Here is a 56989-nt window from a genome sequence, read left to right on the forward strand (position 1 = left end):
GCTGCTGAACAACAAGAGCCGTGGTCAGGGCGTGAGCCGGCGTATCGCCGAGCAGGTCGCCGCTGCCGCCGCACTGATCGCCTTGGGCGTGGAGAATGGCAATGACTGAGAACAATCCGACCCGCTGCGGTTACGTGGCCATCGTCGGCCGCCCCAACGTGGGCAAGTCCACGCTGCTCAACCACATCCTCGGGCAGAAGCTGGCGATCACTTCGCGCAAGCCGCAGACCACCCGTCACAACATGCTCGGCATCAAGACCGAAGGCGATGTGCAGGCGATCTACGTCGACACCCCCGGTATGCACAAGGCCAACGACAAGGCCTTGAACCGCTACATGAACCGCAACGCCTCGGCAGCGCTCAAGGATGTCGACGTGGTGATCTTCGTGGTCGACCGCACTCGCTGGACCGACGAGGACCAGTTGGTGCTCGAGCGTGTGCAGTACGTCACCGGCCCGCTCATCATCGCGGTCAACAAGACCGACCGCATGGAAGAGAAGGCCGAGTTGATCCCGCACCTGCAGTGGTTGCAGGAGCAACTGCCGAACGCCGAAGTGATGCCGATCTCGGCTCAGCAGGGGCACAATCTGGACGCCCTGGAAGCCCAGATCGCCAAGCACCTGCCGGAAAACGATCACTTCTTCCCGGAAGACCAGATCACCGACCGCAGCAGCCGCTTCCTGGCAGCCGAACTGGTACGCGAGAAAATCATGCGCCAGCTCGGCGCCGAGCTGCCGTACCAGATCACCGTCGAGATCGAAGAATTCAAACAGCAGGGGCATGTGTTGCACATCCACGCCCTGATCCTGGTCGAGCGTGACGGCCAGAAAAAGATCATCATCGGCGACAAGGGCGAGCGTATCAAACGCATTGGTTCCGAGGCTCGCAAGGACATGGAGGTGTTGTTCGACTCCAAGGTCATGCTCAACCTCTGGGTCAAGGTCAAGGGCGGCTGGTCCGATGACGAACGCGCCCTGCGTTCGCTGGGTTACGGCGACCTCTAAGCCTCGCCGCGCGCCTTGTAGGAGCGGGCTTGCCCGCGAACACAGGCAACGCCTGTGCCATGCATCCACGGTGCCTGGGCTGGCCTCTTCGCGGGCAAGCCCGCTCCTACAGGTGTGCGCTTTGCCTGAGACCGAGTAACCGCTCATGGACCAACCCACCCCGCAACCCGCCTACGTCCTGCACAGCCGCGCCTACAAGGAAACCAGCGCGTTGGTGGACTTCTTCACCGCCCAAGGCCGTGTGCGGGCGGTGTTGCGGCGCGCGCGGGGCAAGGGCGGTAGCCCGGTGCGACCCTTCGTGCCGCTGGAAGTCGAGTTACGCGGGCGGGGCGAGTTGAAGAACGTCGGTCGGTTGGATACGGTCGGCCTTGCCGGGTGGCTGCACGGCGACGCGCTGTTCAGCGGTCTGTATCTCAACGAGTTGCTGATGCGCCTGCTGCCTGCCGAAGCGCCGTTTCCTGCCCTGTTCGAGCATTACACCCTGACCCTCGAGGCGCTGGCTGCCGGCCGCCCGCTGGAGCCGCTGCTGCGCGCCTTCGAATGGCGTCTGCTGGACGAGCTGGGCTATGCCTTCTCGCTGACCCACGACGTGAACGATGATGCGGTCGTCGCCGAGGGGCGCTATCGGCTCCAGGTGGACGCCGGGCTGGAGCGGGTCGAGCTGTTTCAGCCTGGGCTGTTCAGTGGTGCGGAGCTGTTGGCCCTGGCCGATGCCGACTGGGATGCCCCGGGCGCGCTGCTTGCGGCCAAGCGCCTGATGCGTCAGGCGCTGGCCGTTCACCTGGGGCCCAAGCCACTGGTCAGCCGGGAACTGTTTCGCAAGCGTTGAGCACGTCGTATGCTGTGGGGCTCAATCTTCAGGAGAGCCTTTCGTGACTCACAGCAACCGCATGCTTCTCGGCGTCAACATCGATCACGTGGCCACTCTGCGCCAGGCCCGGGGCACCCGCTATCCGGACCCGGTCAAGGCCGCGCTGGACGCCGAGGAAGCGGGTGCCGACGGTATTACCGTGCATTTGCGCGAAGACCGCCGGCACATCCAGGAGCGTGATGTGCTGCTGCTCAAGGACGTGCTGCAAACGCGCATGAACTTCGAGATGGGCGTCACCGAAGAGATGATGCTTTTCGCCGAGAAGATCCGCCCGGCACACATCTGCCTGGTGCCCGAGACCCGCCAGGAGCTGACCACCGAAGGTGGCCTGGACGTGGCAGGCCAGGAGGCGCGGATCAAGGCTGCAGTAGAGCGCCTGGCGCGCACCGGCGCCGAGGTGTCGCTGTTCATCGATGCCGACGAGCGGCAGATCGAGGCGTCGCGTCGCGTGGGCGCGCCGGCCATCGAGTTGCATACTGGTCGCTATGCCGATGCACAGACCCCGACCGAGGTAGCCGAGGAGCTCAAGCGTATCGTCGACGGCGTGGCCTTTGGCGTGGGGCAGGGGCTGATCGTCAATGCCGGGCATGGCCTGCACTACCATAACGTCGAAGCAGTGGCGGCGATCAAGGGGATCAATGAGCTGAACATCGGCCATGCCCTGGTGGCCCATGCACTGTTCGTCGGCTTCAAGGCGGCGGTGGCAGAAATGAAGGCCTTGATCGTGGCGGCTTCGCGTTGATATTGGGGCGGCCTCGCGGGCTTGCTCGCGAAGCCGCCGCCATCACTCGGCCTGAAACACCAGGCTGAACCGAGTCGGTCCTTGCGCTGCGCTGCTGACCTCGACCCGGCCTCCATGCAGTTGCATGATCGATTTCACGATCGCCAGCCCCAGCCCTGTGCCACCCTCCAGGCGCGAGCGACCACAGCCGGCCCGGTAGAAGCGCTCGAACAGATGCGCCAGGTGCGCCTCGTCAATCCCCGCGCCCTGGTTCTGCACCCACAACCAGACCTGGTCCTGGCGCCGCTCGATCCCCAGTTCGATCACCTGGCCCTGTGGGCTATGGCGGATGGCGTTGCTCAGCAGATTCGACAGCGCTCGCTGGAACATCAATCGGTCGGCCAAGGCCGTGCCCCAGCCGTGTGCCCGTAGCTCGACTCCTTTCAGTTCGGCGCTGAGGTCGAACAGCTCCATCACCCGTGCGGTTTCATCGGCCAGGGACAGTGGCTTGAGCATGGCCAGTGCCTGGGGTTGGCTGACCTGGGCCAGGAACAGCATGTCATTGATGATGCGGTTCAGGCGGGTGAGCTCCTCGACGCTGTCCTCCAGCGCCTCGCGGTAGCGGTTGCCGTCGCGCTCGCGGGACAAGGTGACCTGGGCCTTGCCCATCAGGTTGCCGATGGGGGTGCGCAATTCGTGGGCCAGGTCGTCGGAGAACTGCGACAGCTGGCGAACACCCTGGTCGAGGCGATCGAGCATGATGTTGATGCTGCCGGCCAGCTCCGCCAGTTCCTGGGGCAGGCCACTGGTCGGCAGGCGATGCGCCAGGTCGTGCGCGCAGATCTGCCCGGCGATGCGGCGGAATCGGCGTAGGGGGGCGAGCCCACGCTGTACCAGTTTCCAGGCACCGATGCCGATCAGCAGCAAGAGTATCGGCAGCGCCAGCAAGGTCGAGTTCAGGTAGGCCTGGAGCAGCGCATTGTCGTCGGCGCGGTCCAGCGACATCATTACTCGCACCGGCTGGTCGTCGCGCAGGCGCATCAACTGGGTGACGGTGAGGATCTGCCGCCCATCGCTGTCACGCCATTGCGTGAAGCTTGGCTGCTGGCCCGCGGGTAGCTGGCGCAACGCCTGCGCCTCCAGTGCCGGGCCCAGGCTCAGCAGCGACGGGTGCCGTCCATTGATCGCCAGCACATTGAGACTGAGGTTGTCGTGCCCCATCACCAGGTCGAGCAAGGGATGAGCGCGGGCGCCAAGGTCGTCGCTGCGCAGGTCCACCCGCAGGTTGTGCTCGACTTGCAGCATCTTGCGCGCCAGGTCGCGACGGGCGCGGCTGTCCAGCTCGTGGTCGAGGGCAAACACTGCCAGGCAGGCCAGCAGCAGTACCAGCGCGGCGCCCATCAGGGTGACCGAAAGCCCGAGGCGCAGCGACAGGGTACGGCCCTTCACGCGCGTGCCTCGAGTACGTACCCCACGCCGCGCAAGGTGTGTATGAGCTTGTGCTTGAAAGGGTCGTCGATCTTGGCCCGCAGACGGCGGATCGACACCTCGACCACATTGGTGTCGCAATCGAAGTTCATGTCCCACACCAGCGAGATGATTTGCGTGCGTGAGAGCACCTCGCCGCTCTGGCGCATCAGCAGATGCAGCAGGGTGAACTCCTTGGCGGTCAGGTCGATGCGCTGGCCGCCGCGCCAGGCGCGATGACGGCCGGGATCGAGTTCGAGGTCGGCGACCTTCAGGGTGTCTGGTTGCAGATGCTGGTCGTTGCGCCGCAGCAGGCTGCGGATTCGCGCCAGCAGCTCCGGAAACTCGAAAGGCTTGAGCAGATAGTCGTCGGCGCCCAGGTCCAGGCCCTTGACCCGGTCGGCAAGGCGGCCGTGGGCGGTGAGCATCATGATCCGAGTCGACGATTCGGCGCGCAGGCGCTGCAGCACGCCCCAGCCATCGAGCTCGGGCAGATTGACGTCGAGGATTACCAGGTCGTAGCTGTGATTGCGCGCGAGGTGCAGGCCGTCGGTGCCCGTGTATGCGCAATCGACCACGTAGCCGTTTTCGCGTAGGCCCTGCTGCAGGTAGTCGGCGGTACGGGGTTCGTCCTCGATGATCAATAGGCGCATGGCGGGCTCTGTGAGGTGGAAAGGGCGCGATTCTCAAGCCTGTAGGGGCTTTAGGGTCAAGCTGCAGGATGTTACGGCATGAGAATGCGTTGTCGGCGCAGATAACCGATTTGTAATGCGGGCGTCATCTGGCTGCCTGTTCGGGTCCCTTCGCTTGGGAACACAGCCCGCAGGACCACATTGCAAGACTGTAATGCCAGGCTCACCTTGGCGTTAGCTGCCGCTGGCTAGGATGGCGCTGTCTGAACGGTGATCATGAGGCAAGCACGATGAACCTGATCAAATATCTGCTGCTGGCGACCCTTGCCATGGGCAGCACCAGCGTTTTCGCCGAAGGTGGCGCGGAGCGTTCACAGCAGTTCGTGGATACCTTTCTCAAGGAGCAGGAGCGCCTGTTCGGCGACCGGCAGCAAGTGCTGGTCAAACGTGAGCGCCAGGCGCAGGAGACGGCCCGTGAGGTAGCCAAGGACTAGCGGTAGTGAGGCACCGGCTCTGCGACAGCTCCTCGCTGCTGGTGAACTTGGGCGCCCCTCGGGGCGCTTTTTTTATTTGCGTGCCAGCAGCGTGGCGCGGCGGGGGGCTGGGAGGCCTTCGATGGTCTTGCTGTGGTCGTTCGGGTCGAGGAAATCGGCCAGCGACTGATAACGCATCCAGTCGGTGCTGCGCTGCTCCTCGACGCTGGTGACGCTCACATCCACGCAGCGTACATCGCTGAAGCCGGCGCGGCGCAGCCAGCGCTCCAGCGCGGGTACCGACGGCAGGAACCAGACGTTGCGCATCTGTGCGTAGCGGTCCTCGGGCACCAGCACGTGCTGCTCATCGCCCTCGACCACCAAGGTTTCCAGCACCAGCTCCCCGCCTTTGACCAGGCAGTCCTTGAGCGCCAGCAAATGCTCGATGGGGGATCGACGGTGATAGAACACGCCCATCGAGAACACGGTGTCGAAGCCTTCGAGGTTGGCGGGCAATTCTTCCAGGGCGAAGGGCAGGTGCCAGGCGGGCAGGTCTGGCAGGTATTTTTGCACCGCCTGGAACTGGCAGAAGAACAGCCAGTTCGGGTCGACACCGACCACCATGTCGGCACCAGCGCCGAGCATGCGCCACTGGTAGTAGCCGTTGCCGCAGCCGACATCGAGCACGCGTTTGCCCTTGAGGTTCAGGTGCGGACCGACCCGCGACCACTTCCAGTCCGAGCGCCATTCGGTGTCCACGTGCACACCGAACAGGTCGAACGGCCCCTTGCGCCACGGCGAAAGCCCCATCAGCGCCTTGTGTACCTGAGCACGGGTGGCGTCATCGCAGTTGCTGTCCAGGCGCAACCCGTCGAGCAGGTCGATTCTCTCGGGTGTGAGGTCTGGCAGCGCATCCAGGGCGCCGCGCCAGCGCTCGAGGTCGCCATGGCCCTTCTCCAGCTTGGTGTCGAGTTGTGCTTGCAGCCCCAGGGACCAGGAAGCCAGTGGCGTGCCCGCAAGACGGCGGACGAGGGGAGACAGATCAATCATGGCAGGGCTATCAGCGAGGCGAAATTGAGGCATTGGAACCAGGGTATGACTTTCGAGAAGCCGGCGGAGTGGAGGCGCTCCTGGTGGGCTTGCAGGGTGTCGGGCTTCATCACGTGCTCGATGGCGCTGCGCTTCTGGGCGATTTCCAGATCGCTGTAGCCATTGGCACGCTTGAAGTCCAGGTGCAGGTCGTTGAGCAGGTCCTGTTCCTGTACGTCGTCGAAGCGCAGTTTCTCGGACAGGATCAGCGCGCCACCTGGCAGCAGCGCTTGGTGAATGCGCGCGAGCAGGGCCAGGCGCTGCTCAGGGGCAATGAACTGCAGGGTGAAGTTCATCGCCACCACGGAGGCGGGCTCGAAGGGCAGGGCAAGGATGTCGGCTTCGATCACCTGCACTGGCTGCAGTTCCTGGAACATCGAGTCCTGTGCGGTGAGGTACTGGCGGCAGCGTTCGACCATGGCTGCTGAGTTGTCTACCGCAATCACCCGGCAACCGTCGTGGCGCACATGGCGGCGCAGCGACTGGGTCACTGCGCCCAGCGAGGCGCCAAGATCGTACAGCGCGGTGTGTGGTTGAGCGAAGCGTGCGGCGAGCACGCCGAGGTTCTCGACGATGGTCGGGTAGCCGGGTACCGAGCGCTTGATCATGTCCGGGAACACACGCACCACGTCCTCGTTGAAGACGAAGTCGGGCACCTGCTCCAGGGGTTGGGCGAAAAGGCGGTCGGGGTCTTGGCTCACAGTGGGCTCGGGGAACAGACAAAGGCGACATTCTAGCCAAGCCATGCGGTGCTGCATACCGGCGGCCAGTGATCGGCGGGTCTGGGAAGAAAGTGGTGACTCGAAAGTGCTGTATTTCTGCCAAGTGGAAGCGAATTGGATGTCACCGGGCCAAGCCTAGAGCCACGGAAGACGAGGTGGGCGCGACGTATGGTGAGGCCTGCTCTGCGCTGTACTGGCGGAGCACCTCATCCGACCCTCAAAGGACGATCATTATGGAAGTGCTAGAGAATGAGTCGTTAGCAACTCTCGACCCGCAGCAGAAAGCAGAGCTGATACCTCTGCAATACATCGAGACGATCAGTGATCCGATAAAAACAGAGCAGCAACCTGGGTTGATCTTCAGCCGCGAAAACCTGCTGGTGATCAAACGCTACGTCAAGGCCGTGGATTCGTTTCCGGGCGCATCGGAGCCAATCAGCGAGTGGATCGACTTCGTGAAGCTGGGCGTGGATGGCGAGGGGGTTAGTAGTTTTATCTCCGACTTGAACCAGCATGCCGAAGGGTGGGAGCCATTAGAGCGCGAAACTCAAGCCCTTAGCGTGAAACTGGAAAATTTCGCGCAGACGTTCGCCACCGAAGGCGCGCTGCTCGTGAGTGAAATCCGCAGTATGCACGGCAATAGTCTCTCCGATATCGAGGATGCGGTGTTGGAGCAACTGGAGACAGTACCGCTTGATGAAAACGAACGTACGCTTAAGGCTGAATCCATCCACGGCGCGATCGAGGATATCAAAGAGCTGATCGACAGGATATCGAAGGATATTGATCAGGTTCAAACGCGCGCAGATCGCTTCTATAAGGATGTCGAAGATACTTTGCTGCCAAAGTTGGCAGGGCTGGATTCGGCGCTTGACATTGCCGGTGCCGGCGAGAGGGCAGCAGCGCTTGCAGACAGCTTGCGAGTATTGGACGAGGAAATCGAGTATCACTCTTCGGTCATTTCCGGCTTCACGGGCTTTACCCTGTTTGGGCTGACATTTTCCCCCCTGGGGGTTGGGCTAACTTACTCGCTGTTCGGTGATCTGGCAAAGCGTGCGAAACAAAATAAGCAGAACCTGCAGCAACGTCGCGAAGAGTTGGTGATGGAGATGCAATCGTTTACCCCGCAGTTGGCGAACCTGGCCACACTGTCGGGTCTGCTCAATGACATCAAGGGCCGACTCAAAGAGGTCAATACGGCCGCCTGGAACTTGCGCTACGTTATCCGCACCTTGAGTGACCATACAAAAGTCTCGAGTGAGGAACTTGACCTGCTCGATACCCATGTCAGCGTGGAACGATTTGCGCGTCGGATCGATCGTGTGGTTCGCCCGTGGCACAAGATTGGCAATATTTCGCACGAGTTGGCATTGATTTTTAACGACGTCATGAAAAGTTTTAATCAGGAGAATTGATATGGATATTAGCAGCCCGATACTTGTGAAGTATCCCGATGTGTCTGCAATGCGATTGATGCAAGGTGAAATTTCCAAGTTTGTAAATATGAAGGCAAAACATCTGAGCTCGTCCATCCGGGAGAACGTCTCGGATTTGCTGAGGCTGCTCAGGGAGTGCGACGCTCAAATGAAAGACCAGGTATTGAGTGCCACGCTCAATCTTGCGCACCAGAATTGGTCGGAGATAAATGCCGCAGCCGTGAGTTCGCAAAATGGCCAGAACCAAGGCATCAAGAAAGATATCGAAGACGAGCTGGTGCGTCTGCGGGGTCGCTTGAAGGCGTCGTTGCAGGTGTTGAACCAACGAGTCAGCGCAATACAGGTTTATCGCCTGTCGGAATTGGAGGAGCGCCGTTCACAGCTGGCAGGGACCAAGGAACGTATACAAGCCAGTGTCGACCACCTGCTGGAAGTGGTTGCAGGCATGGAGCGTCAAAAGAACGAGCTGGACCAGATCATCAAGACGTTCGAAGTGCCAACGCTGTTCAGTATTATCAAGGGCATGATTCCGACAGAGGAGGAAGTGGACCTGTTGTTGAGCAGCATCAAGAACCCCACGGTGAGCCCTGAACTGGTGAAGGCAGCCGTCAAGAAGTTCGAGGCCAACCTGGATGTCATAGGCGAAGGACGCAAGTTCTCGGATCTTGTGTCAGCCCGGGCGACGTGTGTCGGGCAGATTGCCGAACAGCGACAGGCATTGTCGTCGTTGCAGAGTTTGTTGCAACAGGCTGTTCAAGAACATGACGAACTGGTCACTGCTGGCAATGTCGACAGTTGGCGTGATCGCTGGGTACTGGAAGCCCAAAAGCTGACGACGACTTGGCAGAGTCATCAGGCTGTTGCAGAACAGGCGACTGAATTGGGCTCGCTCGGCAATGCCCTCATGGCGTTGTCCGTCTACCTGGCGGAGGTTCGCCGCAACTTCGAGACCGTCTGAGCGCATGCATCGCTCCAGGTTTCAACGTACGGTTATCTGGCACTCGAAGGTTTGTACGGGCGCGACTTCAGGGGCCCAGGGTTGTTGGTAGATCAGGGCCAGCGTGGCAGTACCCTCGGCCTTGGCCTGGAAGCGCCAGTTTGACAGGCCTGCACTGCCGACGATACCGGCCTCTTCCGGAGTGCTGTAGACCTCTGCCCCCAGGCTGCGTAGTACGCTTGAGGCTGGGTCCTTGAGCGTCCAGCGATAGCCGGTGGAAGGGTTGCTGGCCAACGACAGCGATAGAGTCTGACCGACTTGCAGGCGCTTCGGACATTCGCTGTCGGCATCCAGCTCGACGGTTTGCCGCGGTTGCTGCGCGCAGGCAGCGAGCAAGCTGAGACTCAAGGGGAGCAGCAGGCGGGAGAGGGTCATGGTGGCTCCTGAGGCGGACGATGGCCTGAGGATAACCGATGCGCTTGTGTATGTGGGCTCTGAGGGGCCATCGCGGGCTTGCCCTGCGATGGCCCCTCGGAGCCCTGTGTTTATCAGAACAACACTTTCGCCACGTCGGCAAAGCGCTTGGCGAAATGCACCGTCAGCCCTTCGCGCAGGTAGTCGGGCAGTTCCTCGAAGTCCCCACGGTTCGCCTCCGGCAGGATCAGCTCGAAGATCTTCTGCCGCTTGGCGGCGATCACCTTCTCGCGTACCCCGCCAATCGGTAGCACCTGCCCGGTCAGCGTCAGTTCACCCGTCATCGCCACGCCTTTTTTCGGTGCCTGGTCGCGCGCCAGTGACAGCAGGGCGCTGGCCATGGTCACGCCAGCGCTGGGGCCGTCCTTGGGCGTGGCGCCTTCGGGTACGTGCAGGTGGATGAACGCTTCGTTGAAGAAGCCTGGGTCGCCGCCGTACTGCTTGAGGTTTGCGCTGACGTAGCTGTAGGCGATCTCTGCGGACTCCTTCATCACGTCCCCCAGCTTGCCGGTGAGCTTGAAGCCGCGGTTGAGCGTATGAATGCGTGTTGCCTCGATCGGTAGGGTGGCGCCACCCATACTGGTCCAGGCGAGGCCTGTGATCACGCCCTTGCCCGCCAGTACTTGCTCGCTGCGGAACACCGGCATGCCCAGTGCTGCCTCGAGGTCCTTGGTGCCGATCTTGAGCTTGGCATCCGGGTTCTCCAGTAGCTTGACCACTGCCTTGCGCACCAGCTTGCCGAGCTGTTTCTCCAGTTGACGCACGCCAGCCTCGCGGGCGTAGCCTTCGATCACCAGGCGCAGGGCGCTGTCGCTGATGCTCAGGCTGGTCTTGGCAACGCCAGCCTTGTCCAGCTGCTTGGGCCACAGGTGGCGTTTGGCAATGGCCAGCTTCTCTTCGGTGATATAGCCCGACAGGCGAATCACTTCCATGCGGTCGAGCAGCGGGCCGGGGATCGAATCCAAGGTGTTGGCAGTGCAGACGAACAGCACCTTCGACAGGTCCAGACGCAGGTCCAGGTAGTGGTCGAGGAAGTCGACGTTCTGCTCCGGATCCAGGGTTTCGAGCAGTGCCGAGGCGGGGTCGCCCTGGTAGCTCTGGCCCATCTTGTCGATCTCGTCGAGCATGATCACCGGGTTTATCACCTCGACATCCTTCAGCGCCTGTACCAGTTTGCCGGGTTGGGCGCCGATGTAGGTACGGCGGTGACCCTTGATCTCGGCTTCGTCGCGCATGCCGCCGACACTGAAGCGGTAGAAGGGGCGCCCCAGGGATTCGGCGATGGATTTGCCGATGCTGGTCTTGCCAACACCCGGCGGGCCGACCAGCAGTACGATCGAGCCGCTGATCTCGCCTTTCCAGGCACCGACGGCGAGGAACTCGAGGATGCGCTCCTTGATATCGTCAAGCCCGGCGTGGTGCTGGTCGAGCACTTTGCGTGCGTGCTTGAGGTCGAGCTTGTCCTGGCCGTATACCCCCCAGGGCAGCGCGGTGGCCCATTCGAGGTAGTTGCGGGTCACAGCGTATTCCGGCGAGCCGGTTTCGAGGATCGCCAGCTTGCCCATTTCCTCGTCGATGCGCTTTTTAGCCTGCTCGGGCAGGGTCTTGCCTTGCAGGCGCTGTTCGAACTGTTCGAGGTCGGCGCTGCGGTCGTCCTTGGTCAGGCCCAGCTCCTGCTGGATGACCTTGAGCTGTTCCTTGAGGAAGAACTCGCGCTGATGCTCGCCGATCTGCCGGTTCACTTCGGCGGAAATCTCGTTCTGCAACCGCGCAACCTCCACTTCCTTGCGCAGCATCGGCAGGACCTTCTCCATGCGCTTGAGCATGGGGACGCAGTCGAGCACTTCCTGCAACTGGTTGCCGGTGGCAGAGGTCAGGGCAGCGGCGAAGTCGGTGAGGGGCGAGGGGTCGTTGGGGCTGAAGCGGTTGAGATAGTTCTTCAGCTCTTCGCTGTACAGCGGATTGAGCGGCAACAGTTCCTTGATCGCATTGATCAGGGCCATGCCGTAGGCCTTGACCTCGTCGGTGGGCTGCGCGGGCTGGTGCGGGTACTCGACTTCGACCAGGTAGGGTGGTCGATGGTGCTTGAGCCAGGTGCGGATGCGTACGCGGGTCAGGCCCTGGGCGACGAACTGCAGCTTGCCGTTCTCGCGGCTGGCATGGTGCACCTTGACCAGGGTGCCGTACTCCGGCAACGCCTTGGTGTCGAAGTGGCGGTGGTCTTCGGGCGGCGTGTCCATGAAGAACAGGGCCAGGGAATGATGATCGGTCTTGGCGACCAGGTCGAGGGTTTCGGCCCAGGGTTCCTCGTTGACAATCACCGGCAGCACTTGCGCGGGGAAGAACGGGCGGTTGTGGATCGGGATCACGTAGACCTTGTCCGGCAGTTGCTGGCCGGGCAGGGCAAGGGCGCGGCTGGTCTCGGCCTTGGCCTCGAGGTGTTCGATTTCGCTGTGTGCGTCGGGGTGTTCGGGGAAATCCTGCTGGTCGCTCATGGGGCACCTGCGTGAATGACTATGGTGCTTAGATGGGGCGGGGAGGGATGGGTTTCAATGGTAGACGAAGGCAGGAGGGGGAGGCTTTCATCTTTGCCGGCCGGTGCCGTGCCGCTCGCGGGCCTGCCCGCGAAGGCGGCGGTGTGGCCACCGCCGCAGTCGAGGCTTACTCAGCCAGTTTGTAAGCGATGATGTAGTCGCCCATCTTGGTGCCTAGCGAGCCATGTCCTCCGGCCACGATCAGCACATACTGCTTGCCGTCCTTGCCCGTGTAGGTCATTGGCGTGGCCTGGCCACCGGCTGGCAGGCGAGCGCTCCACAGTTCCTTGCCGTTGTGCACGTCATAGGCGCGCAGGTACTGGTCCAGGGTGCCGCTGAGGAAGCCCACGCCACCGGCGGTGACGATCGAGCCACCCATGCTTGGTACACCCACCGGCAAGCCGATCGGTACAGGGGTGCTGTCACGGGTGGTGCCGTTCTTGCGTTTCCACACCACCTTGTTGGTGAACAGGTCGATAGCGGCCACATAACCCCAGGCCGGTGCCTGGCACGGCACGCCCAATGGCGACATGAACGGGTGCATGGTCACGGCATACGGGGCGCCGGTGTTCGGCTGCACGCCGCTGGTCTCGCTTTCGCGCTTGCTGCCTTCGGCTACCTGCTCGCGCGGGATCATCTTCGACACGAACGCCATGTAGTTCGGCGAGGTGAACAGCAACTGACGCACCGGGTCGACCGACACGCTGCCCCAGTTGAACACGCCGACGTTGCCGGGATACACCAGCGAGCCCTGCTCGGACGGCGGGGTGTACTGGCCTTCGTAGCGCAGCTCGCGGAACTGGATGCGGCACAGCATCTGGTCGAATGGCGTGGCGCCCCACATGGCCTGTTCGGTCAGCTCGGGGCCGAGCAGGTTGAGGTCGGAGCGGGCTTGGGTCGGCGCCGTGTGATCGCCCTTGACCGCGCCTTGCGGTACCGGGATCTCGCGGATCGGCACGATCGGGGTGCCGTCACGACGGTCGAGCACGTACAGACTGCCCTGCTTGGTCGGCACGATGACCGCAGGTTTCACGCCATCGTCGGTCTTCAGGTGCACCAGGGTGGGCTGGCTGCCCACGTCCATGTCCCACAGATCGTGGTGGGTGAACTGGTAGTTCCAGCGTGCCTTGCCGGTGGCCAGGTCCAGGGCGACCACGCCAGCGCTGTACTTCTCGGCGCCTGGGGTGCGGTCGGCGCCCCATTGGTCAGGGGTCTGGTTGCCCAACGGCAGGTAGATCATGCCCAGGTCTTCATCGACGCTGGCCAGCGACCACATGTTCGCCGAGTTGCGGCTGTAGGTCTTGCCCGGCGCCAGCGGCTTGGTGTCGTCGGGGTTATTGCTGTCCCAGTTCCACACCAGGCGGCCGTCGTGCACGTCGTAGGCGCGGATCACGCCGGACGGTTCGTTGGTCGACTCGTTGTCGGTGACATGCCCTCCGATGATCACCAGGTCACGGGTGATCGCCGCTGGCGAGGTGGAGTAGTAGCCGCCGGCGGTGAATGGGCCGATGCCGGTGGTCAGGTCGATCGCACCCTGGTTGGCGAAGCCTTCGCAGACCTTGCCGTTGTCGGCGTTGATCGCGATCAGGCGGGCATCGGCAGTGGGCAGGTAGAGGCGTCGTGGGCAGGTCTGGGCAACGACCTGGCCGGCATCGGAGATCTTCGGCGCAGGGCTGCCGTCACGGCTGACGTAGCGGTTCTCGTCATAGTACGAAACGCCGCGGCAGGTCATGTGGGCGAAGCCCTTGAAGGTCTTGACCGGGCTCTTGACCTGCGGGTCGAAGCGCCAGATTTCGGCACCGGTGTCCGGGTCCAGGGCCAGCACCTTGCTGTGCGCGGTGCAGGCATAGAGCATGCCGTTGGCCTTGAGTGGGGTGTTCTCGTTGGTCAGTTCGACCGGGTCGTTTTCGGTCGGCAGGTCGCCGGTGCGAATGCGCCAGGCTTCTTCCAGGCGATAAGCGTTCTGCGGGGTGATCTGGCGCAGGGGCGAGTAGCGGTCGCCGTGTTCTGTACGCCCGTAGGCCTGCCATTCGCCATCCGGCATGGAAGGCGCTGCACTGGCCATTTCGCTGCTGTCACGCCCCAATTCGCCGAAGATCTCCCCGGGATGGGTGAACTGGCTACCAACTGCGGTTGCGCCGGAAGCGACTACGGCGGCGGCCAGCAGGGCGCCGTTGACCTTAGAGGCAGGTCCAAGCAGCGGGCGGCGCGCCCAGGGCAGCAGCAGGACCACGCCGAGGGCGAACCAGATGGCCAGGCGTGGCACCAGTTGCCACCAGTCCAGACCCACTTCCCATAGCGCCCAGGCGGTGCTGGCCAGCAACACCACGCCATACAGGCCAAGGCCGATGCGGCGCAGGGCGATCAGGAGGATGCCCGAAAGGGCAAAGCCGATCCCGCCGATCAGGTAGTACAGGGATCCGCCCAGCTGGCTCAGCTTGATACCGCCTGCGATCAGGGCCAGGCCCATCAGCAACAGCAGCACGCCTACGAGGCGCGGTAGCCAGCGGGTTCCATTCTTGGCACCGTCAGTGCTCATCGCATGTTCTCCGTTCGTTCAAGGTTGGGTTCAGAAACTGCTCTGGATCTTCAGGCCGCCGATCAGCGCGTCATCGACCTGCGATACCCCGCCCGGATGGCGGATGTACTGCAGGTTAGGACGCACGGTCAGCCAGTCCGCCAGGTGAATGCCGTAGTAGAGTTCGGCGCTGTATTCGGTGTCCTGGACGGGCAGGAAGCCGGGATTGTCATAGTCGACGACGGCGTTGGCCTGGTTGGCCAGGCGCGCGTTCTTGCGGTAGGCGGGGTTGACGTGCACGCGGGCGAGGGCGAAACCGATGTCGTCCTGGGCGCGGGCATCGAAGGGCCCCTTGTACACCACACCTGCCTGAACATAGTTGTCGATGGCATTGGTCTTCTTGTCATGCATCGTGGCATTGGCGAACAGGCTTAGCCCGCGGGAGGCGTCCGAGGCGCGAGAGGTCACCTGCTGCTGGGCGCCGAGCCAGAAACCATGCTTGCTGGCGCTGCTGCGGTAAGCCTGGCCGCTCAAGGCCGCCGGTTGGCCGTTGCCGTCCTTGTAAACATCCTGTGCCTTGGCATTACTGTAGTAGTAGCCGGCGCGATATTCCCCTTTCAGACCATTGACCCTTGGGGTCCACACCAGTTCGATCGGCATCAGCGCACCTTGCGTACCGCTGCCACTGAGCTTGAAGCCATTGCCGGATTCAAGGTTGGAGGGATTCTGTTCGAAGACGCCGACCTGCGCGTATAGGTCGTCAGCGAGGTTGTACTTCACCCGCAGCGCCCACTGGCTGACCGGCCAGTTGTACCAGATGCCACCCACCCAGTTGCCCACCTGCGAGCCACAGAACGCCAGGTTCTGGAAGTCGCAGGGGAAGCTGTTGAAGTCCTCGCCTTCACCGAAGCGGCCGACCTTCACGTCCAGTGCGCCATCGAAGTATTTCTGCTTGATCCACATTTGTGTCAGGCGCCAGGTTTCGCCGCGGCCCCAGACTTCCTGGGCGGAGGTGAAACCTCCCACGCGCGGGTCGTTGATCCGGTCGTTGCTGATGTTCTGGCCGTGGCGTTCGGTGACCGTCAGCTGGAATTCGCTGTCGTGCCAGCCGAGGATCTTTTGCAGGTCCAGATGGGCGCCCAAGGTGAACTGGTCGCTGTAGCGTGCGGTGCGATCGTGATCGAAGCCGCCGTGCAGGTTACTGCCCATTTCGCCGGTGTAGCCGAAGGTGAAGTCGTAGCCCTGCGCCTGGAGTGCGGTGCGGGTACCGCCCCAGTCACCGAACATCCAGGGTGAGTCATTGGCGAAGGGCGCGTCGGCGCTGGCGCTGGGCGAAAAGCCGCTGAGCAGGGCGGTGAGGGCGAGGCCCGGGTATGGATTCTTCGGCAGTTGAAGCATGAGATAGCGCTGTCTTTTGATTATTGAGAAAAACGCAAGCGCATCGAGGAGCGAACGCTTCGATGGAAACGGCTGAGGGATTTATGAGTGAAGCGTTTCAGCTTGCGGTGCGGAGGATATAGGGGAAGTTGTAAGAAAAAAAGACAAAATGTCGCAGGGGATTGTTGTCGCAGACGTAATAGTGGGTGCAGTTCGTGCAGGAGCGGGCTGGCCCGCGAAAAAACACCGCGCTGCCTGGCACGGGCTACGCCCGTGTTCGCGGGCAAGCCCGCTCCTACACGGATTGGGCTGGCCTTCAGATTTTGAACAAGACAGTTGCCCCTGCACGCAGGTCAGAAGCTGGTGCGCAGCCCGACTTCGACACTACGTCCCGGTGCCGGCGCGATATCGCGCAGGATGGAACTGGCGTAGCGCACGGTCTGGTCGGTCAGGTTCTCGCCACGTACGAACGCCAGCCACTGGCTCTGGCCAATGTCGAAGCGATAGCCGACGCTGGCGCCGAGGGTGGTGTAGCCGTCGGTCCCGTGTTCGTTGTCCGGCTTGCGGTGCTGCGAGGCGGCGTGTTGCACGTCCACGCGCGCCTGCCAGCGATCCAGCTCCCACAGCAGGCCGGTGCCCACCCGCAGCGGGGCGATGCGTGGCAGTGGCTCGCCGGTGTCGAGGTTCTTGGCGCGGGTATAGTCGCCGGACAGCTCCAGGGCGAAGCTGCCGTAGCGGTTCTCCAGCAGCTTCCAGCGATCCTGGGCCTCGATACCATAGAAGCGCGCACGCACGCCCTGATAAAGGTACTCGGGAATCCCGCCGTCGTCGTGGTCATGATCATGGTCATGGTCGTCGTCACCATGGTCATGCCCTTCACGCAGATTACCGCTGCCGATCAGGCCGATGTAGTTGCGAAAGTGGCTGTAGAACACGCCGACACTGCCCTTGTGCGTGCCGTTGTCGAAGCGCAGTGCCAGGTCGCCGGAAATTGCCTTCTCCTTGTTCAGGTTCGGATCGCCGACTTCATAGGCGCCGGTGGCGACGTGTGCGCCGTTGGCATACAGCTCGTAGAAGGTCGGTGCGCGCTCGGTGTAGGCCAGGCTCGCCGCCAGTGCCCAGACCGGATCGAGCTGGTACACCGCGCCCGATGACAGGCTTGCGGCATTGAAGCTGGTCGATTTGTCGGCACCAACGAAGTTCTCGTTGCCCTTGGCATCCGGGTCGATGCGGGTGTGCTCCAGGCGGGCGCCGAGGCTCAGGTTCAGGCGTTCGGTGGCCTGCCATTGCTCGAGCATGAACAGCGCCAGGCTGTCGGTGTCGGTGTGCGGCACGAAGGCTTCTTCACCCAGCGCCGAGAACTCGTTGCGACTGACCTGGGCGCCGATCACCCCTTCGACGGGGCCAATGGGCTGGTGGCGGGCTTCGATGCGCGCCTCATAGCCTTTGTTCTTGAAGGTGGTGTGGACCTCGCCCTCTTCGATCTCGCGGTGTTGGTAGTCGGTGTAGCCGGCGTCGACCTTGACCGAACTGAACGGTCCTTCGAGGTCGCGCAGTTCCGAGGCGAAGGCGTAGTGGTCCTGTTGCATGTCCAGGCGCACGCCGGGCTCGGCCACCGAGCCGTAGTTACTGTCGTAGCGGCTATAGGACAGGCCTGCATAGCCATGGTCCCAATGGTAGGAACCACCGATGGCGCCGCCGTCCTGGCGGCCGTCGCTGTTTTCCAGGCGATGCTTGTTGCCGGGTTCGTCGGCGTCGCGCACCTTCGCGCTGCGTGCATAGCCGGGGATGCGCAGGTCGTTGAACTGACGGCTGTTGGCGTCCAGGTGCAGGGCGAAATTGCCGTCACCGGCTTCGAGCTTGCCGGCGCTGCTGCGCGTGGTGTCGGCGCCGCCATAGCGCAGCTCGCCTGCGCCATGGATGCCTTCGATAGGCGAGTCGGGAATGCGGTTGTCGAAGGTGTTGACTACACCACCGATGGCGTTGCCGCCGTAAAGCAGCGCAGCCGGGCCACGGACGATCTCGACGCGTTCGACGGTGACCGGGTCCAGCGGCACGGCGTGGTCATAGGACAATGACGAGGCATCCAGGGCACCGACGCCATTGCGCAGGATGCGGATGCGGTCGCCATCCAGGCCGCGGATCACCGGGCGACTGGCGCCTGGACCGAACCAGGTGGAGGCGACACCGGGCTGTTTGTTGAGGGTTTCACCGAGGCTGCCGTGCTGCTGTTGCAGCAGGTCATCGCCTTCGAGCACGGTGCTTGGGGCGGCGAGCTGGCGGTTGCCGAGCGGGTTGGCGGTGATCACCTGGGGTTCGAGCTCCACCGCCTGGCTGGGCGATGACGCCAGCCACAAGGCGACAGCGAGGGGAGAGAGGCGCAGGGACTTGGACAACATGAGCGTGTGACGTTCCTTGGCAGATATTTATAGTGAAGATACGAATAGATACAATATAACATTGCTATTTCATCACAGAGGTTTCCTGTCTGGCCAGGGGTTTGTGCTGTGGAAGGCTCTGGCCCGGGCTGGGAGCGCAGGCGGTCCGCATCCTTGCACACCGGCCCACTACACTCGTGTAAGGTGCGCATCTTTCAACGCGGGAGCACTGCATGAGCACAGCCCAACACAACGCACTGCACGGCAAGACGCTGGAGCAGATCCTCACCGAGCTGGTGGCCCACTACCAATGGCAGGGGCTGGCCGAGCGCATCGACATCCGCTGCTTCAAGAGCGACCCGAGCATCAAGTCGAGCCTGACCTTCCTGCGCAAGACGCCCTGGGCGCGGGAAAAGGTCGAGCAGCTGTACATCAAGCTGTCACGCAAGGCTTGAGGGTGCCGCGTCCCTGGCTGACCCTGGCCGCCCTGCTCGGCTGGACGGGGTTGGCGGTGCAGTTGTATCTGGTGCTGCTGGCGCGCTGGCAGGAGCAGGCCAGCTTGATCGGTGGCATGGTCAATCTGTTCGGCTATTTCACCGTGCTGAGCAACACCCTGGTGGCCACGGTACTGAGCCATGCGGCGTTCGGCCGTGAGACGGCGGCGCGGCGCTGGTTCCTGACGCCGGCGGTGAGCTCCGGTGTGCTGGTCAGTATCGTGCTGGTGGCAGTGGCCTACAGCCTGCTGCTTCGGCACCTGTGGCAACCCGCGGGTTGGCAGTGGCTGGCCGACGAACTGTTGCACGACGTGATGCCGCTGGTGTTCGTGCTGTACTGGTGCCTGGCGGTGCCCAAGGGGCGCTTGCGGCTATGGCACCTGGGCGCCTGGAGCCTGTACCCGCTGGTGTATTTCCTGTTTACCTTGTGGCGGGGGCATGAGATCGGGGTCTACCCCTATCCCTTCGTCGATGTGGCGAGCCTGGGGTATGGGCGGGTGCTGATCAATGCGCTGGCGGTGTTGGCGGGGTTCTGGGGGATCGGGTTGCTGGTGATCGGGGTGGATCGGTGGTGGGGGCGGGTGAAGGGATGAGTCGGGACGAGTCGCTGCGACTCGTCCCGCGACAGGGCCGCATCGGTCTTACTGGCTACTCATCATCCGCACTGCCCTCTGCGCGCCAGTAAGCCGCTGCCTTGAGCGCATCCTCGGCCACGCCCTTTTGCAGCAGCAAAGCCTTGGCCTGCCGGGTCAGGCCCTTCTCCAGCGCTACCCAGCCATACAGTCGGCCCTGCGGCAACGTCAGGTTTTTCACCAGGCCGAGCAGGTCCTCCGCCTGCCGACGTACCCAGATGACCTCCACCTGCGCCTTGCTCGGCAGCGGCTGGCGCTCCTGTTCATCCTCGATCTGGATGACCGCCAGCACCTGGCGTCCGGCCGGCAGCTCCTCGAGCCGTCGGGCAATCGCGGGGATGGCGGTTTCGTCGCCGATCAGCAGGTAGCTGTCGAAGATGTCCGGCACCACCATCGACGCGCGTGGGCCGGCGATATCGAGGTGCTGGCCCGGCGCGGCCTGGGCAGCCCAGGTCGAGGCAGGGCCGTCGCCATGCAGGACGAAGTCGATGTCCAGCTCCAGGGCGTCCAGGTCGATGCGCCGCGGCGTGTACTCGCGCATGGTCGGCCGTACGCCGCCGTCGCGGCCCAGGTTGCGGGCGTCGATCGCTTGTTGCTCCTCGGGCGTGCAGCCGAACAGCACCTTGACGTGGTCGTCCGTGCCCAAGCTGGTGAAGCCTGCCAGTTCCGCACCGCCCAGGGTGATACGGCGCATGCGCGGGGTCAGGTCGGTGACCCGCAGCACCTGCAGACGGCGTTGGCGGATCTCGTGGTTGACGCGATGAATGGTGTCGCTCATGGGGTTTTCTCCTGAACGGAATCGGTCGGCCCGCTTGCGATGGCCCTGGCCGTGTCGTTGAGCAGGCCGCGCACCCGCTCGATTTCCTCGGGTGTCCAGCGACCGCTGTGCATGTGCAGGGCATAGCGCAGATTGCCGACTGCCTCGTTGATCTCTGGTGGACGGTCATGTCCGCGCAAGGCGCGCTTGCTCAACTCGATGCGCATGCGTACGCCGTCGAGGGCGACGGCTTGTTCGGCGAGTGATTGGCGGCCGACTTCGGTGATGACATAGAGGCGCTTGCTGCCCTGGATCTGGCCACTGATCAGCTCGGCTTCCTCGAGAAAGTTGAGGGTCGGGTAGATCACCCCGGGGCTGGGGCTGTAGCTGCCATCGAATAGCCCTTCGATCTGACGAATCAGGTCATAGCCGTGGCCGGGTTGCTCGGCGAGCATCGACAGCATCAGCAGTTTCAGATCGCCAGGGGCGAACACCCGCGGGCCGCGCTCACCGCGACCGGGGCGGCGCTCGAAAGGATCATGGGGGGCGTGGTCACGCATGAGGTGCAGGCTCCTTGTGTTTCGATATATCGCAAGATATTACTCAAGATATATCTAAACACAAGGCTTCAAATGCAGATGATTATCATCTGTTTTTTTGATGGGTGCCTTGCCTGTCAGTGCATCGCCAGTTGCGGCGCCTTGCATTCATTGGGGTTTCCCGGCTCCAGGTATGGCATGAGAATCGGCGCCATACCCTTGAGTACCTGCACGGGCAGGGCCGAGGTGAACTTGAACGACTCCGCCGTGCGTCCCGGCACGAAGGCGGTGAGCGTGCCGAAGTGGTTGTCGCCGAGGAAGAACACGAAGGTGGCAGTGCGGTTCAGCGAGCGTGAGCCGATCAGCCGTCCGCCGGCGCCGTAGCTCTGCAGGCGGTTGTCACCCGTCCCGGTCTTGCCACCCATCACCAGCAAGGTACCGTCGTGCAGCTTGAAGCTGCCGGAAATACGCCGCGCGGTACCGGCATCGACCACCTGCGACATCGCGCCTTTCAGGGCCCGCGCCACTTCCACCTTGAGGATTCGTTGGCCGCGGTCGGGGTCGCTGATCAGTTTGGTTTCATAGGGGGTGCCGGCCGCGAAGTGCAAGGTGTCGATGCGCAGGGTCGGCAGGCGTACGCCATCGTTCTGGATGATGCCTACCAGTTCGGACAGCGCCGCAGGGCGATCGCCCGAGCTGCCAATGGCCGTGGCCAGTGACGGTACCAGGTGATCGAAGGGGTAGCCGACGCGCTTCCAGCGCTGGTGGATGTCGAGAAACGCCTCGATTTCGACCATGGTGCGGATGCGGCTGTCACGGGCGCCCTGGTGACGGCTCTTGAACAACCAGCTGTACACCTCCTGACGCTCGAAGCGGCTGGCGTTGACCATCTCGGTGGGGGTGGCGCCAGGGTTTTTCAGCAGGTAGCCGAGCAGCCACAGGTCCAGAGGGTGGACCTTGGCGATGAAACCCTGATCGGGCAAGTCGTACTTGCCTGGGCCGTAGGCGGCGTACATTTCAGAAAGGCGGCCGTCGTTGAGCTTGGCCATGGCGGCCTTGTCCTTGGCGCTGTGCGCGCGGACGAAGGCGTTGAAGGTTTCCTGGCCGGCCTCGGGGAACAGGTAGCGGTGCACCGCCGCCAGGCGCTGGGGGGTGACGCGCATGCTGTCGAGGAAGGTGTCCAGGCGTTGCTGGGAGGTCTTGCGCTGGTACTTGCGCCAGAAGCGCATCAGGTAATTGGTGCCCTCGCGGTCGGCGAAGCGCGCCAGGTACTCCTGGCGGCGCGGGTCGGCGTCATCCTTGAGCAGTGGTTCGCGGTTGTAGGGTTGCTGGTAGGTGACGTAGCGCACCAGGTCGCGCATCAGGCGGATGAACGGCAGGTTGATCGACTCGCGCAATGCGTCCTTGAGTGTCGGGTTGCGGCCGTTGTCCTCCTTGCGGAAGTTGTTGAACACGTGCATGCCACCACCGGTGAAAAATGCCTCGCCGGTATTGGCCGAGTACTTGCGCTCCAGCGCGGCGTCGAGCATGGCGTCGAGGTTCTGGTTCTTGCTGTTCAGCATCAGCCATTCCAGTGACCACTGGGTGATGCGGTCCAGGTCGGCTACCTCCACTTTCTTGAGCTCGGCTACCGGCTTGCCGGCGTACTTGTCGTGCAGCTCGGCGACGATTTCAAGGTACGTGGTCAGCACTCGCAGCTTGGCGGTCGAACCCAGTTCCAGCTTGCTGCCCTCGTTGATGTCGAACGGTTGGTTGGTGCTGTCGGTCTGCACCCGAACCCGCGAGCCGTCGGCGGTGCGCTCGAACAGGGTGAAGCTGTAGCTGACCTGGTCGGTGGTCTTGCTGGTCAGCAGGCGCTCGCCGATCAGGCCCATCTGCGCGGCGAACTCGGGGTCGGCGAGGTTCTTCAGATACTGGCTGACCTGGGTCTGCAAGTCGGCTTGCAGGGTGCTGGTGGCGGAGAGGTCGAGGCGATCGAGGTCGTACAGCGGGCGGTTGAGCATGGCTGCCAGGCGGTTACGGGCCAGGCTGATGCCCTTGTTGGTGATGATCGGCACGATGGTCGGCTGGGCCACCCAGTCGCGGTACACCGCCTTGCTGGCCAGCGCGGCGTCCGCCAGCGGGCGATCGATGATGCCGTTGGCAGCGAGCACGCGGATATGCGAGTCGGTGAGCTCGGCCAGCTCGACGCGGCCTTTGGACAGGTAGTGCGAAGGTCGGCGCTGGGCAATCATCAATGACAGCACTTCACGCAGGGCGAGGCCACGAGCGGCCATGCTCTGGGCGTCGGTTTCCGTCGAGGTGAGCGCCTTGTTCACCTCGGCGAAGTCGGCGCCGTACCAGACCCGCAGCCCTTCGGCCATGCCGTGCACTTCACCGTGCCCGGGTACCGCCGAGAGCGGCACGCTGTTCAGATAGTCGCGCACGATGCGCTGGCGCGCCTCGGTGGTGTCAGGCCCGCCCTGGTAGGCGCGCACGCTGGCAGAAATCATCTGGCGGATCTTCTCGGCGCCATTGACCGTCAGGCCGTCTGGCGAGTGCCGGTATTTTTCCAGTTGTGTGGCCAGGGTGCTGCCGCCCGCCGACTGGCCGGGCAGCGCCAGGTACTTGGCGACCTGGCTGTAGGCAGCCTTGGCGAAGCGTGGCCAGTCTACCGCCGGGTTGTTCTGCGGGTCCTTGCTGTCGAGCAGGTCGCGGTTCTCGATGAACAGCAGGCTGTTGACGATCACCGGTGGGATAGAGGCGAAGTCGTCGTACAGGTGCTGGGGGTAGTGATACTGGTAGAGGGTGTCGCCGCGGCAGTCGGTGATCGACAGGCCGGCCTGGATCTTCTCGACGTAGGGCACGAACAGGCCGTGGTCGACATAGCGCATCAGTGCCGGGGAGAAACGCACCTGCTCGCTGATCAGGTAGTCGCGCTTGAGCAGACGCGGCAGGAACTGGCCCAGGGCGCTGTAGCCCAGGCGTTTGTCGAAGGGGCCGTCGCCTGGGTAGACGATCGCGTCGCTCGGTCCGCGCTCCAGCGAGTAGGTGAGGGTGCTGGCCAGGCGGCTGAATTCACGCGATTGCAGGTCGGAGCTCTGCACCTCGTCATAGACGGCAAAGCCCACCGCCACCATGGCCACCAGCACGATCAGGATGATCAGTCGCCACCACAACCGACGCTGACGAGGTGGCTTCGGCTGTGGTGGCTCGGCCAGAGGTGTTTCGGGTGCTTCCGTTCTGGTCTGTTCCGATTGCCACAGTGCGCCCATAGAGTTCAGTCCGGCCAAGTATTTTCGTCTTGCTTGTCTGAAGCTTAGACGCTGGCCGGACTTGGTGAAAAAATTGTGAGGGCGACGAACGGTGTACCCGGATCAGGCCGCGGCTTCGCTGTGCGGCTCGAAACTGTCGGCGCGCGCCAACTGCCACATCCGCGAGTAGAACTGCCCGTCCACCTCGCCGGTCAGCAGTTCGCCGGGCTTGAGGAACACGTGCATCTGCGAGAACAGCTTGATCTCGGTGGCGGAAATACGCCGCACCAGGTGCTTGGCCTCCAGTTGCGCGGGATGCTCGAGGCCTGCAGCGGCCAGCATTTCGGCCAGGGCGCGCAGGGTGTTGTGGTGGAAGTTGAGCACCCGCTGGGCCTTGTCGGGCACCACCAGTGCGCGCTGGCGCAGGGCGTCCTGGGTGGCAACGCCGGTCGGGCACTTGTTGGTGTGGCAGCTCTGCGACTGGATGCAACCGATGGCGAACATGAAGCCGCGTGCAGAGTTGGCCCAGTCGGCGCCGATAGCCAGCACGCTGGCGATGTCGAAGGCACTGACGATCTTGCCACTGGCGCCGAGCTTGATCTTGTCGCGCAGGTTCAGGCCAACCAGGGTGTTGTGCACGAACAGCAAGCCCTCGCGCAGGGGGACGCCGATGTGGTCGGTGAACTCCACGGGCGCGGCGCCGGTACCGCCCTCCTTGCCGTCGACGACGATGAAGTCGGGCAGGATGCCGGTTTCCAGCATGGCCTTGGCGATGCCCATGAATTCCCACGGATGGCCCAGGCAGAACTTGAAGCCCACCGGCTTGCCGCCGGACAGCTCACGCAACTGGGCGATGAACTGCATCATCTCGATGGGCGTGGAGAACGCGCTGTGGCGAGACGGCGAGATGCAGTCCTCGCCCATGACGATGCCGCGGGTGTCGGCGATTTCCTGGGTCACCTTGTGCTTGGGCAGGATGCCGCCGTGGCCGGGCTTGGCGCCCTGGCTCATCTTGATTTCGATCATCCGCACCTGTGGGTTGGCGGCCTGCTCGGCGAAGCGCGCGGGGTCGAAGCGTCCGTCCGCGGTACGGCAGCCGAAATAGCCGCTGCCCAGTTCCCAGACCAGGTCGCCACCGTGCTCGCGGTGGTAGGGGCTGATGCTGCCTTCGCCGGTGTCATGGGCGAAGTTGCCGAGCCGGGCACCTCCGTTGAGGGCGCGGATGGCGTTGGCACTGAGCGAACCGAAGCTCATGGCCGAGATGTTGAAGATCGATGCCGAGTAAGGCTGGCTGCACTGCGGGCCGCCGACGGTGATGCGGAAACCTGTCGGGTCGGCCAGTGGTGCGGGGCGCATGGAGTGGCCGATGAACTCGAAACCCGACTGATACACATCGATCAGGGTGCCGAAGGGTTTGTCGGAGGCTTCGTTCTTGGCGCGGGCGTACACCAGCGAGCGCTGGGCGCGGGAGAAGGGCAGGGCATCGCTGTCGGATTCGAGCAGGTACTGGCGGATCTCCGGGCGAATGCCTTCGACCAGATAGCGAATATTGCCCAGAATCGGGTAGTTGCGGCGTACCGCATGGCGTTTCTGCAGCAGGTCGAACAGGCCGATCAGGCTGAGCACGGCGGTGGTCAGGGTGAAGGGCCACAGCCATTCGTGGTGCAGGAAGGGAAGGCTGGCCAAGGTGAACAGCACGCAGGCGGCGAACACGGCGTAACGGCTGAGGAGTGACAGACTCATGCGAAAATCCTTGCGAATGCTTCGGTCAATCAGGCTCAGGGGCCTGGGCAAACCCCGACCATAGCCCGGTCGGGTGACAAATGGCCAGCGGACGAAAGGCGAGGGAAAATGAAATTTCGGGTATCGAAAATCATTCTCAATGTAGTATGTTATAAAGTATCAATTTATGACCGAGGTGATTTTCATGAAAGCAGGTATCCATCCCGAATATCGTCCCGTGCTGTTCCACGACACGGCGGCGGATGTGTTCTTTCTGATCGGATCGACCGTGGAAACGGATCGCACCCAGGTTCACAGCGACGGCCAGACCTATCCCTACGTGGCGCTGGATGTGTCCAGTGCATCGCACCCGGTCTACACCGGGCAGCAGCGCAAAACGACTGTCGAAGGGCGAGTGGCCGGGTTCAACAAGCGTTTTGCAGGGTTTGCCGCGAAGGCTTAGGTGCGCTCAGTTGTCGCGCAACAGGCGCTGGCGCCAGGTTTGCTGTTCCTCGGCCGGTCCCTCGATCAGAAACCGGTAGTTGCCTGCGATCCGCACTGCCACCGGCACGCCGTCGCGATACAGCAGGCGGTTGCCCCCCGCAGCCGGTAGCTTGCTACCTGGCAGCAGGGTGCCGACTAGGTTCAATGGATCGCTGGCGCTGACTACCACCAGCGCCCCGTCCACTTCCCGCCGCCGCACCTGGCGCAATAACCCCACGGCTTCGGGCAGGGCGAACTGTTCGCCGGCCAGCCCGGCAATGAACCGCCCGCCACGGATTTCCCCGCGTGCCTCCAGCCGGTGATAGCAGCGCAGGAGCTCGCGCCATGGTGGTAGTGCTGCGCTTTCGCGCTCCAGCAGGCGCCAGCAGATCACCCCATAACGACGCAACAGGCTGCGGGCTATATGTTCCAGGCGTTGGTCGCTGTCCTGTTCGCCAGCGCTGCGCCGCAGCAGCGCCCAGCGACCGGCCTGCACCATGCTGCTGGATAGCGGTGGATGACCGCGGCGGCTATTGCGTGACGAACGTTTGGCCGGCGTTATCAGGCTGCGCAGACCGCTGAAGCTGTCGGCGGCCGCCAGCCCCGAGCCGACCAGTTCCTGCAGGGCGTTTTCCAGCTCGCTGGGCAGCAGGCGGGCTTGCTCGGCCAGCTCGTCGAAGAACAGCGCGCCATGGGCCTGCAAAGCCTGGTGCACGCGCTGTGCCCGTGCGCCGAGCGCCTCGGGGGACGGAATGCTGGCCAGGCTGCGCCACAGGGCGAGACGTTCGCGCGGCAGAAGCACCAGCGGCGTGCTCGACAGGGTACTGCTCGACACAGTGGCGGCCAGCCGCGTCCAGGCCCACTGACCACTGCGACAGGCGTCGTCAAGCCAGTGCGGGCTGTAGTCCTTGATCCGCGCAGGCAACAGTTCCGCTTCCCAGGCCCCGGCGGCGCAGGGGAAGCCCTCGAGCTGTCCGAGCACCTGCGCTACCGCCTGCGGCCCGCGCAGGCGTTCCTCCTGGCTCAGGTGCTGCCAGTCGAACTGAAAACGCATGAAATCCTGCAGGCTGACCGGTTCGATCTCCCGGCGCAGGCGCTTGACGGTATAGCGGTGAATGCGTGCCAGCAGGTGACGCTCGCACCATTGCAGCGGCGGCTGGCCTGGGCTGAAGTGCCCGCGCAAGACATAGCCTTCGCGCTCCAGCCGCGCCAACGCCTGTTCGACGTCGCTCTCGCTGCGGCTCAATGGCGTGGCGATCTGCGCCAGGGTGAGTGGGCCGAAGGCGCTCAGGCGGCCACGCAGCAGATCGCTCAGGGCGCTATCCGCATCGACGACCTGGTCGAAGCCGGGCAAGGGCTGCAGGGCAGGGGCGAGCGAAGCGTCGGGGTACAGCGTGGTCATCGACCTCAGCCGCTCGCGAGCCAGCCACAGCGGCTGGCCGCAGGTGTCCAGACGGCAGGCACGGCCAGCGTCTGCCAACTGCCCGAGCAGGGCTGCCCAGCCATCGTTGGCTTGCACCTCGGCTTGCGTGATCGTGCCCAGGCTCATCAGCGCCTCGTGCATTTCGTCGAGGTTGAGCGGTCTTGGCCAGGCTTCATCCGCGACCGCACTGATCGCATCGGCATCCAGCGCGCCGAGGTCATCGCCGCTGCTTACCTCGTTCCAGCGCCGGTTGAGCACCGCTTGGGTACGGCGCTCCTCCAGCGGTGCATCGTCGAGAAATGCATAGGGACGAGCATTGAGGATGGCCGCGGCCAGCGGTGAGGGGGCGGGCAGGTCGCGGCTGAGCAGGCGCACCTCGCCGCTTTCCATGCGCCGCAGCAGTGCCAGCCAGCCCTCGCTGTCCATGGCGTCGTGCAGACAATCGTCGAGGGTCTGTTGCACCAGCGGATGGTCGGGAATCTGGCGCTCGCCGACGATGTTTTCAAGGCAGGCGATCTGGTCGGGGAACACTGTGGCGACCAGGTCTTCGCTCTTCATCCGCTGGATCTGCGGCGCTACCTTGCGCCCTCCGATGAAGCGCGGCAGGGCCATCGCCACGGCCGCGTTCCAGCGCCAACGCACACCAAACAGAGGCGCGTCGAGCAGTGCCTGGACCAGCACCTGCTCGGCGGTGCGGCTCGACAGGTAGCGCCACACTTCATCGAGGTCGAAGCTGTGGCTGGTGGACAGCGACAGCACGATCGCATCTTCGCTGGCCGCCGCCTGCAATTCGAAATTGAAGGTGCGGCAGAAGCGTTTGCGCAGGGCCAGGCCCCAGGCGCGGTTGATGCGGCTGCCGTAGGGGGAGTGGATGATCAGTTGGGTGCCGCCGGACTCGTCGAAAAAGCGCTCCATCACCAGTGTCTGCTGCGACGGCAGGGCGCCCAGCACTTGCTGGGTACGACCCAGGTAGTCGAGCAACTGGCTGGCGCTGTCGTCGTCCAGCACATAGTCGGCTTTCAGCCACTGCAGCACGCGGGACTGGTCGCCTGCATGCTGCTGCAATTGCTCATCGAGACGTGCCTGCAGGCGCGCGACTGCGGTGGACAATTCGTCACTGCGCCCCGGCGCTTCACCGAGCCAGAAGGGGATGGTCGGCGGCAGGCCATGGGCATCCTCGACCCGTACCCGCCCGGGCTCCACGCGCAGGATGCGATAGGAGGCGTTGCCCAGCTGGAAGATATCGCCGGCGATGCTTTCCACCGCGAAGTCTTCATTGACGCTGCCGATGTTCAGTGCCTGGGGTTCGAGCAGCACGCTGTAGTCGGCAGTCTCGGGGATGGTACCGCCGCTGGTCAGGGCAGTGAGCTGGCTGCCGCGACGTCCACGCAGGGTGGCATTCACTGCGTCGCGATGCAGGTAGGCGCTGCGTACACCCTGGCGGCCGTTGTAACCCTCGGCGAGCATCTGCAGCAGGGCCTGGTAATGCGCCTGATCAAGCCCTGCATAGGGCATCGCGGCGCGCAGGCAGTCGAACAACGCCTGCTCTGGCCAAGGCTGGTTGCTGACTTCGGCGATGATCTGCTGGGCCAGTACATCCAGTGGCTCGTTGGGGATGTGCAGCAGGTCCAGCTCGCCCCGGCGCACGCAGTCGAGCAGGGCCACGCATTCGATCAGGTCGTCACGCGAGGTAGGGAACAGTCGGCCCTTGGGAATGCCATCGACCTGGTGTCCCGAGCGGCCGACGCGTTGCAGGAAGGCGGCAATGGAGCCGGGCGAGGCTATCTGGCACACCAGGTCGACATCGCCGATATCGATGCCCAGCTCCAACGACGCAGTAGCTACCAGCATCCGCAGACCACCAGCCTTCAGGCGTTGTTCGGCTGACAGGCGATGCTCCTTGGCCAGGCTGCCATGGTGGGCGGCGACAGCGTCCTGGCCCAGGCGCTCGCTCAGGTGCCGGGTCAGGCGTTCGGCCAGGCGCCGGGTGTTGACGAACACCAGCGTGGTGCGGTGTTCGCGGGCCAGGGCGGCGAGTCGGTCGTAGACCAGTTCCCAGACATCCGTGGCCATCACCGCGCCCAGCGGCACGGGCGGCACCTCGATGGCCAGGTCGCGCTCGCGGCTGTGGCCGACATCGACGATGGCGCAGGGCCGCTGATGCCCGACCAGAAACTGCGCCACGCGCTCGACCGGGCGCTGCGTGGCCGACAGGCCGATGCGGCGCAACGGTCGGCCGCACAGGGCTTGCAGGCGCTCCAGGGTCAGTGCCAGATGGCAGCCGCGCTTGTTGCCGGCCAGGGCGTGAATCTCGTCGACGATCACCGTGTGCACCTGGTTCAGCCCGGCACGACCCGAGGCCGAACCGAGCAGTACGTACAGCGATTCAGGCGTTGTCACCAGGATGTGCGGTGCGCGTTTGCGCATGGCTGCGCGGTCTTTTTGCGGTGTATCGCCGGTGCGCACGGCGGTGGTGATGTGTGGTGCTTTCAGGCCTTGCTCGGCAAGTGCCTGGGCGATGCCTTCGAGAGGCGCCTGGAGATTGAGGCGAATGTCGTTGGACAACGCCTTGAGCGGTGAAACGTAGATCACCTGGGTTTGCGCGGGCAGCTCGCCGTCGTGCTCCAGACCTTGGCGAAACAGTTCGTCGAGCACTGCGAGAAAGGCGCTGAGGGTCTTGCCCGAGCCGGTTGGAGCGGCCAGCAGCATCGACTGGCCGGCGTGGATCAGCGGCCAGGCGCGGGCCTGGGCGTCGGTGACGGTGGCAAAGCGTTGCCGGAACCAGGTGCCGACGGCGGGGTGGAACAGGTCGAGCACCGGGTGCTGCTGTGCGGGCAGGTTCATGCAGTGTTTATGGCGTTTGGCGAGGGGGTTGGCAAGGGGCCGTTCGTCCGGCTTCGGGCAGAGTTGGCGTTTGCCCCGGTAAACCCGCTCAGAGTGCGCTGCATCAGGTATCCTCGCCAGCCTCTGTCCAGGAATACCCCATGACCAAGACTATCCACATCGCCGCCGCCCTGCTCATCGACCCGGCGGGCCGTACCCTGCTGGTACGCAAGCGCGGGACCCAGGCCTTCATGCAACCGGGTGGCAAGATCGATGCCGGTGAAACGCCGGTCCAGGCGCTGGTGCGCGAGCTGCACGAAGAGCTGGGCGTGCGCATCGACCCCGAGCAGGCCGTGCACCTTGGCCGTTTCAGCGCGCCGGCGGCCAACGAGCCAGGTTTTGAAGTACAGGCCGAGCTGTTTCGCGTCGAGTGCGCCGAGGCGGTGATCCCCGCCGCGGAAATCGAGGAAGTGCACTGGCTGGCGGCCGATCAGGCGCCAACCCTGGCACTGGCACCCTTGACCCGCGACCTGATCCTGCCGCTGTGGCGTGAAGGCATCAGCGCACCGCGCTGACACCGTCGAGGGTGGCGAACGAGGTATCCTTGGCGGTCAGCAGGAAATCACGCATGTACGGCGCATCGAGCATGTCGGTGCGCACTGCGGCATAGAGCGTGGCGAACAGGCCTTTCTCGCCCAGGCGCTTGCCCTTCACGTAGCCACGCGAGCTGTACTCGTGCAATGCCCAGTGCGGCATGCCGCACACCCCGCGACCGCTGGCGACCAGCTGCATCATCATCACTGTCAGCTCCGAGGTGCGTACCGCGGCCGGTTCGATATCGGCCGGCTCGAGGAAGCGGGTGAAGATGTCCAGGCGATCACGCTCCACCGGGTAGGTGATGAGGGTCTGGTCGGCCAGGTCGTCCGGAACGATGTAGGGCTTGCTCGCCAGCGCGTGCTGGTTGGCCACCGCAAGCATGGCTTCGTAGGTGAACAGCGGCACGTAGGTGATGCCCGCCAGGTCCAGCGGGTCGGAGGTCACCACCAGGTCGAGATCGCCCCGGGCCAGCGCAGGCAAGGGGGCGAAGGCAAAGCCCGAGGCCAGGTCCAGCTCGACCTCCGGCCAGGCATCGCGGAACTGGTCGATGGTCGGCATCAGCCACTGGAAGCAGCTGTGGCACTCGATGGCCATGTGCAGGCGGCCGGCGGTGCCGCCGGCGAGGCGGGCGATGTCGCGTTCGGCGCCACGCAGCAGCGGCAGGGTGGCGTCGGCCAGTTGCAGCAGGCGCAGGCCGGCACTGGTGAAGCGGATCGGCTTGGTCTTGCGCACGAACAGTTGCATCCCCAGGCGCTCTTCCAGCTCCTTGAACTGGTGCGACAGCGCCGACTGGGTCAGATGCAGGCGCTCGGCGGCCTCCACCAGGCTGTCGGCTTCGCGCAGGGCATGAAGGGTTTTCAGGTGACGGATTTCCAGCACTTGCAACTCCGGGAGAAACACTTGGTAAAAGATCGATTGGGTTGAGTTTCTCTCATGTTGCTGTGCCTGTCGACAGCACCCTGCAGATGACCGTTCGGCGACATTAATCAAACTGTCACGCAACTGTGGCAGCGCCACCGAAGGGATTTCATCAGACTCGCGCTCTACTGGGGATTTGCATTCTGGTGTTTCCTTCCATGCGGGTTTTTCTGATCTTCTTTCTTTTGTTGTGCGGGGCGCCGACAGGTTTCGCCGCCGGCCGGTGCGATGCCCATGTGCCGGTGCAGCGAGCCGAGCTGGGTGAGTTGAGCCTGGTCTACCAGAGCGTTGGTGCGCCGGGGGATCCGGCACTGCTGCTGGTCATGGGCCTGGGCGGGCAATTGATCCACTGGCCGGATGATGTGGTCGAGGCCTTGTGTCGCCAGGGTTTTCGGGTCATCCGGTATGACAACCGTGATGTCGGCCTGTCGCGCTGGAATCAGGCGCCGGCTTCGGCCAACCTCACCGTCGAGTTGCTGCGCTACAAGCTTGGCCTGCCAGTGGCGGCGCCCTACAGCCTGACTGACATGGCCGGTGACGGTCTGCACCTGATGGATGAGCTCGGGATCGAGCAGTTCCATGTGTTGGGGGTCAGCATGGGCGGGATGATCGCCCAGCACCTGGCAGCCATGGCGCCGCAGCGTGTGCGCAGCCTGACACTGGTCATGTCCAGCTCCGGTGCCGAAGGCTTGCCGGCGCCGAATCCTGCGTTGGTGCAGTTGCTGGCGCGGCGCAGTGCACCGAGCCGTGAAGTGGCGCTGGAGCAGCAGGCCGACCTGCTGGCGGCTCTGGGCAGCCCGACGGTGCACGATGATCGCGCGGTGCTGTTGCAGCAGGCGGCGTTGGCCTATGACCGGGCGTTCAATCCGGAGGGGGTCAAGCGCCAGATCATGGCGATCCTGGCGGAACCGAGCCGGGTGGCGCTGCTCAACCAGTTGCGTGTGCCTACGCTGGTCGTGCATGGCACGGCCGACCCGCTGCTCCCGGTGATGCATGGGGTGCACCTGGCGGCGCACATCCAGGGCAGCCAGTTACGCTTGATTCCAGGGTTGGCGCACCGCTTCCAGGAGCCGTTCAAGGCGCCGTTGCTGGCGGCGGTGCTGCCCTACCTGAAGGCGCATCGTCAGGATGCGACGCACCTGGCAGGGCTTTGAGTCGGGTGGCGCTGAGCCCTGTCAGCCCAACCCGTACTTCTTCACCTTGTCGAACAACGTCGTCTTGGCCATGCCCAGCTCCTGGCTGGCCTGGCTGAGGTTGCCGCCAGTGCGCTGCAAGGCATCACTGAGCAGGTTGCGTTCGAACGCTTCCACCGCCTCGGCAAAGCCCAGCCCCTGGCTCGCACTGCCACCGGCCTTCTTGAACGCCGGCAAGCCCAGCGCATAGCGCTCGGCGACGTTGCGCAGCTCGCGCACATTGCCCGGCCAGTCATGAGCCATGAGCCGCGACAATGTCTGGCTGTCCAGCTCGGGAACTTCGCGGTCGAAGCGTAGCGCCGATTGCTGCAGGAAATGCTCGAACAACTGCAGTACGTCCTCGCGGCGTTCGCGCAACGGCGGCAACTCGAGGGTAACCACGTTGAGGCGATAGTACAGGTCGCTGCGGAACTGCCCGGCCTGGCCCATGGCGTCCAGGTCCGACTTGGTGGCAGCGATCACCCGGCAGTCCACCGGGATGCTCTGGTTCGAGCCCAGGCGCTCGAGAGTGCGCTCCTGCAAGACGCGTAGCAGCTTGATCTGCAGGTTGATCGGCATGCTCTCGACTTCATCGAGGAACAGTGTCCCGCCATTGGCATGCTCGATCTTGCCGATCCGCCGTTTGCCCGCGCCGGTGAACGCGTTGGCTTCATGGCCGAAGATTTCGCTCTCGAACAGATTTTCCGGCAGGCCGCCGCAGTTCAAGGCCACGAAGGGGGCGGTCTGGCGCCGGCTGAAATCGTGCAGGCAACGGGCGACCAGTTCCTTGCCCGTGCCGGTCTCGCCTTCGATCAGGACGTTGGCCGAGGTGTCGGCGACGTTGGCGATCAGTTCGCGCAGGTTCTGCATGGCAGGCGAGCGGCCGATGATCCGCCCTTCCAGCGAACTGTGGCCGGCCAGTTGGCGGCGCAGGGCGACCACTTCACGCGACAGGCCGCGTTGCTCCAGCGCCCGGCGTACCACATCCACCAGTCGCTCTGGCGAGAACGGCTTTTCCATGAAGTCGTAGGCGCCGTTGCGCATGGCGCCGACGGCCATGTCGATGTCGCCGTGGCCGGTGATCAGCACCACCGGCAGGCTGCGGTCGCGGGCCTTGAGGCGATTGAGCAGCTCAAGGCCGTCGATGCCCGGCAGGCGAATGTCGCTGACGACGATCCCGGCGAAATCGTCACCGATCCGCTCCAGGGCCTGTTCGGCGCTGCCAACGCCTTCGCAAGCGATATCCTCGAGCGCCAGCGCCTGCTGGCAACCGAGCAGCACGTGGGGGTCGTCTTCGACGATCAGGACAGTCAAGGGTGCTTGGTTCATGGGGACCCTTCGTTCATGGGGCATCGGCCGAGTCTGTGGGGGAGGTGACCAGGGGCAGGGTGAGGATGAAGGCTGTACCGCCGCCAGCGGGGTGCTCGACGCTCAAGGTGCCCTTGGCGGCTGTGGCGAGGCTGGCCGACAAGGTCAGGCCCAGGCCCAGGCCATGCTCGCCCGGTTTGGTGGTGAAGAACGGTTCGAACAGGTGCTTGCGGGCCTCGATGTCAATGCCGTGGCCGTTGTCGCGAACCCGCAGGCGGTATCTGTCGCCTGCCAGTTCGCCCTCCAGCCACAGCTGTGGTTGGGGTTGGGCGGTCATGGCGTCGAGGGCGTTGCCAAGCAGGTTGACCAGGATCTGTTCCAGGCGCGTCTGGTCGATCGCCAGCGGCTGGTCATCGAATTGGCGATGCAATTGCAGGTTGCACGCGCCGATGCGGTTGCCGAGCACCTGCAGGGACGCCTCCACCGCCTTGCCCAGCGAGGCGCGGCCGCTGTCCTCGCCACGCCGGGCGAAGGAGCGCAGGCTGGCCGTGATGCGCCCCATGCGGTCGATCAGGTCGTTCATGGTGCGCAGGTTGGTGCTGGCGGTCTCGAAGGCTCCGCGTTCGAGGAAGCGCACGGTATTGCCCGACAGGGTACGCAGTGCCGCCAGCGGCTGGTTCAGTTCATGGGCGATGCTGGTCGACATCTGCCCGATGGCTGCCAGCTTGCCGGCCTGGACCAACTCGTCCTGGGCATGGCGCAGGGTCTGCTCGGCGTGACGTCGTTCGCGGATCTGCCCCTTGAGTCGTTCGTTGCTGGCACGCAGGTCGGCGGTACGTTCGGTGATCCGCCGCTCCAGCAGGCTATTGGCTTCTTCCAGGGCTTCGCGGGCAGCCAGGCGCGTGGCGATCACCTTGCGCCGCTCGTTCCAGGCGATGCCGAGGATTGCCAGCAGGGCGAAGGCAACGCCGACCAGGATGCCCTGGACCATCGACTCGCGATGCAGATCCTGCAGCGGGGTGAGCAGGGTGAAGTGCCAGGGGGTGTCAGCCAGGCGCCGGGTCTGGGCCAGGTAGGCGACTTCACGCACTTTGCCCTGGGCGGTTTCGCTGTTGGCCGGGAAAGTCAGTTTTTCTACACCATCGCCCAGCGTCTCGCGGGCCAGCGGTTGCAGTTCGTTGAGTGGCCACCAGTAGTACTGCAGGCTGCGCGCCAGCTCTTCCTTGATCTGCGGGGTCAGCGGGCGCACCGACTTCAGCCGCCGGGCGGGATCGCTGGAAAGGATGATGATGCCGTTCTCGTCGCTGACGAATGCTTCGAGGCGGGCGCGTTGCCAGCGCTCTTCCAGGGTGTCCAGGCGGACCTTGATCACCGCGACGCCGATGATCTTGCCGTGCTCTTCCAGGCCATGGGCCAGATAGTAGCCGGCTTCCCCGGTGGTGCTGCCGATGCCGTAGAAACGCCCAGGCTGACCGCGCACGGCGTCCTGGAAATAGGCGCGGAAGGCCAGGTCTTCCCCCAGGAAGGAGTCGGCGTCGCGCCAGTTGCTGGTGGCCTGCACCCGGCCGCTGGTGTCCAGGACGTAGATCGCCCGGCTGCGGCTGCGGCGGTTCAGGCCTTCGAGGTATTCGTTGACGACCTGCCGCGAGCCGCCGTCAGGTTCGGCGAGCAGTTGCGAGACGCTGTCTTCGAGCTCCAGCAGACTCGGCAGGTAGGTGTACTTGCTGATTTCGCTTTCGACCGTGCGCGCGTGCAGCTCGAGCTGGCGCTCGCCGTTCTCGCTCAGGGCGCGGATGCCGTTGTTTTCGCTGATCATGTAGCCGACCAGGCCCAGACCGACCATCAGCAGGACGATCAGTGGTGGGAGGAACAGTTGGCGGATCAGGCGGGATTTCACGGCAGGCTTGGCAGGGCGAAGTAGCGAAGGATCGCATTTCATCACAGTGGCCTTGTCACGACCAGCGTCCGCTGCCCTGGCAGGCAGCGGACACCGGGATCATCAGTGCTGCAGGATCTTGCTGAGGAAGTGCTGGGTGCGTTCGTGGCGACCTTCGGGTTTGCCGAAGAAGTCTTCCTTCTGGCAGTCCTCGATGATGTTGCCCTTGTCCATGAAGATCACCCGGTTGGCGACCTTGCGGGCGAAGCCCATTTCGTGGGTCACGCACATCATGGTCATGCCCTCATGGGCGAGCTCTACCATCACGTCCAGTACTTCGTTGACCATTTCCGGGTCCAGTGCCGAGGTCGGTTCGTCGAACAGCATGACGATCGGGTCCATCGACAGGGCGCGGGCGATCGCCACGCGCTGCTGCTGGCCGCCGGAGAGCTGGCCGGGGTGCTTCTTGGCATGGGCGCCGAGGCCTACGCGGTCGAGCAAGGCCAGGCCTTTCTTGGTGGCTTCCGCCTCGCTGCGGCCGAGCACCTTGCGCTGGGCGATGGTCAGGTTTTCGGTGATCGACAGGTGCGGGAACAGCTCGAAGTGCTGGAATACCATGCCCACCCGCGAACGCAGTTTGGGCAGGTTGGTCTTCGGATCGGCGATCGAAGTGCCGTCGACCACGATGTCGCCCTTCTGGAACGGCTCCAGCGCGTTGACGCACTTGATCAGGGTGGACTTGCCCGAGCCGGATGGGCCGCAGACCACCACCACTTCACCTTTCTTGACCTCGGTGGTGCAATCGGTCAGCACCTGGAAGTCCCCGTACCACTTGTTGACATTCTTGATGGAAATCATACGGCGATCCTTTTTTGCAGACGCTTGACCAACCAGGAAGCGGAGAAACTGATGAGGAAGTACACGACGCCGGCAAAGATCAGGAACTCGTGGGAGCGCCCGATGATGTCGCCGTTGGAGCGTGCCGAGTTGAGGAAGTCCACCAGGCCCACGGTGTAGACCAGCGAGGTGTCCTGGAACAGGATGATGCTCTGCTGCAGCAGCAGCGGGGTCATCTTGCGGAACGCCTGGGGCAGGATGATCAGGCGCATGCACTGGCCGTAGGTCATGCCCAGTGCCTGCGCGGCGCCCATCTGGCCCTTGGAGATCGACTGCACGCCGGCACGCACGATTTCGCAGAAGTAGGCCGCCTCGAACATCATGAAGGCCACGACGCAGGAGGTGAACGCGCCGATCGGGGTGTCTTCGCCGGTAATCCAGCGCAGCACGAAGGGCACGGCCAGGTAGAACCAGGTGATCACCAGCAGCAGCGGGATGGAGCGGAAGTAGTTGACGTAGGCGCCGGCGATATTGGCCAGCAGCTTGCTCGACGACAACCGCATCAGCGCCAGGACGGTCCCCAGCGCGATACCACCGACCACACCCATGACCATCAGTTGCAAGGTCATGACCATGCCGTCCCACAGGGCGGGCAGGGCAGGGATGATTTCGCTGAAATCCATGTCCATTACTTACCTCCCACGGAAATCAGGCCAGGTACGGCAACTTTCTTCTCGACCATGCGCATCAGCAGCATCAGGCCCATGTTCAGGGTGAAGTAGATCAGCGTGGCCAGGGTGAAGGCCTCGAACAGGTTGGCGGAGAACTCGGCGGTCTGCTTGGTCTGGGCCAGCAGCTCCATCAAGCCGATCAGCGACGCCACCGAGGAGTTCTTGAACACGTTCAGGAATTCGGAGGTGAGCGGCGGAATGATGATCCGGTAGGCCTGTGGCAGCAGCACGTTCATGTAGATCTGCGGCAGGCTGAAGCCCATCGCGCGCCCGGCAGACTCCTGTCCGCGGGGCAGGGCCTGGATACCGGTGCGCACTTGTTCGCAGACACGCGCGGCGGTGAACAGGCCAAGGCAGATGATTACGCTGATCAGTGCCGAGGTGGTTGGGTTGAGGTCCTGCTTGAACCACTCCTGCAGGCCCTCCGGAAGCAGGTCCGGTACCAGGAAGTACCAGATGAACAGCTGCACCAGCAGCGGTACGTTGCGGAACAGTTCCACGTAGGCGGTGGCGATGCCTGATACCAGACGGTTCGGCACGGTGCGCATCACGCCAAGCAGCGATCCCAGCAGCAAGGCGATGATCCAGGCGCAGATGGCGATGGCGATGGTCCAGCCCAGACCGGTGACGTACCAGTCCAGATAGATTTCGCTGCCCACGCCAGTGGACTTGAAGAACACGCCCCAGTCCCAGTTGTAATTCATCGGGATTTCCCCTCAGACGGTTGTTTCACGGGCACCTTTGAACTTCCGAGAGCGCTGGGCGCCCTCGGAAGTAAAGGTTAGACACTTATGCGTGGCCCGTCGGTTGGATTCGTGCTTGGTGGAGCACACGGGCCATTTCAGCAGGGGATCAGGACTTGGTTTCGTCCGCAGCCTTGTCGGTAGGCTCTGCGATCAGCTTCTTCAGCTCTTCGCTCATCGGGAACTGCAGGTTCAGGCCTTTCGGTGGGATTGGCTGCTGGAACCACTTGTCGTAGCTCTTCTGCACGGCGCCCGACTTGTAGTAGGCGACGATGGCGTCATCGACCGCTTTCTTGAACTGCGCATCGTCCTTGCGCACCATGCAGCCGTAGATTTCGTACGATTGCGGGGTGCCGGTGATGACCCAGTCGGTCGGTTTCTTGGCCTTGGCCATTTCGCCGGCCAGCAGGGCGTCGTCCATCATGAAGGCTACGGCGCGGCCGCTTTCGAGCATGTTGAAGGCTTCACCGTGGTCCTTGGCGGAAATCACGTTCATCTTCATCTGCTTGTCGGCGTTCATCGCCTTGAGCAGGCGCTCGGAGGTGGTGCCGGCGGTGGTCACGACGTTCTTGCCGGCCAGGTCCGGGAAGTCTTTGTAGGAGGGCTGACCGTCCTTGACCTTGGTCAGCAGACGGGTGCCGACTTCGAAGATGCCGACCGAGAAGCCGACTTGCTGCTGGCGCTCGACGTTGTTGGTGGTAGAGCCGCACTCCAGGTCGACGGTGCCGTTCTGCACCAGCGGGATGCGGGTCTGGGAGGTGACGAGGTTGTACTTGACCTTGATGTCGGTGCCCAGTTGCTTCTTCAGGGCTTCGACCACAGCCAGCTGGACGTCGTGGGAGTAGCCCACGGGTGTAGTGCTGCCTGCCAGGTAGGAAAACGGAATGGAGGAGTCACGGTGGCCCAGGGTGATGGTGCCGGAATCCTTGATCTTCTTCAGGGTGCCGGTCAGCTCTTCGGCCATGACCGGCGAAGCGATGACGGCGGCGGCGATTGCAGCGCCCAGCAATTGACGAACGATACGCATCAAATTTTCCTCGACGTTTGTTTTTTTTATGGAGCCGTTGGCGGACTCTTCGTTCAACGAACACAACAAGAAGCGGTGTGCGTTCGGCTACCAAGTGTAGAGCATGACTCGTGCCAAGCTCCGACATTCATCATAACGCCGCGTATTTCCTGGGAATTAATCTTTTCTGACGAATTATTTCCAAGGGTGGGCGTGCGGGTTTCCGAATGACTGGTCTGGCGGCGTTCGGAAATCCGAATGGGTGGGCGCCGGGTGTCATGACCATAGTGGTCAGGGTGAAAAGGGCACGTCACTACTGGTTCAGCGAAAGCGCGCGTTCATACGCGCTTGGCTGACCTGGAGATTGAAGAAGGATACGAGGTGATCGACGAGTTGACGCTCGACCTGCGCAGCAGGGCCCTGAGGGGTTTACGCGCCTGCAAGGCAAGGGACGGGCTGGTGTTGCGCCAGCCCGTCAATGGACTCAGGCCGCGCGGACTCGCGCCCGGTTCGAGGCGGCCTGCTGCAGGTAGTCGGCCAGGGCCTGTTGCTCGGCAGCATTGGTGAACAGGCCCAGTTTGGTGCGGCGCCAGAGAATATCGTCCACGCTGACGGCCCATTCTGCAGCGCACAGGTAATCCACCTCGCGGCTGAACAAACCACCACCGATCGACTGACCAAGGTCATCCGGCCCTTGTACACCCTCAAGCAGGCGCCAGACACGACTGCCGTAAGTCAGCACCCAGCGCTTGGCGATGTCCACCGGCAGCCAGCCGTGGCGCGCCAGAACGGCATCGACCAGGGCCTGCACGCTGGTCATGCCTTCGCCCCCTGGCAATGGCGCGCTGGCAGTCCAGCTGCCGCGCATCTGGGAGAAGAAAGGCTTGAGTTCGGTCATCGCTGATTCTGCCAGCTTGCGGTAGGTGGTCAGCTTGCCGCCGAACACCGAAAGCAGGGGCGCCTGCCCCTCGCTGGCGGACAACGCCAGGGTGTAGTCGCGGGTGACGGCAGAAGGGTTGTCCGACTCGTCGTTGCACAGCGGGCGTACGCCGGAGTAGGTGTGCTGGATGTCGGCGCGTGACAATTGATGATTGAAATGTTCGTTGACCACCTTGAGCAGGTAGTCGGTTTCCGCGTCGGTGATCGCCACCTTGGCCGGGTCGCCGCTGTATTCACGGTCGGTGGTGCCGATCAGGGTGAAGCGGTCCAGATAAGGGATGCAGAAGACGATGCGCTGGTCTTCGTTCTGCAGGATGTAGGCGTGTTCGCCTTCATACAGCCGCGGCACGATGAGATGGCTGCCCTGGATCAGGCGGATGCCGTAGGGCGCATCGAGCTTGAGGTCGTCCTTGATGAAGCTTGCCACCCAAGGACCGGCGGCATTGACCAGGGCGCGGGCGCGAATGGTCTGCAGGCTGCCGTCGGCATGCTGCAGTTCGACCTGCCACAGGCCATCGACGCGCTCGGCGCGCAGGCAGCGGGTACGGGTGTGCAGGTGGGCGCCTTTTTCACGTGCGGCCATGGCGTTGAGCACCACCAGGCGAGCGTCATCGACTGCGCAATCGGCGTATTCGAAGCCGCGTGTGATCGTCGGCTTGAGCGGATAGCCCGCACCGAAACGCAGGCTGCGCGAGCCGCCCAGGCGCTTGCGCTTGCCCAGATGATCGTAGAGGAACAGGCCAGCGCGAATCATCCAGGCCGGACGCAGATGGGGACGATGTGGCAACACGAAGCGCATGGGCTTGACGATGTGCGGCGCCTTGGCCAGCAGCACTTCGCGCTCGGCCAGGGCTTCACGTACCAGGCGGAATTCGTAGTGTTCCAGGTAGCGCAGGCCACCATGGATCAGTTTGCTGCTCGCCGAGGAGGTGTGCTGGGCAAGGTCGTCCTTCTCGCACAGGAAGACCTTCAGGCCACGCCCGGCAGCATCGGCGGCGATACCGACGCCATTGATGCCACCGCCGATCACGGCGAGGTCATAGCAGTCGGCGAGGGGCGGCTGGGGCTGGACGGGCTGGGACACGGGCAAGGCCTCCTGAGGGCGGTTCACAGCGAATGTGAACATCTATGTTCGTTTCCGAAAATAGTAGCGCAACAAAAAGGCCATCGCCAGTCGCTGATCATAGAAAATACTGATCAGATGGCAATAAAGTGAACATTATTGAACATTTTATGGCGCTGTCTCACCGGCGGCTCGCCACCGGTGAGGTTCAGCGCTGCGCGCTCAGACCACTTCCAGGCGGATCTTGTACTGGTTCAGCAGCTGCGTGAGCGTGGGGGTGGGATGCTGGTCGGTCACCAGGCAGTCGATCAGGTTGATCGAGCCCAGGCGCACCATGGCGTTGCGCCCGAACTTGCTGGAGTCTGCGGCGAGGATGACCTGTCGGGCATTGGCGATGATGGCCTGGGATACCCGTACTTCCTGGTAGTCGAAGTCCAACAGGCTGCCGTCTTCATCGATGCCACTGATGCCGACCAGGGCGAAATCGACCTTGAACTGGCTGATGAAGTCGACGCTGGCCTGCCCCACGACACCGCCGTCACGGCGAACCGTACCGCCTGCCACCAGGACTTCGAAGTCATCCTTGGCACCGAGGATCGACGCCACGTGCAGGTTGTTGGTGATGACCTTCAGGTGGCTGTGGTTGAGCAGGGCCCGGGCGATGGATTCGGTGGTGGTACCGATATTGATGAACAGCGAGGCGTGATCGGGGATCTGCCGTGCGACGGCCTCGGCGATGCGCTGTTTCTCGTCGCGCATCTGGTCGGCGCGCATGGCGTAGGCGGTGTTCTCGACGCTCGAGTCATAGGCGGCACCACCATGATAGCGGCGCAACAGGTTGACCTCGGCGAGCTGGTTGATGTCACGACGGATGGTCTGGGGCGTGACGACGAACAACTGCGCCATTTCCTCGATACTGACGTAGCCGCGTTCGCGCACCAGTTCGAGGATTTGTTGTTGGCGAGGGGGCAGATTCATGGGCGGTCCTTTGGGGCTGCCGGACAAATGCTGCAATGATGCCGTAGGAAGGGGATGACGACCAGTAGACTGTCGTCGCTAGCCTGAGACCGGCGCTTCTGTGGAAGCGGCCTTGCGCCGTGATCGGGCGTGCAAGGCCGTTGCTGAACGGGATTGGGTTGGGCTGATGAAGTCAGCCTTCGTGATCTTCCCAATCGCGGGTGCGCTCGATGGCTTTCTTCCAGCCCGCGTACAGCTTTTCTTTCTGCGTATCATCCAGTTGCGGGCTGAATTCGCGTTCGATGATCGCCTTGTCACGCAACTCGTCGAGGCTGCTCCAGAAGCCACAGGCCAGGCCTGCCAGGTAGGCGGCGCCGAGGGCGGTGGTTTCGCGCATTTTCGGACGCTCCACGCAGGTGCCGAGAATGTCGGCCTGGAACTGCATGAGGAAGTTGTTGGCCACTGCACCGCCATCAACCCGCAGCTCCGAGAGTCGCTGGCCGCAGTCGTGCTGCATGGCGTCGAGCACATCGCGGGTCTGGTAGGCGATCGATTCCAGGGCGGCACGGATGATGTGGTCGACCTTGACGCCTCGGGTGAGGCCGAACAGGGCGCCGCGGGCGTACGGGTCCCAGTAGGGTGCGCCGAGGCCGGTGAAGGCCGGTACCAGGTAGACGCCATTGCTGTCCTTCACCTTGCTGGCGAAGTACTCGGTGTCGAGCGCGTCGTTGACGATCTTCAGCTCGTCGCGCAGCCACTGGACCGTGGAACCACCGTTGAACACTGCGCCTTCGAGGGCGTAGGCCACTTCGCCGCGAGGGCCGCAGGCGATGGTGGTGAGCAGGCCGTGAGACGAGGTGACGGCCTTGTCGCCGGTGTTCATCAGCAGGAAGCAGCCGGTGCCATAGGTATTCTTGGCCTGGCCCGGCTCCACGCACATCTGGCCGAACAGCGCCGACTGCTGGTCGCCGGCGATACCGGCGATGGCGATACCGCTCTTGGTGTGGCCGTAGACCTCCGACGACGGGCGCACCTGGGGCAGCATCTGCCGCGGGATGCCGAGAATGTCCAGCAGCTTGTCATCCCATTGCAGGGTGTGAATGTTGAACATCAGCGTGCGTGAGGCGTTGGTGTAGTCGGTGACGTGCACCTTGCCGCCAGAGAATTTCCAGATCAGCCAGCTGTCGACGGTGCCGAACAACAGTTCGCCACGTTCGGCACGCTCGCGGGCACCTTCGACGTTGTCGAGGATCCACTTGAGCTTGGTGCCGGAGAAGTACGGGTCGGTGACCAGGCCGGTGGTTTCGCGGATGTACTGTTCGTGGCCGTCACGCTTGAGCTGGGCGCAGATCTCGGTGCTGCGACGGCACTGCCAGACGATGGCGTTGTATACCGGGCGACCGGTTTCCTTGTCCCACACCACAGTGGTTTCACGCTGGTTGGTGATACCGATCGCCGCCACCTGGGCGTGGCTCAGACCTGCCTGCGCCAGGGCCTCGACCATGGTCGCGCTCTGCGTGGCGAAGATCTCCATCGGATCGTGTTCGACCCAGCCGGCCTGCGGATAGTGTTGGGCGAACTCGCGCTGGGAGGTGCCGACCACATTGGCGTCGCGGTCGAAGATGATCGCCCGCGAACTGGTGGTGCCCTGGTCCAGGGCGATGATGTAGTTCTTATCCTGGGTGTCTGTCATGGTCGTTGCCTTGCACGAAAAGGGAGTGAGTCAGCGCGCGGGCGAGATCCCGCAGCGCCAGCCTCAGGAAGTTTGAGTATCGCCCTGGGTAGCAGCATCTGTCTTTGGGTTTGCGGCGTCGGCCGTCGGCAGGTTGCGGGCGATCAGGACGCGATAGCCCGCGGCCCCCAGGCACGCGCCAAGGATCGGTGCGAACACCGGAACCAGGAAGTAGGGAATGTCCCGTCCACCAGTGAAGGCAATTTCGCCCCAACCCGCCAGGAATGTCATGAGTTTGGGCCCGAAATCCCGGGCCGGGTTCATCGCAAAGCCGGTGAGCGGCCCCATGGCGCTACCGATCACCGCAATCAGCAGGCCGATCAGCAGCGGTGCGGTGGCGCCACGCGGCAGGCCGTTATTGTCATCGGTGAGGGCCATGATCACGGCCATGAGGATTGCTGTGATCACCACTTCGACCAGAAATGCCTGGCCGATGGATAGCGATGGATGCGCATAGGTGGAGAACACCGACGCCAGCTCGAGGCTGGCCTGGCTGCCCCTGACCATGCCGTGCGCCTGTTCGAAATCGAAGAAAAGCGTGCTGTACAGGGTGTAGACCAGTGCCGCACCGCAGAAGGCGCCACAGATCTGGGCGAGCATATAGAAAGGCAGTTTGCGCCTGTCGAAACCGGCGAACAGGGTGAGTGCGATGCTGACTGCCGGGTTCAGGTGCGCACCGGAAACGCCGGCGCTGAGGTAGATCGCCATGCTGACGCCGACGCCCCAGATGATGCTGATTTCCCAGAGTCCGAAGCTGGCACCCGCGACCTTGAGCGCGGCCACGCAACCGGTACCGAAGAAGATGAGCAACGCAGTACCCAGGAACTCGGCCATGCACTGGCCGGAAAGTGTTGGTTGTCGTAGAGCTGTCGTCATGTAGGACCTTCGGTTCTTGTTGTTCTGAGGCGCAGGACGCCCGGCTGTCGACGCCGGTTGTCCATCCCCATGAACGACCGGCGAGTGTACGAATGTGCACTGTTTATGTGCGTGTTTCTTCAGAAACGAAAAAATATAGACAAGAAACGCTGATGTCAAAGGTCGAAAGTGAACCATCGGCCACATTCTGACCCGCGAACAGGATCCTGCCTGCACAGGTCCGGTGCACGCCCCGACGTGCGCTGGCTGGCCTCCGGGATTTACCCTAAAGTAGCCGGCACGCCGTCATCGACTGGAGCTGTACATGACCCCCGCACTCGACCTGCTGAAGAAGGCGCGCGCCGAACATCGCGTGCTCAGCTACGAACACGATCCCAAATCCGCCTCCTATGGCCTGGAAGCCGCCGAGAAGCTCGGGCTCGATCCGCAGCGGGTATTCAAGACACTGCTGGCCAGCAGCGAAAAAGGTGAGTTGCTGGTGGCGGTGGTGCCGGTGATCGGCACGCTGGACCTCAAGGCGCTCGCCCAGGCTGCCGGGGTCAAGAAGTGCGAGATGGCCGACCCTGCCGCAGCCCAGCGGGCCACGGGATATCTGGTCGGTGGTATCAGCCCTCTGGGGCAAAAGAAACGCCTGCGCACCTTCATCGATGAGTCGGCGCAGCAGTTCGACAGCATTCATGTCAGCGCCGGACGGCGCGGGCTGGAAGTGGAGCTGGCAGCAGCAGTGCTGGCCGAGCATACCCAGGGCAGGTTTGCCGGGATCGGCAGAGGCTGAGGGCGCGCAGCAGAGCGCCTTCAGGTCGCCGAACTGTAGCGGCGTACGCCGTTCTCCTGGGCCTGCAATTGCGCCGCGACACTGCCCGGTACGGCGAACAGCACCAGATGGTCAGCCGCGACGGCGATGCCTACGTCCTGGCCGACCTGGTGATCGACATGACTGGGGAAAATCGCCTCCAGTTGGCTACCGGTGGGCAGTTCCAGACGATAGAGCGTCGAGGCGCCCAGGAAACTCTTGCCATTGATACGCGCGCGCAGCGTGCTGTCCGGTGCGTGCACGATGTCGTCCGGGCGCAGGAGGACGTCCACTGAACTGCCTACTGGCATCAAGTAGGCGCGATTGCCGCGCAGTTCCCCGAGCTCGGTGTTCACTGCTTCCGGGCTGCTCATCTGGCCGCGGATGAAGTAGCCCTGGCCGATGAAACTGGCCACGAACGGCGTCTGGGGCTCGTGATAGAGGTTGTAGGGCGTATCCCATTGTTCCAGGCGACCTTCCTTGAATACGCCGACATGATCGCTGACGGCGAAGGCTTCTTCCTGGTCGTGGGTGACCAGGATTGCGCTGGTGCCACGGCTCTTGAGAATGTCGCGGACCTCGTGGCTCAGGCGTCGGCGCAGCTCCACGTCGAGGTTGGAGAACGGCTCGTCGAGCAGCAGCAACTGCGGCTCTGGCGCCAGCGCGCGGGCCAGGGCGACACGCTGCTGCTGGCCGCCGGAAAGTTCGTGAGGATAGCGTGCGCCCAGCCCGCCGAGCTTGACCAGCTCGAGCATTTCATTGACCACTTCGCCTTGGCGTGGATGTTTGCCGATGCCGAAAGCGATGTTCTGTGCCACGGTCAGGTGCGGGAACAGCGCGTAGTCCTGGAATACCATGCCGATCCGGCGTTTTTCCGGGGCGAGGGTGAAGCCTGCACGGGAGATGACGTCTCCGGCCAGCTGGATCTCGCCGTCATGCACCGGCTCGAAGCCGGCGATGGCGCGCAGGGTGGTGGTTTTGCCGCAACCCGATGAACCCAGCAGGCAACCGATGTCGCCTGCGTTCAGGTGCAGATTGAGGTTCTGGACGATGCGCTGCTCGCCATAGCCGCAGGCGAGGTTGCGCAGATTGAGCAGCAGGGGTTGACTCATGCGTGGTGGTAAGCCGGTTCTACAAGGAATTCAAGAAGAGCCTTCTGTGCATGCAGGCGGTTCTCGGCCTGGTCCCAGGCGACCGAACGTGGGTCGTCTAGCAGGTCCTGGCTGATCTCCTCACCGCGGTGAGCGGGCAGGCAGTGCATGAACAGGGCGTCGGGTGCCGCCAGGTCGAGCAGCTCGCGGGTGACCTGGTAAGGCGCGAAATGCGCCAGGCGCCGTGCAGTTTCCTCTTCCTGGCCCATGGAAGTCCAGACATCCGTGGTCACCAGGTGCGCGCCGCGTACCGCTTCCTTCGGATCACGGATGATCCGTACGTGCTCGCCACCGAGTTCGAGGAAGCGTGGATCGGGCTCGTAGCCCTCCGGGCAAGCGATGTGCAGCTGGAAATCGAACTGGCGGGCAGCCTCGATGTAGGAGTTGCACATATTGAAGCCATCACCGATCCAGGCCACGGTCTTACCCTGGATCGAGCCGCGGTGTTCGACGAAGGTCTGCATGTCCGCCAGCAGTTGGCAGGGGTGCGATTCGTCGGACAGACCGTTGATCAACGGCACCTTCGAGTGCGCAGCGAATTCGGTCAGCGTGCTGTGGGCATGGGTGCGGATCATTACCGCGTCGACCATGCTCGAGAGCACGATGGCGCTGTCGCTGATCGGCTCGCCGCGACCCAGCTGGGTGTCGCGCGGGGACAGGAAGATCGCCTGGCCGCCGAGCTGGATCATGCCCGCTTCGAACGATACGCGGGTGCGGGTCGAGGACTTCTCGAAGATCATCCCCAGCACGCGGTTCTTCAGGGGTTCGAAGAGCACGCCTCGCTTGCGCAGGTCCTTCAGCTCGATGCCTCGACGGATCACGCCGAGCAATTCGTCAGCGGTGAAATCCAGCAGGGAGAGAAAGTGCCTGGTGCTCATGATTGACTACCTTATCTGCAACGGTTTGCAGGTCGACCGTATGGTTTTTTTTGACAACGGGAGTGACCTGCGGCGTAAGCCGCACGGGGCGGACGGAATAGGGAAAGGCGCAATACTATAATTAAATGTCGCCTGAAACCAAGAGGGGAAACAGCGGGGCTGTTTCAAAGGGTGTCGTAAACCCTTGTGGAAGGTCTGTTTTTTATTTTCTACAGGGGTTTGTACACGGCTTGACGGGGCTTTGGCAAACGCCGTGTCGCGAATCGTGTGCCTGATGACGCCCGATTCACGTGACTAAGCGGCGTGGCATCGGTGGGCGGCCGGGGGCATAGTCAGCGCTTCCAGAACAACAAGGCAGAGGCGGCCATGACCAAGACCCTGCATCACCGTGCTTGTCACCTGTGCGAGGCAATCTGCGGCCTCAGCATCGAAGTCAGCCATGCGCCCGACGGGCGGGCGTCGATCAGCGCGATCAAGGGCGATCCGCAGGACCCGTTCAGCCGTGGGCACATCTGTCCGAAGGCGGTGGCGCTGCAGGACATCCAGGAAGACCCTGACCGCTTGCGCCAGCCTCATCGGCGCGTGGGGGAGCGCTGGGAGCCGATCACCTGGGAAGAGGCCTTCGCGCTGGCTGCGGAACGCTTGTGGAGCATCCAGCAGGCGCACGGGCGCAATGCCGTGGCGGTCTACCAGGGCAATCCCAGCGTGCACAATTACGGCCTGATGACTCACAGCAACTACTTTTTGGGGCTGCTCAAGACGCGCAACCGGTTTTCCGCCACCTCCGTCGACCAGTTGCCCCAGCACCTGACCAGCCACCTGATGTATGGTCATGGCCTGCTGCTGCCGATCCCGGATATCGACCACACCGATTTCATGCTCATCCTTGGCGGCAATCCATTGGCGTCCAACGGCAGCATCATGACCGTGCCGGACGTGGAAAAGCGCTTGAAGGCGCTGCGCGCGCGCGGCGGGCGACTCGTGGTGATCGACCCCCGACGCAGTGAAACGGCGGCGATGGCCGACCAGCACCTGTTCATCCGTCCTGGCGGTGATGCCGCGCTGCTGTGTGGTCTGCTCAATACCTTGTTCAGCGAAAACCTGGCGCGTGGCTCGCACCTGCCGGTCAATGGGCTTGAGCAGGTGCGCGAGGCGATCGCGCCCTTCACGGCGCAGGCCATGAGTCCGCTTTGCGGCATCGAAGCTGGGCAGATTCGCCAGTTGGCGCGAGATTTCGCCGCGGCCGGCAGTGCCGTGTGCTACGGGCGCATGGGCGTCTCCACCCAGACCTTTGGCACGCTTTGCCATTGGTTGGTGCAACTGGTCAACCTGGTTACCGGCAACCTCGACCGCCAAGGTGGTGCACTGTGCACCGAGCCTGCGGTTGACCTGGTCGCCAGCACCTCGGGCGGTCATTTCAACCAGTGGCAGAGTCGGGTTTCGGGCCTCCCGGAGTACGGCGGGGAGCTGCCGGTTGCAGCGTTGGCCGAGGAAGTGCTGACACCCGGCGAAGGGCAGGTGAGGGCGCTGGTGACCGTCGCCGGCAACCCGGTGCTGTCCACTCCCAATGGTCGCCAGCTCGATGGGGCTCTTGCGGGTCTTGAGTTCATGCTCAGCATCGACCTGTACATCAATGAAACCACTCGCCACGCCGACCTGATCCTGCCCTCCACGTCGGCACTGGAAAACGATCACTACGACAGCACCTTCAACCTGCTGGCAGTGCGTAACGTCACCCGCTTCAATCGGGCTATCCTGGCCAAGCCTGAGGGGGCGCTGCATGATTGGGAGATCTTTGTCGGGCTGGCCCGGGCGTTCGCCGAGCGTGCGGCGCTCGAGCTCAAGCCGACCCTGCCTCCAGCGCAGATGATCGATCTGGCGCTGCGCAAGGGGCCACGTGGTGAGGCGTCGTCCTGGGGGCTGTCACTGCAGGTGTTGGACCAGCATCCCCATGGTCTTGACCTGGGGCCGTTGCAGCCAAACCTCGCAACCCGCTTGCGCACTCCGGCCCAGGCGGTGGAGGCCGCACCGCAGGTGCTGCTCGACGATCTGCAGCGCCTGGCCCGGCAGGTGCCGATGGAGTCCGACCAGTTGCTGCTGATCGGGCGCCGGCATGTGCGCAGCAACAATTCCTGGATGCACAACTACCATCGCCTGGTCAAAGGCAAGCCCCGCCACCAGTTGCTGATGCATCCGCAGGACTTGCAGCAGCGCCAGCTGGAGGACGGGCAGTGGGTGAGGGTTCGCTCGCGTACCGGTAGTCTGGAGGTGCAGGTGCTTGCCAGTGAGGAGGTAATGCCGGGAGTGGTCAGCCTTCCACATGGCTACGGGCACGGTCGCCAGGGGGTACGTTTGCAGATCGCCCACGCCCAACCGGGAGTGAGCGCCAATGACCTGACCGATGAATTGCTGCGCGATGCGTTGTCGGGCAATGCCGCGCTCAATGGCGTGCCGGTGCAGGTGGAGGCGGCTTGATTGCGAAATGGACCTGCTCAACGCCCCAGGTCCATTACCAAGCACGACACTCGGCTTTCCGATACAATGCCTCACCGTGCCGACGACCGTGTCGGAAAGTTCAGCCGAGGTGCTCCATGGATATCATCGAAACAATCAAAGAGCAGATTGCCAACAACACCATTCTGCTTTACATGAAAGGCTCGCCGAATGCCCCGCAGTGCGGCTTCTCGGCCCGTGCTTCGCAGGCTGTGATGGGTTGTGGCGAGAAATTCGCCTACGTCGACATCCTGCAGAACCCGGAAATTCGCGCCAACCTGCCCAAGTATGCCAACTGGCCAACCTTCCCTCAGCTGTGGGTGGGTGGTGAGCTGGTGGGTGGCAGCGACATCGTGCTGGAGATGTTCGAGAAGGGTGAGCTGCAGACCCTGATCAAGGACGCAGCCGCCAAGGCCAAGGCTTCCGAGGCCTGATCCAGGTTTTTCGCCGGCATGAAAAAGCCCCGCCTAGGCGGGGCTTTTTCATGGGTGCTATCCAGGGAGGCTTATTCTTCGCCCATCTGCGACTGCAGGTAGTTCTCGATGCCGATCTTGTCGATCAGGCCCAACTGGGTTTCCAGCCAGTCGATGTGCTCTTCCTCGGACTCCAGGATGTCTTCGAGCAACTCGCGCGAGCCGAAGTCGCCGACCGTTTCGCAGTGCGCGATGGCGGCTTTCAGGTCAACCAGGCCTTTCTGCTCGATCTTCAGGTCGCACTCGAGCATTTCCTTGGTGTGCTCGCCGATCAGCAGCTTGCCCAGGTCCTGGACGTTGGGGATGCCTTCGAGGAAGAGAATACGCTTGATCAGCTTGTCAGCGTGCTTCATCTCGTCGATGGATTCCTTGTACTCGTGCTTGCCGAGCTTGTTCAGGCCCCAATCTTCGTACATGCGTGCGTGCAGGAAGTACTGGTTGATCGCGACCAGCTCGTTTCCGAGGATCTTGTTGAGATGCTGGATGACGCTTACGTCGCCTTTCATGATCGGGTTCCTGCCCTGTAGAAGTGTGCCAATACAGGAAGTTTGAGCCCGACAACTTCGCGTGTCAAACCTAAGCTCTTGAATAATAAGTGAAAATTAATAGGAATAAGAATGTTTGTGAACCGCGTTCGAAGGCTAACTTATTGAATTACAGGCATAAAAAAACCGGACGCGAGGTCCGGTTCTTCGAAATCGGTTGTTTCAGGCGGCGTTAAATTCTACCGGGTAAGGCAGGGCGGCCTGTTGGCTGAGCTGGAGATCGGTCAATGTTTCGCGGACCACCTGCTTGGCGAGACACGCACACTTGCCGCACTGGCTGGCGACGTTGGTGGCGGCACGGACTTCCTTGTAGCTGCAGCATCCTTCGTAGATCGCATCACGGATCTGTCCATCGGTCACGCCGACGCAGAGACATACATACATAAGGTCAGGCCATCGCTGGTTGAGTCGATGGAGTGGAGCTTAATGGTAATGAGAATGCTTGTCAAAGCACTTGAAGAAAGCTTCATCTTCCCGCGACCGATGGTTCGATTCGGTCTGTCACGATAAGCCGTGTATGATGGTCGGCCTTTGTTGGATGCCGGGCGTGCCAGCCTCGCCCGGGCAACGGTTTTTCACCATCATCAGGAGATAACGAATGAGCGTGCTCGTTGGTAAACAAGCCCCGGACTTCACCGTTCCAGCCGTGCTGGGCAACGGCGAGATCGTCGACAGCTTCAACCTGGCTTCGGCCATCAAGGGCAAGTACGGCCTGGTGTTCTTCTACCCGCTGGACTTCACCTTCGTCTGCCCGTCCGAGCTGATCGCCCTGGACAACCGTATTCCTGACTTCGAAGCCCGTGGCGTGGAAGTGATCGGCGTTTCGATCGACTCGCACTTCACCCACAACGCCTGGCGTAACACCCCGGTCAACAACGGCGGTATCGGTCAGGTCAAGTACACCCTGGCTGCCGACATCACCCACGAAATCTGCAAGGCCTACGACGTCGAGTCCGAAGGCGGCGTAGCTTTCCGTGGCGCCTTCCTGATCGACAAGAACGGTGTTGTCCGTTCGCAGATCGTCAACGACCTGCCACTGGGCCGCAACATGGATGAACTGCTGCGTCTGGTCGACGCCCTGCAATTCCACGAAGAGCACGGCGAAGTCTGCCCGGCCAACTGGAAGAAAGGCGACAAGGGCATGAACGCTTCGCCAGAAGGTGTTGCGGCGTACCTGAGCGAGAACGCTGGCAAGCTGTAATCGCCACGCGTAAAAAAAAACCGGCCCATGTGGCCGGTTTTTTTGTGTCTGGTGTCCAAGGAGCGCTGAGCGCTCCCGGATTTCGACTCAGTCGTTGAAGTCGCGCCAGCCGCCCATCTCTTTCCAGCGGTTGACGATCCCGCAGAACAGCTCGGCGGTCTTCTCGGTGTCGTAACGTGCCGAATGCGCCTCGCGCCCATCGAAGTCGATGTCGGCACTCTGGCAGGCCCGAGCCAGTACGGTCTGGCCATAGGCCAGGCCGGCCAGCGTCGCGGTGTCGAAGCTGGAGAACGGGTGGAAGGGGTTGCGCTTGAGATCGTTGCGCGCCACTGCCGCGTTGAGGAAACCCAGGTCGAAGCTGCTGTTGTGGCCAACCAGGATCGCCCGCTTGCAACCATTGGCCTTCAACGCTTTGCGCACGCCGCGGAAGATGTCGGTAAGCGCGCTTTCTTCGCTCACGGCCATGCGTAGTGGGTGGTCCAGCTTGATGCCGGTGAACTCCAGCGCCGCCGCTTCGATATTCGCGCCTTCGAAAGGCTCGACACGGTAGAAGTAGGTGTGTTCCGGGAACAGGAAGCCCTTCTCGTCCATACCGATGGTGACGGCGGCGATTTCCAGCAGCGCGTCGGTGGCACTGTTGAAACCGCCGGTCTCGACGTCCACTACCACGGGCAGGTAGCCGCGGAAACGCTCGGCCATCGGGTGGCGCGAGCTGCTGCTTACCTGACCGTCCTGGTCGTCATCGTAAAGGTCTTCGCTCACGCGTTGTCCTCCAGCAGGCGCCAGCGCAGCGTTTCGCCAGCGCGCAGCGGAACCACGGTGGTGTCGCCGAACGGCAGGCTCGCCGGGGCGGTCCAGTCCTCGCGTACCAGGGTGATGGTGTCGGTGTTTGCCGGCAGGCCATAGAACGCCGGGCCGTGCAGGCTGGCGAAACCTTCCAGTTTGTCCAGGGCATTACGCTGCTCGAAGGCTTCGGCGTACAGCTCGATGGCCGCGTAGGCGGTGTAGCAGCCGGCGCAGCCGCAGGCAGCTTCCTTGGCGTGCTTGGCGTGTGGCGCCGAATCGGTGCCGAGGAAGAATTTCGGGTTGCCGCTGGTGGCCGCGTCAAGCAATGCCACCTGGTGGGTGTTGCGCTTGAGGATCGGCAGGCAATAGAAGTGTGGGCGGATACCGCCGACCAGCATGTGGTTGCGGTTGTACAGCAAATGCTGGGCGGTGATGGTGGCGCCGACGTTGGCGGGCGCCTCGGCGACGAACTGCGCGGCATCGCTGGTGGTGATGTGCTCGAACACTACCTTGAGCGTCGGGAAACGTTCGACCAGGCGACGCATGTGCTCGTCGATGAAGCGCTTTTCGCGATCGAACACGTCGATCTCCGAGCGCGTCACTTCACCGTGGACCAGCAGCGGCAGGCCGACCTCGGCCATTGCTTCGATCGCCGGGAAAATATTGTCGATGCTGGTCACGCCCGAATCGGAGTTGGTCGTGGCACCGGCCGGGTAGAGCTTGGCGGCGTAGACGATGCCGCTGGCCTTGGCTGCACGAATGTCCTCGGGGCTGGTACGGTCGGTCAGGTACAGCACCATCAGCGGCTCGAAGCGGCTGCCCGTCGGACGGGCGGCGAGGATGCGCTGGCGGTAGGCGTCGGCTTCGGTGGCGTTGCGTACCGGCGGAACCAGGTTGGGCATGATGATGGCGCGGGCAAAGGTGCGCGCCACGTCGCCGACGGTATGTTGCAGCACAGCACCATCGCGCAGATGGATGTGCCAGTCGTCGGGACGCAGGAGGGTCAGGCGATCGGACATTGGGGTTTCCAGGCGGTTCGAACTCAGGCGTCAATGCTACCGGAAAACCCAGTGGGCAGCACGGCTATCAAGTTTTCCGACGAGCGTCCGATAGCCTGCAGGTAAGCCGTCAGAATCTGTGGAGCCGCCCGTGCGCCAGCGTTACCTACTCCTGTTCAGCCTGTGTGCCAGCCTGCCGGCCGGAGCACTTACCTTCCAGACTCGCATGGAGAACATTGCCTGGAAGGTCGAGGGCGATCAGTTCGAGTGCCGGCTGATCCAGCCGATCGACGGTTTCGGCAGCGGTGAGTTCGTGCGTCGTGCAGGTGAGCAGCCGGTCTTCCAACTGCGGTCGGACAGCAATGCACTGGGCGCAGGTTCGGCAACGCTGCTGGCCGCCGCTGCCCCTTGGCAGCCCGGGCGTGGCGACATCAACTTGGGGGCGGTGCGCATGGGCCGCAATGGCGTGCTGTTCAGCACTTCGCAGGGCCAGGCCAGCCGCTTGATCAATGGTCTGCTGGACGGTCGCAGCACCGTGGTGCGCAACTACGCCGGCGAGGGCGGGCGGCCGATGGAGGTGCATGTACTGCCGGTGAGTTTCGCCAAGGCCTACAGCGACTATCAATTGTGTGCCGCCAAACTCCTGCCGATGAACTATGACCAGATTCGCCAGACCCAGGTGCCGTTCCCCGGCACCGGTTTCGATCTGGACAGTGCGGCGCGCGCGCGCCTGGACGTGATACTCGATTATCTGAAGGCCGACCCATCGGTCAACCACATCGAGCTTGACGGTCACTCCGACAACAGCGGTAACCGCCTGACCAATCGCGACGCTTCGCGCCGTCGCGCGCTGGCGGTGGCTGAATACCTCAAGGCCCATGGTGTGCCTGAAGAGCAGATCACCGTACGTTTCCATGGCGAGCGCTACCCGCTGGCCAAGAACAATACAGCCGCCAACCGCGCCCGCAATCGCCGGGTCAACATCCAGCTCGACCGTGTCACGCCGATCGAGAAACCTACAGAAAAGCCTCGCGATGCGACACCTGCCGCCCCGGCGCAGCCGGCGGCCGCTACGCCGGCCAGCGTGCCTGCGGCATTGCCGGCGGGTGCGAAGAAAGTCTGACTGCGACCACGGGTCGCGCTCGCGACATTTCCTGTCGCTTTGTCATCACAAGCTGTCGCGCCACTGTAAATTCCCCCGCGAGATCGGTAGAATCGACGGCTTTCCGTACAACCCCGTGGAGTGATGGCATGGCGGACGTAAAAAAGGTCGTACTGGCGTATTCCGGCGGCCTTGATACTTCGGTGATTCTCAAGTGGCTGCAAGACACCTACAACTGTGAAGTGGTGACCTTCACCGCAGATCTTGGCCAGGGTGAAGAGGTCGAGCCGGCCCGTGCCAAGGCACAGGCAATGGGCGTCAAGGAAATCTACATCGACGACCTGCGCGAAGAGTTCGTGCGAGATTTCGTCTTCCCGATGTTCCGCGCCAACACCGTGTATGAAGGCGAGTACCTGCTGGGTACCTCCATCGCCCGTCCGCTGATCGCCAAGCGCCTGATCGAAATCGCCAACGAAACCGGCGCTGACGCCATTTCCCACGGCGCCACCGGCAAGGGTAACGACCAAGTGCGTTTCGAGCTGGGGGCCTACGCGCTCAAGCCAGGTGTCAAGGTCATCGCACCATGGCGTGAGTGGGACCTGCTGTCCCGCGAAAAACTCATGGACTATGCCGAGAAGCACGGCATTCCGATCGAGCGTCACGGCAAGAAGAAGTCGCCGTACTCGATGGACGCCAACCTGCTGCACATCTCCTACGAAGGCGGTGTCCTGGAAGATACCTGGACCGAGCACGAGGAAGACATGTGGCGTTGGAGCGTCTCTCCGGAGAACGCCCCTGACCAGGCCACCTACATCGAGCTGACCTACCGCAATGGCGACATCGTCGCCATCGACGGCGTCGAGAAGACCCCGGCCACCGTGCTCGCAGACCTCAACCGCATCGGCGGCGCCAACGGCATCGGTCGCCTGGACATCGTCGAGAACCGCTACGTCGGCATGAAGTCGCGCGGCTGCTACGAGACGCCTGGCGGCACCATCATGCTGCGTGCTCACCGCGCCATCGAGTCCATCACGCTGGACCGCGAAGTCGCTCACCTCAAAGATGAGCTGATGCC

49 protein-coding genes (2 of these 49 cut by a window edge) are annotated in these 56989 nt (G+C 63.2%); 18 read left to right on the forward strand and 31 right to left on the reverse strand.

Annotated features, from left to right (window positions below; all coding sequences use genetic code 11):
• The 4 genes from rnc to pdxJ all read left to right on the forward strand — a co-directional run.
• Positions 1-109, forward strand: the 3' end of a protein-coding gene (rnc, locus tag ACNFHO_RS19360; protein ID WP_054891834.1) for a ribonuclease III. It extends 581 nt beyond the left edge of the window; 109 of the gene's 690 nt are visible here — the last part of the coding sequence; its start codon lies off the left edge, out of view; its stop codon occupies positions 107-109.
• Complete coding sequence (era, locus tag ACNFHO_RS19365; RefSeq protein ID WP_054891833.1) at positions 102-1004, forward strand: GTPase Era; 903 nt, start codon at positions 102-104, stop codon at positions 1002-1004. The genes rnc and era overlap by 8 nt, the downstream gene beginning before the upstream one ends.
• A gap of 145 nt (positions 1005-1149) precedes the next feature.
• Positions 1150-1833: a DNA repair protein RecO gene (gene recO / locus ACNFHO_RS19370; RefSeq protein WP_063543382.1), complete on the forward strand. Its 684-nt coding sequence runs from the start codon at positions 1150-1152 to the stop codon at positions 1831-1833.
• A 61-nt stretch (positions 1834-1894) separates the two neighbouring features.
• A complete protein-coding gene (gene pdxJ / locus ACNFHO_RS19375) occupies positions 1895-2617 on the forward strand; it encodes a pyridoxine 5'-phosphate synthase (protein WP_232233620.1) in 723 nt (240 codons plus the stop codon).
• 42 nt (positions 2618-2659) lie between these two features.
• Here pdxJ and ACNFHO_RS19380 read toward each other — a convergent pair whose 3' ends face one another.
• Entirely contained in the window at positions 2660-4045 is a 1386-nt protein-coding gene (locus ACNFHO_RS19380) for a heavy metal sensor histidine kinase (RefSeq protein WP_414154899.1), read from the reverse strand.
• The gene (locus ACNFHO_RS19385) at positions 4042-4716 is read right to left on the reverse strand and encodes a heavy metal response regulator transcription factor (protein ID WP_416767101.1); all 675 of its coding nucleotides are present in this window, start codon (positions 4714-4716) and stop codon (positions 4042-4044) included. Before ACNFHO_RS19385 ends, ACNFHO_RS19380 begins: the two co-directional genes overlap by 4 nt.
• A gap of 269 nt (positions 4717-4985) precedes the next feature.
• On the opposite strand from ACNFHO_RS19385, the gene ACNFHO_RS19390 reads away from it, so the two are divergent.
• On the forward strand, positions 4986-5189 hold the full coding sequence (locus ACNFHO_RS19390; protein ID WP_054891828.1) for a hypothetical protein: 204 nt from the start codon (positions 4986-4988) through the stop codon (positions 5187-5189).
• Positions 5190-5261: 72 nt separating this feature from the next.
• Here ACNFHO_RS19390 and cmoB read toward each other — a convergent pair whose 3' ends face one another.
• Together cmoB and cmoA are read right to left on the reverse strand one after the other, a co-directional pair.
• Positions 5262-6218 (reverse strand): tRNA 5-methoxyuridine(34)/uridine 5-oxyacetic acid(34) synthase CmoB, encoded by a 957-nt coding sequence (gene cmoB / locus ACNFHO_RS19395; RefSeq protein ID WP_063543390.1) that lies wholly within the window; start codon positions 6216-6218, stop codon positions 5262-5264.
• Positions 6215-6958, reverse strand: a complete 744-nt coding sequence (gene cmoA / locus ACNFHO_RS19400; protein WP_063543392.1) for a carboxy-S-adenosyl-L-methionine synthase CmoA — start codon at positions 6956-6958, stop codon at positions 6215-6217. The genes cmoB and cmoA overlap by 4 nt, the downstream gene beginning before the upstream one ends.
• A gap of 254 nt (positions 6959-7212) precedes the next feature.
• Here cmoA and ACNFHO_RS19405 point away from each other — a divergent pair, with 254 nt between their 5' ends.
• Together ACNFHO_RS19405 and ACNFHO_RS19410 are read left to right on the forward strand one after the other, a co-directional pair.
• A complete protein-coding gene (locus ACNFHO_RS19405) occupies positions 7213-8394 on the forward strand; it encodes an alpha-xenorhabdolysin family binary toxin subunit A (protein WP_416767102.1) in 1182 nt (393 codons plus the stop codon).
• Between the two features lies 1 nt (position 8395).
• Positions 8396-9373: an alpha-xenorhabdolysin family binary toxin subunit B gene (locus ACNFHO_RS19410; RefSeq protein WP_416767103.1), complete on the forward strand. Its 978-nt coding sequence runs from the start codon at positions 8396-8398 to the stop codon at positions 9371-9373.
• A gap of 21 nt (positions 9374-9394) precedes the next feature.
• On the opposite strand, the gene ACNFHO_RS19415 is transcribed toward ACNFHO_RS19410, so the two are convergent.
• The 5 genes from ACNFHO_RS19415 to ACNFHO_RS19435 all read right to left on the reverse strand — a co-directional run bounded on the left by ACNFHO_RS19415 (position 9395) and on the right by ACNFHO_RS19435 (position 18654).
• Positions 9395-9787 carry a protease inhibitor I42 family protein gene (locus tag ACNFHO_RS19415; protein WP_372821349.1) on the reverse strand — a complete coding sequence of 131 codons (393 nt, stop codon included), beginning with the start codon at positions 9785-9787 and terminating at the stop codon, positions 9395-9397.
• 113 nt (positions 9788-9900) lie between these two features.
• On the reverse strand, positions 9901-12321 hold the full coding sequence (gene lon, locus ACNFHO_RS19420; protein WP_416767104.1) for an endopeptidase La: 2421 nt from the start codon (positions 12319-12321) through the stop codon (positions 9901-9903).
• Between the two features lie 166 nt (positions 12322-12487).
• Positions 12488-14899: a glucose/quinate/shikimate family membrane-bound PQQ-dependent dehydrogenase gene (locus ACNFHO_RS19425; RefSeq protein ID WP_054891821.1), complete on the reverse strand. Its 2412-nt coding sequence runs from the start codon at positions 14897-14899 to the stop codon at positions 12488-12490.
• 30 nt (positions 14900-14929) lie between these two features.
• Positions 14930-16276, reverse strand: a complete 1347-nt coding sequence (locus ACNFHO_RS19430; protein WP_112897596.1) for a carbohydrate porin — start codon at positions 16274-16276, stop codon at positions 14930-14932.
• A 332-nt stretch (positions 16277-16608) separates the two neighbouring features.
• Complete coding sequence (locus ACNFHO_RS19435; protein ID WP_416767105.1) at positions 16609-18654, reverse strand: TonB-dependent receptor; 2046 nt, start codon at positions 18652-18654, stop codon at positions 16609-16611.
• A 212-nt stretch (positions 18655-18866) separates the two neighbouring features.
• Here ACNFHO_RS19435 and ACNFHO_RS19440 point away from each other — a divergent pair, with 212 nt between their 5' ends.
• Positions 18867-19088 (forward strand): VF530 family DNA-binding protein, encoded by a 222-nt coding sequence (locus tag ACNFHO_RS19440; RefSeq protein ID WP_063543406.1) that lies wholly within the window; start codon positions 18867-18869, stop codon positions 19086-19088.
• A 2-nt stretch (positions 19089-19090) separates the two neighbouring features.
• A complete protein-coding gene (locus tag ACNFHO_RS19445; protein ID WP_416767106.1) occupies positions 19091-19720 on the forward strand; it encodes a Pr6Pr family membrane protein in 630 nt (209 codons plus the stop codon).
• A 55-nt stretch (positions 19721-19775) separates the two neighbouring features.
• On the opposite strand, the gene ACNFHO_RS19450 is transcribed toward ACNFHO_RS19445, so the two are convergent.
• The 4 genes from ACNFHO_RS19450 to ACNFHO_RS19465 all read right to left on the reverse strand — a co-directional run bounded on the left by ACNFHO_RS19450 (position 19776) and on the right by ACNFHO_RS19465 (position 26031).
• On the reverse strand, positions 19776-20537 hold the full coding sequence (locus ACNFHO_RS19450; protein ID WP_416767107.1) for a siderophore-interacting protein: 762 nt from the start codon (positions 20535-20537) through the stop codon (positions 19776-19778).
• Entirely contained in the window at positions 20534-21076 is a 543-nt protein-coding gene (locus ACNFHO_RS19455; RefSeq protein ID WP_416767108.1) for a PadR family transcriptional regulator, read from the reverse strand. The genes ACNFHO_RS19450 and ACNFHO_RS19455 overlap by 4 nt, the downstream gene beginning before the upstream one ends.
• A 116-nt stretch (positions 21077-21192) precedes the next feature.
• On the reverse strand, positions 21193-24309 hold the full coding sequence (locus tag ACNFHO_RS19460) for a transglycosylase domain-containing protein (RefSeq protein ID WP_416767109.1): 3117 nt from the start codon (positions 24307-24309) through the stop codon (positions 21193-21195).
• Positions 24310-24411: 102 nt separating this feature from the next.
• Positions 24412-26031, reverse strand: coding sequence for an FMN-binding glutamate synthase family protein (locus tag ACNFHO_RS19465; RefSeq protein ID WP_416767110.1), 1620 nt, complete (start codon positions 26029-26031; stop codon positions 24412-24414).
• 184 nt (positions 26032-26215) lie between these two features.
• Here ACNFHO_RS19465 and ACNFHO_RS19470 point away from each other — a divergent pair, with 184 nt between their 5' ends.
• Complete coding sequence (locus ACNFHO_RS19470; protein WP_063546663.1) at positions 26216-26473, forward strand: type B 50S ribosomal protein L31; 258 nt, start codon at positions 26216-26218, stop codon at positions 26471-26473.
• A gap of 6 nt (positions 26474-26479) precedes the next feature.
• On the opposite strand, the gene ACNFHO_RS19475 is transcribed toward ACNFHO_RS19470, so the two are convergent.
• The gene (locus ACNFHO_RS19475; protein WP_416767111.1) at positions 26480-30760 is read right to left on the reverse strand and encodes a DEAD/DEAH box helicase; all 4281 of its coding nucleotides are present in this window, start codon (positions 30758-30760) and stop codon (positions 26480-26482) included.
• Between the two features lie 140 nt (positions 30761-30900).
• Here ACNFHO_RS19475 and ACNFHO_RS19480 point away from each other — a divergent pair, with 140 nt between their 5' ends.
• Positions 30901-31314, forward strand: coding sequence for an NUDIX hydrolase (locus ACNFHO_RS19480; RefSeq protein ID WP_054891811.1), 414 nt, complete (start codon positions 30901-30903; stop codon positions 31312-31314).
• On the opposite strand, the gene metR is transcribed toward ACNFHO_RS19480, so the two are convergent.
• Positions 31298-32215: a transcriptional regulator MetR gene (gene metR / locus ACNFHO_RS19485; protein ID WP_054891810.1), complete on the reverse strand. Its 918-nt coding sequence runs from the start codon at positions 32213-32215 to the stop codon at positions 31298-31300. The two genes, ACNFHO_RS19480 and metR, sit on opposite strands and share 17 nt — an antisense overlap.
• A gap of 197 nt (positions 32216-32412) precedes the next feature.
• On the opposite strand from metR, the gene ACNFHO_RS19490 reads away from it, so the two are divergent.
• Entirely contained in the window at positions 32413-33408 is a 996-nt protein-coding gene (locus ACNFHO_RS19490; RefSeq protein ID WP_054891809.1) for an alpha/beta fold hydrolase, read from the forward strand.
• Positions 33409-33429: 21 nt separating this feature from the next.
• On the opposite strand, the gene ACNFHO_RS19495 is transcribed toward ACNFHO_RS19490, so the two are convergent.
• From ACNFHO_RS19495 to ACNFHO_RS19540, 10 genes are all read right to left on the reverse strand, one after another.
• A complete protein-coding gene (locus tag ACNFHO_RS19495) occupies positions 33430-34755 on the reverse strand; it encodes a sigma-54-dependent transcriptional regulator (RefSeq protein ID WP_054891808.1) in 1326 nt (441 codons plus the stop codon).
• 13 nt (positions 34756-34768) lie between these two features.
• The gene (locus ACNFHO_RS19500; RefSeq protein WP_063543422.1) at positions 34769-36673 is read right to left on the reverse strand and encodes a sensor histidine kinase; all 1905 of its coding nucleotides are present in this window, start codon (positions 36671-36673) and stop codon (positions 34769-34771) included.
• Between the two features lie 60 nt (positions 36674-36733).
• A complete protein-coding gene (locus ACNFHO_RS19505; RefSeq protein WP_054891806.1) occupies positions 36734-37468 on the reverse strand; it encodes an amino acid ABC transporter ATP-binding protein in 735 nt (244 codons plus the stop codon).
• A complete protein-coding gene (locus tag ACNFHO_RS19510; RefSeq protein WP_054891805.1) occupies positions 37465-38136 on the reverse strand; it encodes an amino acid ABC transporter permease in 672 nt (223 codons plus the stop codon). Before ACNFHO_RS19510 ends, ACNFHO_RS19505 begins: the two co-directional genes overlap by 4 nt.
• Positions 38136-38882 carry an amino acid ABC transporter permease gene (locus ACNFHO_RS19515; RefSeq protein ID WP_054891804.1) on the reverse strand — a complete coding sequence of 249 codons (747 nt, stop codon included), beginning with the start codon at positions 38880-38882 and terminating at the stop codon, positions 38136-38138. The genes ACNFHO_RS19510 and ACNFHO_RS19515 overlap by 1 nt, the downstream gene beginning before the upstream one ends.
• Before the next feature lie 148 nt (positions 38883-39030).
• Complete coding sequence (locus ACNFHO_RS19520) at positions 39031-39948, reverse strand: glutamate/aspartate ABC transporter substrate-binding protein (RefSeq protein ID WP_054891803.1); 918 nt, start codon at positions 39946-39948, stop codon at positions 39031-39033.
• 463 nt (positions 39949-40411) lie between these two features.
• Positions 40412-41950, reverse strand: coding sequence for a glycerol-3-phosphate dehydrogenase (glpD, locus tag ACNFHO_RS19525; protein WP_372821342.1), 1539 nt, complete (start codon positions 41948-41950; stop codon positions 40412-40414).
• Between the two features lie 201 nt (positions 41951-42151).
• Entirely contained in the window at positions 42152-42907 is a 756-nt protein-coding gene (gene glpR / locus ACNFHO_RS19530) for a DNA-binding transcriptional repressor GlpR (protein WP_065863095.1), read from the reverse strand.
• Between the two features lie 172 nt (positions 42908-43079).
• Positions 43080-44579, reverse strand: coding sequence for a glycerol kinase GlpK (gene glpK, locus ACNFHO_RS19535; RefSeq protein ID WP_063543426.1), 1500 nt, complete (start codon positions 44577-44579; stop codon positions 43080-43082).
• Positions 44580-44642: 63 nt separating this feature from the next.
• Positions 44643-45494 carry an MIP/aquaporin family protein gene (locus tag ACNFHO_RS19540; protein ID WP_054891800.1) on the reverse strand — a complete coding sequence of 284 codons (852 nt, stop codon included), beginning with the start codon at positions 45492-45494 and terminating at the stop codon, positions 44643-44645.
• A 304-nt stretch (positions 45495-45798) separates the two neighbouring features.
• Here ACNFHO_RS19540 and ybaK point away from each other — a divergent pair, with 304 nt between their 5' ends.
• A complete protein-coding gene (ybaK, locus tag ACNFHO_RS19545) occupies positions 45799-46269 on the forward strand; it encodes a Cys-tRNA(Pro) deacylase (RefSeq protein WP_063543428.1) in 471 nt (156 codons plus the stop codon).
• Between the two features lie 20 nt (positions 46270-46289).
• Here the strand turns inward: ybaK and ACNFHO_RS19550 are convergent, their stop codons facing one another.
• The gene (locus ACNFHO_RS19550) at positions 46290-47399 is read right to left on the reverse strand and encodes an ABC transporter ATP-binding protein (protein WP_414154911.1); all 1110 of its coding nucleotides are present in this window, start codon (positions 47397-47399) and stop codon (positions 46290-46292) included.
• Complete coding sequence (argF, locus tag ACNFHO_RS19555; protein ID WP_054891797.1) at positions 47396-48316, reverse strand: ornithine carbamoyltransferase; 921 nt, start codon at positions 48314-48316, stop codon at positions 47396-47398. The genes ACNFHO_RS19550 and argF overlap by 4 nt, the downstream gene beginning before the upstream one ends.
• Before the next feature lie 366 nt (positions 48317-48682).
• On the opposite strand from argF, the gene ACNFHO_RS19560 reads away from it, so the two are divergent.
• The gene (locus ACNFHO_RS19560; RefSeq protein WP_414154912.1) at positions 48683-50791 is read left to right on the forward strand and encodes a molybdopterin oxidoreductase family protein; all 2109 of its coding nucleotides are present in this window, start codon (positions 48683-48685) and stop codon (positions 50789-50791) included.
• A gap of 116 nt (positions 50792-50907) precedes the next feature.
• Positions 50908-51243, forward strand: a complete 336-nt coding sequence (gene grxD, locus ACNFHO_RS19565) for a Grx4 family monothiol glutaredoxin (protein WP_039575941.1) — start codon at positions 50908-50910, stop codon at positions 51241-51243.
• A gap of 71 nt (positions 51244-51314) precedes the next feature.
• Here grxD and bfr read toward each other — a convergent pair whose 3' ends face one another.
• Both bfr and ACNFHO_RS19575 read right to left on the reverse strand, forming a co-directional pair.
• On the reverse strand, positions 51315-51788 hold the full coding sequence (gene bfr / locus ACNFHO_RS19570) for a bacterioferritin (protein WP_054891795.1): 474 nt from the start codon (positions 51786-51788) through the stop codon (positions 51315-51317).
• A 201-nt stretch (positions 51789-51989) separates the two neighbouring features.
• A complete protein-coding gene (locus ACNFHO_RS19575; protein ID WP_063543432.1) occupies positions 51990-52211 on the reverse strand; it encodes a bacterioferritin-associated ferredoxin in 222 nt (73 codons plus the stop codon).
• Between the two features lie 214 nt (positions 52212-52425).
• On the opposite strand from ACNFHO_RS19575, the gene ACNFHO_RS19580 reads away from it, so the two are divergent.
• The gene (locus ACNFHO_RS19580) at positions 52426-53028 is read left to right on the forward strand and encodes a peroxiredoxin (protein ID WP_054891793.1); all 603 of its coding nucleotides are present in this window, start codon (positions 52426-52428) and stop codon (positions 53026-53028) included.
• An 87-nt stretch (positions 53029-53115) separates the two neighbouring features.
• On the opposite strand, the gene rnt is transcribed toward ACNFHO_RS19580, so the two are convergent.
• Together rnt and pyrC are read right to left on the reverse strand one after the other, a co-directional pair.
• Positions 53116-53790, reverse strand: coding sequence for a ribonuclease T (gene rnt / locus ACNFHO_RS19585; protein WP_054891792.1), 675 nt, complete (start codon positions 53788-53790; stop codon positions 53116-53118).
• Positions 53787-54833 carry a dihydroorotase gene (gene pyrC, locus ACNFHO_RS19590; protein WP_323454636.1) on the reverse strand — a complete coding sequence of 349 codons (1047 nt, stop codon included), beginning with the start codon at positions 54831-54833 and terminating at the stop codon, positions 53787-53789. The genes rnt and pyrC overlap by 4 nt, the downstream gene beginning before the upstream one ends.
• 130 nt (positions 54834-54963) lie before the next feature.
• Here pyrC and ACNFHO_RS19595 point away from each other — a divergent pair, with 130 nt between their 5' ends.
• Positions 54964-55935 (forward strand): flagellar protein MotY, encoded by a 972-nt coding sequence (locus ACNFHO_RS19595; protein ID WP_153774006.1) that lies wholly within the window; start codon positions 54964-54966, stop codon positions 55933-55935.
• 128 nt (positions 55936-56063) lie between these two features.
• A protein-coding gene (locus tag ACNFHO_RS19600; protein WP_054891789.1) for an argininosuccinate synthase crosses the window boundary here: on the forward strand, positions 56064-56989 show its 5' portion. 292 nt of this gene lie beyond the right edge of the window; only the first 926 of its 1218 coding nucleotides appear in the window; it begins with the start codon at positions 56064-56066; its stop codon lies off the right edge, out of view.

It is taken from the genome of Pseudomonas sp. NY15374 (genome assembly GCF_048068255.1).
GTDB classification, from domain to species: domain Bacteria; phylum Pseudomonadota; class Gammaproteobacteria; order Pseudomonadales; family Pseudomonadaceae; genus Aquipseudomonas; species Aquipseudomonas machongensis.

Excerpts from the sequence above, each read along its gene's own strand:
- ACNFHO_RS19435 (WP_416767105.1), bottom strand. The coding sequence starts at position 18,654 with ATGTTGTCCAAGTCCCTGCGCCTCTCTCCCCTCGCTGTCGCCTTGTGG.
- ACNFHO_RS19505 (WP_054891806.1), bottom strand. The coding sequence starts at position 37,468 with ATGATTTCCATCAAGAATGTCAACAAGTGGTACGGGGACTTCCAGGTG.
- ACNFHO_RS19500 (WP_063543422.1), bottom strand. The coding sequence starts at position 36,673 with ATGAAATGCGATCCTTCGCTACTTCGCCCTGCCAAGCCTGCCGTGAAA.
- pdxJ (WP_232233620.1), top strand. The coding sequence starts at position 1,895 with ATGCTTCTCGGCGTCAACATCGATCACGTGGCCACTCTGCGCCAGGCC.
- ACNFHO_RS19520 (WP_054891803.1), bottom strand. The coding sequence starts at position 39,948 with ATGCGTATCGTTCGTCAATTGCTGGGCGCTGCAATCGCCGCCGCCGTC.
- ACNFHO_RS19450 (WP_416767107.1), bottom strand. The coding sequence starts at position 20,537 with ATGAGCGACACCATTCATCGCGTCAACCACGAGATCCGCCAACGCCGT.
- ACNFHO_RS19390 (WP_054891828.1), top strand. The coding sequence starts at position 4,986 with ATGAACCTGATCAAATATCTGCTGCTGGCGACCCTTGCCATGGGCAGC.
- ACNFHO_RS19465 (WP_416767110.1), bottom strand. The coding sequence starts at position 26,031 with ATGAGTCTGTCACTCCTCAGCCGTTACGCCGTGTTCGCCGCCTGCGTG.
- ACNFHO_RS19495 (WP_054891808.1), bottom strand. The coding sequence starts at position 34,755 with ATGAACCAAGCACCCTTGACTGTCCTGATCGTCGAAGACGACCCCCAC.
- lon (WP_416767104.1), bottom strand. The coding sequence starts at position 12,321 with ATGAGCGACCAGCAGGATTTCCCCGAACACCCCGACGCACACAGCGAA.
- cmoB (WP_063543390.1), bottom strand. The coding sequence starts at position 6,218 with ATGATTGATCTGTCTCCCCTCGTCCGCCGTCTTGCGGGCACGCCACTG.
- ACNFHO_RS19560 (WP_414154912.1), top strand. The coding sequence starts at position 48,683 with ATGACCAAGACCCTGCATCACCGTGCTTGTCACCTGTGCGAGGCAATC.
- ybaK (WP_063543428.1), top strand. The coding sequence starts at position 45,799 with ATGACCCCCGCACTCGACCTGCTGAAGAAGGCGCGCGCCGAACATCGC.
- ACNFHO_RS19510 (WP_054891805.1), bottom strand. The coding sequence starts at position 38,136 with ATGGACATGGATTTCAGCGAAATCATCCCTGCCCTGCCCGCCCTGTGG.
- bfr (WP_054891795.1), bottom strand. The coding sequence starts at position 51,788 with ATGAAAGGCGACGTAAGCGTCATCCAGCATCTCAACAAGATCCTCGGA.
- glpK (WP_063543426.1), bottom strand. The coding sequence starts at position 44,579 with ATGACAGACACCCAGGATAAGAACTACATCATCGCCCTGGACCAGGGC.
- argF (WP_054891797.1), bottom strand. The coding sequence starts at position 48,316 with ATGAGCACCAGGCACTTTCTCTCCCTGCTGGATTTCACCGCTGACGAA.
- ACNFHO_RS19540 (WP_054891800.1), bottom strand. The coding sequence starts at position 45,494 with ATGACGACAGCTCTACGACAACCAACACTTTCCGGCCAGTGCATGGCC.
- ACNFHO_RS19440 (WP_063543406.1), top strand. The coding sequence starts at position 18,867 with ATGAGCACAGCCCAACACAACGCACTGCACGGCAAGACGCTGGAGCAG.
- ACNFHO_RS19460 (WP_416767109.1), bottom strand. The coding sequence starts at position 24,309 with ATGGGCGCACTGTGGCAATCGGAACAGACCAGAACGGAAGCACCCGAA.
- era (WP_054891833.1), top strand. The coding sequence starts at position 102 with ATGACTGAGAACAATCCGACCCGCTGCGGTTACGTGGCCATCGTCGGC.
- recO (WP_063543382.1), top strand. The coding sequence starts at position 1,150 with ATGGACCAACCCACCCCGCAACCCGCCTACGTCCTGCACAGCCGCGCC.
- ACNFHO_RS19580 (WP_054891793.1), top strand. The coding sequence starts at position 52,426 with ATGAGCGTGCTCGTTGGTAAACAAGCCCCGGACTTCACCGTTCCAGCC.
- ACNFHO_RS19515 (WP_054891804.1), bottom strand. The coding sequence starts at position 38,882 with ATGAATTACAACTGGGACTGGGGCGTGTTCTTCAAGTCCACTGGCGTG.
- pyrC (WP_323454636.1), bottom strand. The coding sequence starts at position 54,833 with ATGTCCGATCGCCTGACCCTCCTGCGTCCCGACGACTGGCACATCCAT.
- ACNFHO_RS19550 (WP_414154911.1), bottom strand. The coding sequence starts at position 47,399 with ATGAGTCAACCCCTGCTGCTCAATCTGCGCAACCTCGCCTGCGGCTAT.
- ACNFHO_RS19415 (WP_372821349.1), bottom strand. The coding sequence starts at position 9,787 with ATGACCCTCTCCCGCCTGCTGCTCCCCTTGAGTCTCAGCTTGCTCGCT.
- ACNFHO_RS19470 (WP_063546663.1), top strand. The coding sequence starts at position 26,216 with ATGAAAGCAGGTATCCATCCCGAATATCGTCCCGTGCTGTTCCACGAC.
- ACNFHO_RS19385 (WP_416767101.1), bottom strand. The coding sequence starts at position 4,716 with ATGCGCCTATTGATCATCGAGGACGAACCCCGTACCGCCGACTACCTG.
- ACNFHO_RS19425 (WP_054891821.1), bottom strand. The coding sequence starts at position 14,899 with ATGAGCACTGACGGTGCCAAGAATGGAACCCGCTGGCTACCGCGCCTC.
- ACNFHO_RS19410 (WP_416767103.1), top strand. The coding sequence starts at position 8,396 with ATGGATATTAGCAGCCCGATACTTGTGAAGTATCCCGATGTGTCTGCA.
- glpR (WP_065863095.1), bottom strand. The coding sequence starts at position 42,907 with ATGAATCTGCCCCCTCGCCAACAACAAATCCTCGAACTGGTGCGCGAA.
- ACNFHO_RS19455 (WP_416767108.1), bottom strand. The coding sequence starts at position 21,076 with ATGCGTGACCACGCCCCCCATGATCCTTTCGAGCGCCGCCCCGGTCGC.
- ACNFHO_RS19475 (WP_416767111.1), bottom strand. The coding sequence starts at position 30,760 with ATGAACCTGCCCGCACAGCAGCACCCGGTGCTCGACCTGTTCCACCCC.
- ACNFHO_RS19490 (WP_054891809.1), top strand. The coding sequence starts at position 32,413 with ATGCGGGTTTTTCTGATCTTCTTTCTTTTGTTGTGCGGGGCGCCGACA.
- ACNFHO_RS19430 (WP_112897596.1), bottom strand. The coding sequence starts at position 16,276 with ATGCTTCAACTGCCGAAGAATCCATACCCGGGCCTCGCCCTCACCGCC.
- grxD (WP_039575941.1), top strand. The coding sequence starts at position 50,908 with ATGGATATCATCGAAACAATCAAAGAGCAGATTGCCAACAACACCATT.
- ACNFHO_RS19405 (WP_416767102.1), top strand. The coding sequence starts at position 7,213 with ATGGAAGTGCTAGAGAATGAGTCGTTAGCAACTCTCGACCCGCAGCAG.
- ACNFHO_RS19480 (WP_054891811.1), top strand. The coding sequence starts at position 30,901 with ATGACCAAGACTATCCACATCGCCGCCGCCCTGCTCATCGACCCGGCG.
- ACNFHO_RS19575 (WP_063543432.1), bottom strand. The coding sequence starts at position 52,211 with ATGTATGTATGTCTCTGCGTCGGCGTGACCGATGGACAGATCCGTGAT.